This window comes from Micromonospora sp. NPDC023737, assembly GCF_040639715.1.
Taxonomy (GTDB): domain Bacteria; phylum Actinomycetota; class Actinomycetes; order Mycobacteriales; family Micromonosporaceae; genus Micromonospora.
Genome location: NZ_JBFAAL010000022.1, coordinates 1 through 57,671 on the forward strand (window position 1 = coordinate 1; position 57,671 = coordinate 57,671).

Here is a 57,671-nt window from a genome sequence, read left to right on the forward strand (position 1 = left end):
CATGATCGTGTTCATGATCAAAGCTCCTTCGGGGGTGATGACCCACCGGGGGTGTGGGTCAGCGCCACGAACCGGCGCTTCGAAAGCAGAGGGGAAAAGTCTGAGGGCACTGCGTGAAGCACGGGGGGTGTTCACGGGGCCGGGTGTCCCGGGGTGAGACGGGGGGGCTTCACCGCGCCGGGACCGGGTTCAACGACCGGCCGGCCACCATCATTCCCGGGATTCCCGGGGCCCTTCCGGGCTGGCTCGCCGGGCCGTGGCCGGGACCGTGTTCAACCACGGGCAGGCCGTCATCGTTCCCCGGTTCCCGGGGGCCCTGCGCACTAGCGACAGGCCGCGGCCGGAACCGGGTTCAACGACCGGCGGGCCGTCATCGTTCCCCGGTTTCCGGAGGCCCTTGCGGGCTGGCCACAGGCCGTGGCCGGGACCGGGTTCAACGACCGGCGGGCCGGCATCATTCCGGACCATGCCGGACCGGCTTGACGGGTCCGCGGCGGCGGGGGCTGCTACCCCGACCGTCAGGGGTGTTCAACGCCCCCGGCCCGGCCACGATTCCGGCCCCGGGATGCCACCGGTCACACCACAGAACCCACCAAACCACCCAACCACCCCACCCGCAGCCCAACTCCCTCCGCCGCAAACCGGACACCACGCCCAGCCACCCCACACCCCGCCCATGGTCAACTCGACATCCACGAAGTCGGCGCATCCACGCGTCCCGGACACCCCCACATCAAGGAACCCGAGTCGATCAACCTGCTCGGGGTCACCACCAAGACCCCAGCCCGAGGCAATCAACCCACTCAGAGGCCACCACCCGGCCCAACCCGACGAGATCAACCACCCGGCCCCAACCCGACTCGATCAACCACCCAGGCCACCCCGCGCGGCCCCAACCCGACGAGATCACCACCTAGGGGCCACCCACACGACCCCCACTCGACGAGATCAACCACCCAGGCCACCCACCCGACCTCAACCCGACTCGATCAACCACCCAGGGGCCACCGATCCAACCTGAACCCGAGCCCATCACCCCGGGCCACCCACACGGCCTCGACCCGAGGCGATCAACCCCATCCAGGGCGGCCACCCATACGGCCCGACCCGAGGTGACTCAACCCACCCAGGAGCGGCCACCCACACGGTCCCAACCCACGTCGGCCGCCTTCTAGGCGGCCAGCCCCCGCATGCCCGCCGGGACGGGTCAGGCGGAGAGATAGCGGAGGATCGCCAACACTCTGCGGCTGTAGCCGGTGACGTGGGACAGGTCGAGCTTTTCGAAGATCGCGTTCACGTGCTTCTCGACCGCGCTGAGCGATACGTGCAGCCTCTCGGCGATCGCGGCGTTCGTGTGGCCCTGGGCCATGTGATGCAGGACGTCCCGTTCGCGGGCGGTCAGCCGGTTGAGCGGATCGGTGCGGTCCGAGCCGGACACGACCTGGCGTACCACCTCCGGGTCCAGGGCGGTCGCCCCCGCGTACACCCGGTCCAGGGCGTCGAGGAAGTCGTCGACCTGGGCGACCCGGTCCTTGAGCAGGTACCCGACGCCCTCGGGACGGTCGGCGAGCAGCCGGCTGGCGTACCGCTTCTCGACGTACTGGGACAGTACGAGCACGGCGGTGTCGGGCCAGCGGTGGCGGATCTCCAATGCGGCTCGCAGACCGTCGTCGGTGTGGTTGGGCGGCATCCGGACATCGGTGACGACCACGTCGGGGCGTTCGCGGTCGACCGCTTCGAGCAGCTCGTCGGCGCTGCCGACGGAGGCGACCACCAGGTGGCCCTCCTCGACGAGCAGCCGCGCCAGCCCCTCCCGCAGCAGCGTGGAGTCCTCGGCGAGCGTCACGCGCACGGCAGTTCCGCCAGTACGGTCGTCGGCCCGCCGGCCGGGCTGTCCACGCGCAGTCGCCCGTCCAGCGCGGCGACCCGGCGGGCCAGCCCGGACAGACCGCGGCCGGAGGGATCCGCGCCACCCGTACCGTCGTCGCGTACGAGCATCCGGATCGTCCCCTCCCGCGGCTCGATGTCGATCGTGACCAGGTTAGCCGCGGCGTGTTTCGCGGCGTTGGTGAGCGCCTCGCAGGCCACGAAGTAGAGCACCGTCTCGATCTGTCGATCGGGTCGTACGGGCAGGTCGCACCGGATCCGTACCGGCACGGTGGAGCGTTGGGCGACCATGCCGAGCACCTGCCCGAGGTCGCTCTCCTCGAGGGCGGAGGGGTAGACCCGCCAGGCCACCTCCCGCAACTCCTCGAGCGCCCGCTGCACGTCCTCGTGGGCCTGCTTGACCAGGGCGTACGTCCGCTCGGTGTCCTGGCTGCGCCGCGCCCGGCCGAGCAGCATGCCGAGCGCGACCAGCCGCTGTTGCAGTCCGTCGTGCAGATCCCGCTCGATGCGCTGGCGTTCGGCGTCCACGGCGGCGATCACACCCGCCCGTGTGCTGGCCAGCTCGCGAACCCGGTCCTCCAGCGCCGCTCGGGCGCCGCGGTCGAGCAGCCACCGGGCGATCCGGACGTCCAGCGCGCCCACGCTGCTGATGGCCTGCACGTTCAACATCAGCAACACCGTGCCGATGACGACCTGCAGCAGGAACTCCGCCACGGACAGGTCACCGCGCACGGTGGCGGACAGCAGGATCCAGGCGAGCACCGCGCCGATCGCCAGCAGCAGGTACGCCAGCGCGCCCAGCGCACCCGGGAGCAGCCGGGCCGCGAGATAGGTGACGTCCCGCCAGCCGGCCGTACGGATCGGAGGCAACTCGGTCGCGCCGAGCAGCTCGGCGAGCCGGCGGCGTTCGAGCCGTACCAGCGTCGTGGCGTACCGCGGGATCAGCGTGCCGACCCGGCGGCGGGCCCGCGGCACGAGCACGGACCCGGCGGCGGCGACGGCGGCAGCCAGGAGGAAGGCCAGATCCCCGGCGGCGGTCAGCGCGCCGGCGGCGACCCCGGCCCCGACCCGGACAGGGTGGGTCAACGTGCCCCGCCGTGCCCGCCGTCGTCCCAACCACCACTGCGGTAGAGGGTGCCCCGGCCGCTCGGGTCAGGGACGCCCGTCCCCGGGTTGGCGACCGGCGTCGGTTCCGGTTCCCGGCCGGCGCGGCGAGCGCGTCGCACCCGGGTCACCACGAACCAGGCGACCGCCGCCGCGCACACCACGATCACGACGTTCTGGAGTATGCCGACGTACCCCTCGACCAGGTGCCAGTTGTCGCCGAGCAGGTAGCCGGCGAACACGAAGGTGCTGTTCCAGATCAGGCTGCCCAGCGTCGTGTAGAGGGCGAAGATGGCGATCGGCATGCGCTCCACGCCGGCCGGGATGGAGATCAGGCTCCGGAAGATCGGAATCATCCGCCCGAAGAAGACCGCTTTCACACCGTGTCGGATGAACCAGGCCTCGGTCTTGTCCACGTCGCTGAGCTTGACCAGTGGCAGCTTCGCCGCGACCGCCCGGATCCGGTCTCGGCCGAGCGCGGCTCCGATCCCGTAGAGGGCCAGGGCGCCGAGCAGTGAGCCGAGCGTCGTCCAGAAGATCGCCCCGACCACGCTCATCCGGCCTTGACCGGCGACGAAACCGGCCAGCGGCAGGATGACTTCGCTCGGGATCGGCGGGAAGAGGTTCTCCAGCGCCACGGCCAGGCCGGCGCCGGGTCCACCGAGCCGTTCCACCAGGTCCGTGACGTAGCCGACGATCCCGTCCTGCGGCGGTTGGGCGTCCGCCGCGAGACCTCCCGTGGCGAGCAGGGCGTGCGGGGTTCGAATCATGGGTCAACGCTACGAACTGTTCCTGGGAGACGAACATGAGGATGGCCTTCCAAGCGTGCGGTGAAGCCACAGCGCCGGGATGCGGAAAACCGCATCCCCTGGCGACCGGCGGCGCGGGACGCCGGGTCGGGTCGGGAAGGCTCAGTGGTCGCCGCGACCGACGTGCACCTCTGCGCGTTCGAGCAGGTCGTCCAACCGGTCCGCCATCCCGGAGGAGATTTCGTCCCGCTTTGCCGCTTCGGCGATCCGTTCGCGCAGCTTCCGCACGTGCTTCGCCCGGTCCTTCGGCTTGCCGCGGACGAGGTCGGCCAGTTCGTCGCGCAGGTCGTCGGCGGTCCGCCGGTCGACCTGGCCCTGCGCCTGTGCCTGTACGAGAAGTGCCACGAACTCGGTGGCGAGCTGCCGCAGCTCGATCGGCCCGGGTGCCTCGGTCGTCGGTGCGGGTGGGGACGGCGACGGCGACGGCGGCGGCTCGGGCGCGACGGAGGTCGACGGTGACTGCGGCGTCGCGCTCGCCGTACCGGCGGCCGACGGTGTTCCCCGGTCGTTGTCGAGGGCGAGCATCACCCCCAGGGCGAACACGAGCACCAGCGCGGCGGCCATGATGGCGGCGAGCGGACTGCGGGACCGCCGTCGTGGCGCCGGGACCTGACGCCGGGGCGTGCTGGGCGGTTGGTCGATCAGCGTGGGGGCCTGCGCGGACGCGACAGTCGCCCGCCCGGCCGGGCGGGGTCGCAGGACGGCGGTGGCCGGGTCGGCCGACGAGTTGCTCAGGACCGCGGTGGGCGGGTCGGCCGGGACGGCGCCGAATCGGGTCGCGAGCTGCGCCGCGCTCGGCCGCCGGGCCGGGTCCGCGGCGAGGCAGGAGAGGACCAGGTCGGCGATGTCGGCCGGCAGTCCGGGAACCCGCAGCGGCGGCACGGGGCGGTGCCGCTGGTGCACCTCGACCGCGTCCTCCCAGGTCTGCACGGGCAGCGGCGGGCGGCCGGTGAGGGTGCGGTAGAGCAGCGCGCCGAGGGCGTACACGTCGCTGGCCGGGTCGGGCGGGCCGGCGGAGAGCCGCTCCGGGGCGACGTAGGCCGGGGTGCCCATGAGCAGCTCACCGGTCTGCCCGGCCAGCGGGTGGTGCGGGCCGGCGAGGGTGGCGATGCCGAAGTCGAGCACCTTGGCGCCGGCCTCGGTGAGCATCACGTTGCCCGGCTTGATGTCGCGGTGCACCACCCCCATCCGGTGCGCGGCGGCGAGAGCGGAGGCGACCTGCCCGGCCGTCCGGACCGCTTCGGGCCACGGGAGCGGACCGCCGGTGACCCGGTCGGCCAGGTTGTGGCCGTCGACCAGTTCCATGACGAGGTACGGCACGACCTCGCCCCCGGGCAGGGTCGCCTCGCCGTAGTCGTACACCCGGGTCACGTGCGGGTGGGTCAGCCGGGCCGCGGCGCGGGCCTCGCGCCGGATGGTGGCCCGCAGCTCCGGGTCGGCGGCGAGTTCCGTGGCGAGGGCCTTGACCGCGACGGACCGGCCGAGCACCTCGTCGTCGGCGCGCCACACCTCGGACATCCCGCCGAGGCCGATGCGCTCGCGCAGGACGTACCGATCGTGCAACCGGAGAGCGGGCGTGAACGGCGACATGGCCGTCCAGTCTGCCTGGCCGCCGCCGTAGGCCACCACTTTCGGTGCCCGATTCCGCACCGGTTGGCTCGCTCGTGCCCGGATGGCCGGTGCGAGATCGGCTCGGTACGCGAATCCGGGACGGCCACGGTGGGCGGGCGCTCGCCGCGGGCGCGGGGCGGAGCGCCGTCAGGGCAGCGGGACAGCACCGACTGTGGCTGGATCTGCCTCGAAGACGCGGAGGGGGAAGCGAGCGGTCGCGACAGTGGCGGGGCGAGTCGGGCGTGCGACGGTCAGCCCGGATAGAGGTCGTCGCGCAGGCGAGTGAGCAGCTCCGGCGTACGCTCCGGCGGCTCGGCCTCGACGCAGAGCCGCTCCATGGCCAGCGCGTAATGGTCCAGGTCGTCACGCTTGTCGAGGTAGATGGCGCTGGTCAGCTGTTCGATGTAGACGATGTCGGGCAGGTCCTGGTCGCCGAAGCGCAGGATGCTGAACGCTCCTCCGGCGGCGGCGTGCCCGCCGGCGGTGAACGGGATGATCTGCAACCGGATGTTCGGCGACCGGGTCGCCTCGATGAGCGCGGTCAACTGGCCTCGCATGACCTCCGGGCCGCCGATCGGGCGGCGCAGCGCCGCCTCGTCCAGCACGGCCCACAGCTGCGGTGGATCCGCCCGGCGCAGCAGTTCCTGGCGCCGCACGCGCAACCCGACCCGTCTGTCGATCTCGTCGGGCGCCGCCGTGCCGTGCCCGAGCAGCACCACCGCCCGGGCGTACGCGGGGGTCTGCAACAACCCGGGAACGAACTGCACCTCGTACGTGCGGATCAGCGCCGCCGCGGCCTCCAGACCGAGGTAGGACTGGAACCAGCTGGGCAGCACGTCGCCGTACCGGTGCCACCAGCCGGGGCTGTTGGCGTCCCGGGCGAGTTTGAGCAGTACCTCCCGCTCCTCGTCGTCCTTGACGCCGTAGAGGGTGAGCAGGTCGGCGACGTCGCGTTCCTTGAAGCCGACCCGGCCGAGCTCCATCCGGCTGATCTTCGACTCGGAGGCGCGGATCTCCCACCCGGCACCCTCGCGGGTGACTCCGCTGGACTCACGCAGGCGGCGCAGCTGGGCACCGAGCAGCATGCGCAGCACGGTCGGCCCGGTCGTCGGGCCGCCGTCGGCGGGAACAATCGTCACGTGCCGACCTCCGCGTACCAGCTCGGTCGGGCACCCGGCCCGACCGAGCAGTAAGCATGCCACGGACGCGCGCGGGAGGGGTACCACCCGCGCACCGGCGGTGACGGTCAGGCGATCAGATGGTCGAAGTCGCCGTCGCGGGCGCCGAGCACGAAGGCGGCGATCTCGTCGACCGTGTAGATGAGCGCGGGTCCGTCCGGGTAGCGCGAGTTGCGTACGGCCACGCCGCCACCCCCGGGCAGTTCGGCCAGCTCGACGCAGTTGCCGCTGGGGTTGCTCCGGCGGCTCTTCTGCCAGTCCAGCGGTGGGAGCTGGTCGACGGGGACACCGTTCATCGGCTGCTGCATGAGGAGGGGTCTTTCTGTTCTAGAGCCGGCCGATGCCGTGGGGAGGAGCGGTGGCGGCGCGGAGAGAGTGTCGACATCGGACTCTGCTGCACGTGCATCTGCTATTGCATCTGCATCGGACGGCGAGCATGATAACCCACGTGAACGGTACTTATCTGTTCACGTTGAGTTACCTAACCTGGGTCGTGACCAGGGATAACGAGGGCCCGCCCGGGCATGTCGGAACCCGGGCGCTGGCGTGACGGGAGGGCTCGGGTGCCGGATCCGGTGAGTTTGGCGTCCGGCATCTGCGCCGCGGGGGCACTGATCTCCTCATGGCAACTGCGCCGCCGGGCGCTACGGGCCGAGGCCGAGATAGAGCATCTGCAGGCGGAGCTCGCCGCCGAACGGCACGCCGCCAGCCACGACCCGCTGACCGGCCTACCCAACCGCCGCGCCTTCTACCGACTGGCTGCGGCGCTGCTCACCGACGCCTCCGGGCGGTCGGTGGTGGCCGTGGTGCTCGACCTGGACGATTTCAAGCAGGTCAACGACCAGTACGGGCACGCGGCGGGCGACCAGGTGCTGATCAGCGTGGCGGAGCGGCTGGCCGCGTTCGCCGGCGACAACCTCGTGGCCCGACTCGGCGGTGACGAGTTCGCGGGCCTGCTGGTCACTCCGACCCTCGACCGGCGCTGGATCGACCACGCCAGCCGGCGGCTCTACGAGATGCTCGCCGCGCCCATCTCGATGGGGGGCTTCACCCTGCGGGTCACGGCCTCGGTGGGCCTCGCGCCGGTTACCGGCCCGACCCAACTGCCCGAGGCGCTACGCCAGGCGGATGCCTCGATGTACCGGGCGAAGAGTCTCAACTCGGGCCGGCAGGCCCGTCAGCTCGTCGACAGCGGGCACCTGCCGGAGTGACATGGGCGGCCGATGCTCCTTCAACGCGCCGGACGGTGGAACGTGACGGCCACGCCGATGAGCACCTCGCACCTCGCCCCATCTAGTTATCTTCCTCCCTTTTATAGGCCCTATGTCCCGTTCAGTACCATTTCGGCATTTCTCGGCATATCTAGGCCTCTTTGCGAGGCATCTGCACCTGTATGTCTGAGAGCGATCGTCCATCACCCGACTGCAGAAATAGGAGGTCGCCGCCCCTCTGAGGCGGTCCTTGACCATCCATCCGGTTGTTCGGAATATGAAATCGCCCGCATGGCCTAGTCCTCACAAAGTGGACATAAAGGGCTTTCTTCCTCCCTAACGTCGTCCGGGTGGTCGTTCACATTCACGGCGGCAACTCGCCCACCCTCCCCGGCCGAACCGCCGCGTCCCACCTCCCGGTGCCGGTCTTCGTCGACGTCAGCGGACGACGCGCCCGCCTGATGCGCTGGGGTGCTGTACTCCTGGCGGCTGGCACCCTCGTGTATGTGCCGATCGTCGGGATCGCCGTCCTGACTGGACCCGCGGTGCCCCGGGCCGCGCCGATCTCGGGCGACGAGACCGGCATGGAGATCGGTGACCAGCCGCCGGAGCAGAGCGGCCCACTGGTTCCGCTCGTGGCGGCGGCCAACGAAGATCTGGCCGGCTCCGCCCCCGAGCCGCCCAACGAGGCACGGCCCCGGCCGTCCCTCGTACCCGAACCGGCGCCAAAGCCTCACGTGCAGATTCCGGCCCTACCACCGTCGAGGTCCGGCAAGCAACCGTCCCCGCCGCCCCCCTCGACCGCGGCACCCACTCCGCCGTCACCGTCCGGCGCCACGACGAGCCCGTCCGGCGCCACGACGAACCCGTCCAGCGCGGCGCCGAGTCCGTCCACCGCAGCTCCCACGCCCACCGCGCCGCCGACCGTGCCCGCCCTGATCGACGCCGCGGGGAGGGGCCGATGACCGTGACGACGAGGCGTCCCACGTCCCCCTCGCCACGGCGGCGACGTCGGATCCGGCTTGCGCCGCGCGCGAGCTGGATGGTCTGCGGGGCCCTGGTCACCGTCCTGGTCAGCCTGCTGCTGGTCGAGGCGTACGCGAACTCCGAGTTCACCCCGGACCACGTTCGGGAGACGGGTGACCAGAGCACGGTGCCGGCCGAGATCATCTCTGGCGGACCGGTGATCGACACCACCGGAGGCCAGACGCAGTCCTATCGCATGCCGCCCCGCACCATCGCCCTCACCTTCGACGACGGCCCGGATCCGGTGTGGACGCCACGAATCCTCGAGGTGCTGCGACACCACCGGGCGAAGGCGACCTTCTTCGTGGTGGGCAGCCAGGTGGCGCGCCATCCCGACCTGGTCGCACGAATCGCCGCCGAGGGTCACGAACTGGGGGTGCACACCTTCAGCCACCCGGACGCGACGGTGCTGCCCGGTTGGCAACGGCGGCTCGAGTACACCCAGACCCAGATGGCAATCATGAGCGCTGCGGGCGTCCGGACGAACCTGCTGCGCTTCCCGTACTCGTCGCGGGCCGACGCCGTGGACGACGAGGCGTGGGCGGCCATCCGGCAGGCCGGCCGGCTCGGCTACCTCACGGCCGTGAACGACACCGACAGCCAGGACTGGGCCCGGCCCGGAGTGGACGCGATCGTGCGGAACATGACCCCGCCGGACGGGCAGGGCGCCGTCGTGCTGATGCACGACGCGGGCGGCGACCGCGCGCAGACGGTCGCCGCGCTCGACCGGTTCATTCCCGCGATGCTGGGGCGAGGCTACGACTTCGTCACCGTCGGAAGCGGCGTCAACCAGACCCGGGACGAGACCGACGAGGACGACGTGGCCGCGGTTCCCGCGAACCGGCCGGTGTCAGAGGCCACCCGCTGGCGGTCCGGGTCGGTCGTCACGGCGGTGCAGGTCGCCGACCTGTTCATCGCCGCGCTCCGGGTGCTGTTCGTGGTGGTCGGGCTCCTGATGCTGGCCCGTACACTGCTGCTGCTCGTCCTCGCGCCCCGGCTGGCCTGGCGCCGCCGCCGTGGCTACTGGGGACCGCCGGTCACCGAGCCCGTGTCGATAATCGTGCCGGCCTACAACGAACAGGCCGGCATCGTCGCGAGCGTCCGGTCGCTGGCCAACGGCGACCATCGCGGGATCGAGGTCGTCGTCGTCGACGACGGCTCCACCGACGGGACCGCCGACCTGGTGGAGGCGCTCGGCCTGCGCAACGTGCGGGTGATCCGCAAGCCCAACGGCGGCAAGCCGAGCGCGCTCAACACGGGTATCGCCCACGCCAGCCACGAGATCATCGTGATGGTCGACGGCGACACGGTGTTCGAGCGGGACTCCGTACGCCGGCTGGTGCAGCCGTTCGCCGACCCGTCGGTGGGCGCCGTCGCCGGCAACGTCAAGGTGGCCAACCGCCGAGGCCCGCTCGGGTGGTGGCAGCACATCGAGTACGTCATCGGCTTCAACCTCGACCGCCGGCTGTACGAGACGCTCGGCTGCATGCCGACCGTGCCGGGGGCCATCGGGGCGTTCCGCCGCCGGGTGCTGCTCACCGCAGGCGGCATGAGTGACGACACCCTCGCCGAGGACACCGACATCACGATGGCCGTCCTCCGGGCCGGCTGGCGTGTGGTGTACGAGAAGCGGGCCAGGGCGTGGACCGAGGCACCCGCCTCCCTGACGCAGTTGTGGCGGCAACGGTACCGCTGGAGCTACGGCACCATGCAGGCGATGTGGAAGCACCGCCGGGCGGTGCTCGACAGCGGCCCGTCCGGCCGGTTCGGCCGCCTCGGTCTGCCGATGCTCGCCCTGTTCGGGGTGGTGCTGCCACTGCTCGGTCCGGTGCTGGACGTGATGGCCCTGTACGGACTGTTCTTCCTCGGCGCCACCGAGACCGCCGTGGCGTGGCTGCTGATGCTGGCCGTGCAGGCGGTCACCGGGCTGGTCGCTTTCCGCCTCGACCGTGAGCGCCTACTGCCACTGCTGGCGCTCCCCCTGCAGCAGTTCGCGTACCGGCAGCTGATGTACCTGGTCCTGCTCCGGTCGATGATCACCGCGCTGACCGGTGCCCGGCTTCGATGGCGAAAATTGAAGCGTGCCGGTGACCCGCCGACCGGTCGCCCCGGACAGGTGGTGGACGGAACCGTGGTGAACGCCGGCGTGATGGACGGCAGCTGATGAACGCAAGCGTGGTGGACGGAAGCGTGGTGGACGGAAGCGTGGTGGACGAGCACCGGGTGCGGCCGGAGGCGACCGGTCGGACCGCCGGGCCGGTCGGTGCCGGAGCAGGCCGGGACCGATGGTTCGACACCCTCCGCGCGCTGGCCCTGACTCGGGTGATCGTCTACCACATGTGGGGCTACGCCTGGTTGAGCTTCGCGTTTCCCGCCATGGGCGTGATGTTCGCGCTCGGCGGCTCGCTGATGGCCCGTTCCCTGGACCGTACGTCGGTTCAGGCGGTCAACAGCCGACTGCGACGGCTGTTGCCGGCATTGTGGATGCTGGGCGCGGTGCTCGTGCCGTTGATGGTCTGGCAGGGCTGGCCCGACCGGCCGGCGTGGCCCGGGCTGTTGACCTGGCTGATCCCGATCGCCCAGCCCGCGGGCAGCGCCTGGGCACAGGACGTGACCGGGGTGCTGTGGTACCTGGTCACGTACCTCTGGCTTGTCCTGCTCTCGCCCGTACTGCTCGGCCTCTACCGCCGGTGGCCGCTGCCGACCGTGCTGCTGCCTCTCGCCGCCGTGGTGCTGCTGCAGACCACGTCGCCACCGCTCAGCGGCAACGTTCACTCGGTCGTCGTCGACCTGGCCACCTTCGGCGCCTGCTGGCTCGTCGGCTTCGCTCATCACGACGGTGCGCTGCACCGCATTCCATTGCCGGCGCTGATTCTCGCCGCGGCCGTGTGCCTGGGGGTCGGCGCCGGGTGGACGATGACGAGCCCCGCGGACGGCTTCGACCTCAACGACATCCCATCCGCGCAGGCCTTCTACTCGCTGGGTTTCGTGCTCCTGCTGCTCCGGGCACGCCCCCCGATGGCGTGGCTGGCCCGGGCCCGGCCACTGGACCGGCTGGTCACCTGGCTGAACAGTCGGGCCCTGACCATCTACCTCTGGCACAACGCGGCGATCGCGATCTGCTTCGTCGTCGGCGACCAGATCGACGCCTGGCGGCTCGGGCAGGTCGGATACCTGGCGGTGGCGCTCGTACTGCTCTTCGTCGTCGTGCTGCTGGTCGGCTGGGTCGAGGACGTGAGCGCTCGACGGCGTCCCCGGCTGGTGGGTTGGCCGACCCGCACCCCCGCGGCGACCACGCGCGCCACACGCGCGTCGGTCCCCGCCACAGCGCGGCAGGTCCGGGCGAGCACCCGGACCTGACCACGGTCACAGCAGGAAGGAGGTGCATGCGGAACGGGCTCCGGCCGGTACGCCGGGGCCCGTCCGCCGGTCAGAAGGGGCGCCGGGGCCGGGGAAGCCAGCCCGTGAAGCGTCGCTGCAGTACGTCCACAGGAACGCGGCGCAGCTCCGCGGACGCTGCGGCGAGACACGCCGCCAGATAGACACCGAGCGCCGCCCGATCGCGCCCGTACTCCTCCAACAGCCGGCTCCGCTTCGTGGAGCAGGGCCAATCCGTACCACAGGTCGAGCAGATCCAGTCCGGCGTGACCGGCAGATGATCGTCAGGCAAGGCTTGGTGTGGACGTGCGCCACCGTTCATCGCGGCATTCCTCTCCGTCTCCGACGGCGGTCGCATCGCCGTCCCCGTGCGGTGCGGAACCCGGAACTACCCCCCAGTGGCATTACGAAGAGCGCTCGCGACCTGGCGAACGTTACAAACAATTCCCACGAAGACGGTTCGGGTACGGCGGAGCCACCCGTCGGATGCCCCGCCGTACGTCAGGCCAGGCCGGCCAGGTGCCGATCCAGGGCGGCGTACGACTCGGCCGCGCCCTGCGTCATCCCGGTGTCGAGCATGCCGTCGCGCTCCTGCTTCGTGTCGAACCGGCTGGTGCCGGCGACGACGGTACGCCCGTCCTGCTCGGTGAAGACGAGGGTCTCCACCACCACGTGCCCGGGCATGCCCTCGTACTCGAAGGTCTGCACGATCCGCTCCGGCACCACGATCTCCCGGAACTCACCCCGGAACGCGTAGGAGTTGCCGTCCTTGGCGTGCTCGACGAACCGGTATCGGCCGCCCACCCGGAAGTCGATCTCGACGTCGAGCGCGTTGCCCCGCCCCCACCACTGCTTCAGGTGCTCCGCCTGGTTGTGTGCGGCGAACACCAGGTCGCGTGGCGCGTCGAAGGCGCGGGTGAGGGTGATCTCCAGGTCTGACGGCAGGTCGATCGCGAGGTCACTGAGCTGGCTCATCGTCTTACCCCTTCAGGTCGTTGAGGAAGTCGCCCAATGTGTCGTAAACGCTCTTCCCAGAGCCTTCGATACTGGTCGACCCACTCGGCGAGGGCCGGCTGCTGGCCGAGCGGCCGTATCCGCCGCCGGACACCGGTCCGCCGCGGTCGGACCGAGCCGCGAACCCACCTGACCGCCGCGCACCCACCCGTGCGCCCAGAGGACGTTCAGGCGGAATCTCTCGATGAGGTTGATACCTCAGAGTCATATTGATGAATCTCAGGTATCAGCCTCACGGCCATGCACCTGCCTGCCGGGGTGGGCCGACGAGTCGGTACGCCCGCCGCGGCCGGTGAACCGTACGAGGAATGGCCGCCGAATCGCCGATGCCCGCTCGGGAGCTGACCGGTCGGGGATCAGCGCCAGCCGTAGCCGGCGCGCAACGCCCTGCCGACCCGCTCGAAGCGGGCCCGGTCCAGGATCGCGCCCTCGCGGCGGATGCTGTCCTCCCGCATGGTCAGCACCCGATCCAACCGGATCCAGCTGGGCCGCATGTCCCGATCCCAGTCACCCGGGCCGAGCGCGAGCCAGTGCCGCTGTCCGTCCCGGGCGCTCTGGCTGGACAGCATCAGCCCGAACAGGGTGCGGCTCTTCCGGCCGACCACCAGCACCGGACGGTCCTTGCCCTGGCGCGGGTCGTCCTCGTACGGCACCCAGGTCCACACGATCTCGCCCGGGTCGGCCTGCCCGTCCAGCTCCGGGGCGTACGACAGCTCGCGGCGCTGCAGCGCGGCGACGTGACGCCGGCGCGCGACCTGAGCCGGCGTGGGCTCCCCACGTCGCTGACGGGGAACGATCGCTCCACCGGCCCGGCTGATGCGTGCCGCCATGCTCTTCAACAGACCTGCCACGGCCCGGAAGCCTATCCATAGCGCCTCCGGCGAGCCCAGCCAGGGAACCGTCGGCAGCCGCGGCCGCAGAAGAACTACCGCCGCCGGAAACGCCCGCACCCGCTGACCGCCCGGGTGGCAAGGGGTCATCGACGCCGACACGGAGTGACGGGCTGACGCGGGCGCAGCCGGGCGGGCACAGTGGAGCGATGATGGTTTCTACCGGGCCCGTGGCCCGATACGCGGAACGGATGCACCGCCTGATCGGCCCCGAGCACCACATCGCCTCCCCGCTCGGCGCGTGGCTGCTGCTCGCCCTGGTCGGCCCGGCCGCCACCGGCCAGACGCGTACGGAGTTGGAGGAGGTGCTCGGCGCGGACGCCGACCGGGCCGCCGCGACGGCGCGGGCGCTGCTGGACGCACCGCACCCGCTGGTCGCCTCCGCCAGCGCGCTGTGGGAACGTACAGCGGTCGACGCGCTGGCGCAGTGGCGCGCCGCGCTGCCGAAGAGCACCGACACGGGGCCGCTGCCCGAGCAGGCGGCCCTGGACGCGTGGGCGCGGGAGCACACCATGGGCATGATCGAGAAGTTTCCGCTCACGGTCGAGCCGGACACGCTCCTGGTCATGGCCACGGCGCTGGCCACCCGGATCACCTGGGCCACCCCGTTCCAGGTGGCGACCGCCGATGCGCTCGGACCGGGCAGCGCCTGGGCGGGCGAGCTGCGCCGGGTGCTGCGCACCCCGTGGCACGGCCACACCTGCTGGATCGCCGGCACCGGCCGGGCCGGCGACGTGGCCGTGCACGCCGCCCAGGCGAAGCCGGAGACCGTCGACGACCGCGAGGCCGGCCTACTGGTCGTCTCGGTCGCCGCGCTGCCCGAGGTACCCGCGTCCGACGTCCTCGCGGCCGCCCACGAGGTGGCGATCAACGCGACGACGTCCCCCGGGAGGGGGCGCCGTTCCCTCTACGACCTGCCGCTGGGAGAGACCCCGCTCTGGACGCTGCGCGAGGAGCACACCCGGGCGTTCGGGCGTGAGGAGCGGCTCAGCGCGGTGCTCCCCTGCTGGGAGGCGGACAGCCGGCACGACCTGACCACGAAGGGGCTCGGCTTCGACCGGGCGGTGGGCGCCCTCGGCGAGCTGATGGGTGCCCCGGGCCTGGGCTACGACGCAGCTCAGGCCGCGACGGCCCGCTACGGCCGGTACGGCTTCGAGGCGGCCGCGGTGACCGCGCTCGCCGCGGTGGCCGGCCTGCCGCCGGAAGCCGTCGTGCGCGTCGCCAACCTGCGTTTCGGACATCCGTACGCCGTCGTTGCCGTCGCCACCGACACCCGCGACGGTCTACCGGCCGGGCCGTGGCACGGCGTGCCGGTCTACTCGGCGTGGGTGGCCCGGCCGGAGGAACTGCCCGAGGCCGACCTGGCCGATCGGCCCGACCTTCCCTGACCTGCCCTCGCGGCCGATCGGCGGGGTGGCGGTGGGGGCCTCCGGTCGTGGTGGGAGGCCCCCACCGCTCACGCCGATACCAGCGCCCTCTCCTCACGCTCGGCAGCGCGGGCGGCGATACGCCGCTCCCGCTCCTGCGCACCGACCAGGTCGTCCGGCAGCGAGTCTTCTACCTCGAGGTCGAAGCGACGCAGCAGCCGGATCGCGAAGCCACCGAGGGTGATCAGCACCAGGGCCGCACCGAAGCAGACGTACGCGAACGCGATCCCCCGGCCCGGCCCGGTACCGATCACCGCGCCCACCGAGCCGGCCAACGCGCCACCGGGGGCGAACATCGGCTCGAACAGGCCGGTGGCCGCCGGGGCGAGCAGCGCGAACCCGATCGGCAGGGTCGACCAGGAGATGGTCTGGTTCAGGCTGAACACCCGGCCGTGGAAGCGTTGCGGCACCTTGACCTGCACGATGGTGGCGTAGATGGACTGCGCCGTGGTCATCGCCATGGCCAGCCAGAACACGCCGACGCAGATCATCACCAGCGAGGCGTCCAGGCCGATCAGGACGCAACCGATCGCGGTGCCGAGGTTGGCGATGAGCACGCCGATCATCCGCCGACGCCGAGGGCCGCCCCAGAGCGACATCAGCACGCCACCGGCCACCGCGCCGAGCGCCTCGGCGAGCGCCACCTGCGCCACCTGAGTCGCGGTGCCGAACGACAGCACCAGCGGCGTGATGAGCACCAGCGCCGGGGCCAGGAAGATGTTCCCGAGCGCGAAGTAGCCGAGCATCAGCCGGAACCCGCGGTGCTGCCAGGAGTAACGCAACCCGTTGGCGATCGCGACGAGCAGCCGCTCCCTCGGCCGCCAGCCCAGCGCGTTCGGGAAGCGGACCAGGGCCAGGGTGAGTACGGCCAGCACGTAGCTGGCCACGTCGAGCAGCACGATGCCCTTCAGCTCGATGGCGGCCAGCAGACCGGCGGCGAACACCGGCATGAGCAGCATGGCGAAACCGTTGGAGAGCTGCGTGATGCCCATCGCGTGCCCGAGGTAGCGCTTCGGCACGAGCTGCGGCACGGCCGACTGGAACGCGATCCGCTGGAACGACCCGGCCACCTGACTCAACGCCACGAGACCGTAGATGTGCCACAGCGCCAGACTGTCCGTCCAGAGCAGCGCGGCGAGCACCACCTGCACGCAGCCGGCGCTGCTGCTGGCGATCATCATGATCTTCCGCCGGCTCACCCGGTCGGTGATCGCCCCCGCGATCGGCAGCATCAACACGCCGCAGAGCAGTGCCAGCGCCCAGAGCAGACCCAGATTGGCCACCGACCCGGTCCGGTTGAACAGCCAGATCGGCAGCGCGAACGCGGTCAGCGCCGACCCGGTGGTGGAGACCAGCTGCCCGGCGGTGACCGCGACGAAGCGGGCCATGCTCGGCTTCACCGTGTCGGGTTTGGGCTGCTCCTCGACGCCGACGGCCAGCGTGTCGTGGACCGCCCAGCTCGCGTCCTCGCCCCGCGTCTCGCGGCTGAGTTCGGCGACGGTCCCGTCGCCGACGGCGCGGTGCGTGCGGGTGACGATCTCCGCCAGCTCGTCCGCTCGGTACTTGAGGAAGAAGTGCCCGGCCTGGTCGAGCACCACCAGCGCCAGCGTGTCGCTGAGGAACTGCCACTCCGCGTACCGCTCGGTGTAGTAGTCGGTGACCGGGTCCTCGGAGCCGACCACCGAGACGATCGGGGTACGCAACTTCGTCACCCGACGGTCGAGCAAACCGGTGAAGTACTCCTCGGAGGCGCGGGAGTCGGCCCGCATGTTGCTGATGATCCGGTCGGCCTGCTCCGGATCCAGCTCGTCGGTGTCCACCCCCATCGACTTCAGCCAACTCGCGTAGTGCCGGTTGCTCCGCAGTGCCTCCAGCCGGGTCCGAACCGCCGCGAAGATCCCCTTCGGGCGGGCGAACGGGAACATCGCGCCGATGTAGAGCGCCTCCAGCTCACGGCCGGTCGCCTCCACCTTGCGTGCCACCTCGGTCACGATGGCGCTGCCGACGCCGCAGTGTCCGTAGAGCACGATCGGGCCCTCGATGCGTTCGAGGATCTCCTCGGCCACCCGCGTGGTCAGCTCGTCGAAGGGCACCGCGTCCTCGCTGAGCCCGACGTCGTGTCCCGGGATGGCCAGCGACCAGAGCGCGTGCCCAGCCGGCAGGGCGTCCGCGAGGGGCTGGTAGACGATCGCGCTGCCGCCGCCGTACGGCACGCAGACGTACGAGACGACACGCTGGTTCGCCGGGATCGGCTTGGTCAGCTCGTAGAGCAGCCGGCGCGGCCCCGCCTCGCCGGTCGCGCCCGACATGAAGGCGGCCAGTTCCCGGATGGTGCGCTGCTGGAACAGGTCCATCACGCCGACCGGCCGCCCGCCGTGCTCCGCCTTGCGGATCTTCGCGACCACCTGGGTGGCGAGCATTGAGTGCCCGCCGAGGTCGAAGAAGTCGTCGTCGATGCCCAGCGTCGGCACGCCGAGCACCTCCGACCAGATCGCCGCGAGCAGCCGCTCGGTGTCGTCGCGCGGCTCCACCAGCGCCACCGACGCCTCGCGAGTCACCACCGGCGCGGGCAGCGCCCGGCGGTCCAGCTTGCCGTTGGGGCTGAGCGGCAGCGCGTCGAGAGTCACGAACGCGGCGGGCACCATGTACTCCGGCAGCGTCTCCTTCAGCGCTGCCTTCACCTCACCGTGCTCGGCCGCCCCCACCAGGTAGGCGGTCAGCCGCTTGTCGCCGGGCGTGTCCTCCCGGACGATCACCGCGGCCTCGGTCACTCCGGGCCGCTCGCGCAACGCGCTCTCGATCTCGCCCAGCTCGATCCGCAGACCACGCAGCTTGACCTGGTAATCGACCCGACCGAGGAACTCGATGGCCCCGCCGGGACGGTCCGTGCCGCCCGCGGCGGGCGCGAGCCGCCAGCGCGCCAGGTCACCGGTGCGGTACAGCCGGGCGCCCGGCTCGCCGGAGAACGGGTCCGGCACGAACCGCTCAGCGGTCAGCGCCGGCCGGCGGTGGTAGCCACGGGCCAGCCCCACACCGCCGATGTGCAGCTCACCGGCCACCCCGACCGGGCACTCGTTGCCGGCCGCGTCGAGCACGTGCAGCCGCATGTTGGCGATCGGCGCGCCGATCGGCACGCTGGTCAGACCGGCCAGCAGCGCCGGGTCGCAGTACCAGGAGCTGACGTCGATGGCCGCCTCGGTCGGGCCGTACAGGTTGTGCAGGCCGCACCAGGGCAGCCGGGCGGTGAATTCGGTGGCGGTGGCCAGCGGCAGCTCCTCGCCGGAGCAGATCACCCGACGCAGCGCGGTCGCCGCCTCGACGCCCTCCTCGGCCAGGAACACCGTCAGCATCGACGGTACGAAGTGGGTGGTGGTCACCGCCTCGGCGATCAGCAGGTCCCGCAGGTAACCGGCGTCCTTGTGCCCGCCGGGCTTCGCCAGCACCAACCTTGCGCCCTCGCGCAGCGGCCAGAAGAACTCCCACACCGACACGTCGAAGCTCGCCGGCGTCTTCTGCAGCACCGCGTCGTCCGGGCCGATCCGGTACGTCCGTTGCATCCAGTCCAGCCGGTTGACGATGCCCCGGTGGGTGTTCGGAACCCCCTTCGGCCGGCCGGTCGAGCCCGACGTGTAGATGACGTACGCGAGCTGCTCTGGGCCGCTCGCCGGGGCCGGGTCGGTCGTCGGCTGGTCCGCCCAGGTCCGCTCGTCGTCGAGGACGAGCACGGTCGCGCCGGTCTCCGGCAGCACGCCACGCAAATGCGCCTGGACCAGCACCAGCGGCGCGGCCGCGTCGGTGACCATGAACGCCAGCCGGTCGGCCGGATACTCCGGGTCCAGCGGCAGGTAGGCCCCGCCGGCCTTCAGCACGCCGAGCAGACCGGCGACGAGTTCCACCGAGCGCTCCGCACAGACGCCGACCAGCGTTTCCGGGCCCACACCGGCCGCGCGCAGCCGGTGCGCGACCCGGTTGGCGGCGGCGTTCAGCTCGGCGTACGTCACCGAACGGCCCTCGAACCGCAGCGCCACCGCGTCCGGCGTACGGGCGGCGCGCTCCTCGATCGGGGCGTGCAGGGTCTGCTCACGCGGGAAGTCGGTGACGGTGTCGTTCCAGGCGGCCAGCAGCTCCCGCTCGACCGGGGCGAGCAGGTCCAGCGCGGAGACCGGAGTGTCCGGCGCGGCCACCACGGCCCGCAGAAGCGTGCCGAACCGGTCGGCCATCCGCTGCACGGTCTCCCGGGCGAACAGGTCGGTGTTGAACACCAGCTTGCCCCAGAGCCCGCGGACGGTCTCCACGACGTGCAGCTCGATGTCGAACCGGGTGGCCCGCAGCTCCATCGGCGTCCAGGTGAACGTCACGGTGTTGTCGCCGGGGACCTTGGCGTACCGGCCGATGTCGTAGTTCTGCAGCACGAACATGGCCTGGAACACCGGCGACCGGCTGACGTCACGCGGCAGTCCCAGCTCGTGCACCACCTTGGCGAACGGCACCTCGCCGTGCTCCAGCGCGTCGAGGACGCTGTGCCGGGTCCGCTCCAGCAGTTCGCCGAAGGTGGGCCCGCCGGCCAGCTCGGCGCGCAGCGGCAGCATGTTGATGAACATGCCGACCACGTTCTCCAGCTCCGGGACGGAGCGGCCGGCGACCGAGGCGCCGACCACGAAATCCTCCTGGCCGGCGTGGCGAGCCAGGAGGACCTGGTACGCGGCGAGCAGCGTCATGAACAGTGTGCCGCCGTAGGAGTGGGTGAGTTCGTACAGGCCGTCCCGGGTCGCTCCGTCCAAAGTGAACTCGACGAAGTCACCACGGTAGGTCTGCGTGGCCGGGCGGGGCAGGTCCAGCGGCAGCTCCAGCGGGGTCACGCCACCGAGGCGCTGCCGCCACCACTCCAGGTGTCCCTGCGCCGCCGGCCCGGCCAGCTCCTGCGCCTCCCAGACGGCGAAGTCGCCGTACTGGACGGGCAGGGCGGGCGGCTCGGCCCCCCGGTACAGGGTGACCAGGTCACGTAGCAGCAGGTCCACCGACCAGCCGTCACCGACGATGTGGTGTTTGCCGAGGAAGAGCACGTGCTCCTCGGGTGCCAACCGGATCAGCAGGGCACGCAGCAGTGGACCGTGCGCGAGGTCGAACGGTTCGGTCGAGGCCGCCTCCACCAGCTCCTGCGCCGCCGTCGCGTCGGCCGCGTCCACGACGGTGAGCGGCACCTCGACGCTCTCCTCGATCACGACCGTCGGCCGGCCGTCGGCGTCCGCCGGGAACCGGGTGCGCAGCGACTCGTGCCGCCGGGTCAGACCGTCGAGCGCCGCGCGCAGCGTCGGTACGTCCAGCGGGCCGCGTACCCGCATCGGGACCGCGATGTGGTAGGCCGCCTCACCCGGGGCGAGCTGGTCCATGAACCAGACCCGTTCCTGGGCGTACGAGAGCGGCACCTCCGCGTCGGGCGGACGCACGGTGATCCGCGCCGCGGGAGCGGCGGACTGCCGCCGCCGCAACCGCTGCGCGATGAGCGCCTGCCGGGCGGGGTCCCGCGCCGGATCCTTCAGGTCGGTCATGAGGGCTTGTCCTTCTCCGCCGCCAGGAGCGCGGCGACCTCGGTCTCGGAAAGCCCGTCGAGCTCAGCGGCGATCCGCTGCTCGATCAGGGCGGCCAGGTCGGCCACCACCGGGCTGGTGAACAGCGCCCGCATCGGCAGGTCCACGTCCACCTCGGCGCGGATGCGGGCCATCGCCCGCATGCCGCGAAGGCTGTTGCCGCCGAGGACGAAGAAGTCGTCCAACGCGCCGACCTTGTCCTCGTGGAGGATCTCGGCGTAGACCTCGGCGACCAGCGCCTCGGCCTCGGTGCGCGGGGCGACGTAGCCGCCGGCGGTGGGGCCGGCCTGCGGCGCGGGGAGCGCCGCGACGTCGAGCTTGCCGTTCGGGGTGAGGGGCAGCGCGTCCACCACGACGAGGGCGGCCGGCACCAGGTGTGCGGGCAGCTCCTGGGCGAGGTCCACGGCGAGGGTCGCCGGGTCGGCGGTGCCGACCAGGTAGCCGACCAGCTCCGGCTCGCCGGAGTCGGTGCGCACCACCACCGCCGCCTCCCGCACGTCGGGCCGGGCGAGCAGCGTCGACTCGATCTCACCGAGTTCGATCCGCATGCCCCGGATCTTCACCTGGTCGTCGCGGCGGCCGAGGTACTCCAGCGTCCCGTCGGACCGCCAGCGGGCCAGGTCCCCGGTGCGATACATCCGCTGCCCCGGCGCCCCGTACGGGCAGGGCAGGAACTTCTCCGCCGTCCGGCCGGGCCGGCGCAGGTAGCCGCGGGCCAACTGGTCACCGGCGACGTACAGCTCCCCGACCACCCCCGGCGGCACCGGGTTGAGCGCCGCGTCGAGCAGGTACGCGCGGGTGTTCCAGGTGGGACGTCCGATCGGCACCGGACCGGTGGGCACCGCCTCCCCCGGCGCGATCCCGGCCGCGACGCAGCCGACGGTCGCCTCGGTCGGGCCGTACTCGTTGATCACCGCGACGTCCGCGTGTCCCTGACGCCACCGCGCCAGCTGCTCGCCGGTGAGCGCCTCGCCGCCGATCACCAGATCACTGGTGGGCGACAGCTCGGACTCCAGCAGCGGCAGGTGGCTCGGGGTGACCTTGAGGAACGTCGGGCGGCCACCCGTCCGGGCGGCGGCGTCGTCGAACGCGGCCAGCCGCACCGTGCCGCCGGCGGTGAGCGTGCCGAGCAGGCCGGTGACGGTCAGGTCGAACGAGACCGGCGAGTGCAGCAACGCCGTGCCGCCCAGCCCGGGGTAGGTGTGCCGGGCCCAGGCCAGGTACGTGGCCACCGCCCGGTGCTCCACCACCACTCCCTTCGGCCGCCCCGTCGAACCGGAGGTGTAGAGCACGTACGCCGGGTGCTCCGGGCGCAGCGCGGCGAGCCGATCCGCGTCGGTGAGGTCGCCGTCGGCCAGTTCGGCGCCGGTGCGCGCGTCGAGCACCAACGCCCCGTCCGGCACCAGCCCGGCGGTCTCCGCGCTGGCCAGCACCAGCGCCGGCTCGGCATCCTCGACCAGGTACGAGATCCGACCGGCCGGGTAGCCGGTGTCCACCGGGACGTACGCGGCGCCGGACTTGAGCACCGCGAGGATGGCCACCACCAGCTCCGCCGAGCGGGGCAGCGCCAGCGCCACCCGGCTCTCGGGGCCGGCGCCGTGGCTGACCAGCAGTCGGGCGAGCCGGTTGGCCCGGGCGTTCAGCTCGGCGTACGACAGCGCGACGCCCTCGTGGACCAGCGCGGTGGCGTCCGGGGTGGCCGCCGCCTGCCGCTGCAGCTCGTCCACCACCGTGGACGCCGGCAGCTCGTGCGCCGTGTCGTTCCAGGTGACCAGCACCCGCTCCCGTTCGGCATCGTCGAGCAGCGGCAGCGCCGAGACCCGCTGCTGCGGGTCGGCGACGGCCGCCTCGAGCAGGCGGACGTAGCGGGCGATGACGGTCTCGGCGGTGGCCCGGTCGAACAGCGCGGTGCGGTAGACCAGCCGGCTGGTCCCGGTGGTGATGTCGAAGGCCAGGTCGTCCTTGGTGGTGCCCAGCGGCACCGCGTCCAGTCCGGACTCCGGAATGTAGTTCAGCGCGGTCTGGAAGATCGGCTGCACCGACGGGTCCCGCTGCGGCGCGATCGCCTCGACGAGCCGCTGGAACGGGGTCTGCCCGTGTTCCAGCGCGTCGACCAGGCCGTCGCGCACCCGGCCGAGCAGGTCACCGAACGTCGGGTCGCCGGTCAGGTCGCACCGCAGCGCCACCGGGTTGACGAACATGCCGATCAGCGGCGTCAGCTCGGAGCTGTCCCGGCCGGCGGTGGAGACGCCGACCACCAGCTCCTCCTCCCCGGCGGTCCGGGACAGCAGCGCGGCGAACGCGGCCAGCAGCACCATGTACGGGGTGGCCGCCCTGCCGGCCCCGAGTGCCGTCGCCCGCTCGAGCAGCCCTTCGGGCAGGTCGAAACGGATCTCGTCGCCGGCGAAGCCGAGCTGGGCCGGGCGGGAGCGGTCCAGTGGCAGCCCGGTCACGGCGGGCGCCCCGGCCAGCCGCTCCCGCCAGAACGTGAGCTGCCGCTCCAGCTCCGCGCCGGCGAGCTGCTCGCGCTGCCACACCGCGAAGTCGGCGTACTGGATGGGCAGCTCGGGCACCTCGGCGGGCGTGCCGGTCAGCGCGGCCCGGCTGAACGCGGCCAGTTCCCCGGTGAGGATCCCCGACGAGTGGCTGTCGTAGACCGCGTGGTGCACCACGAACAGCAGCGTCACCCGGTCGTCGGCGAGCTGGTGCAGCCGGGCCCGCCACAGCGGCGGGGCGTCCAGCGGGATCGGCGTGCGGGCGAGTTCGGTCAGCTCGGCGTCGTACCGCCGCTCCTGCTCGGCACCGCTCAGCTCGCGAAGGTCGACCACGGGCAGCTCGAAACGCTCCGCGGCGCGGACCACCTGCACCAGGGTGCCGTCGTCGACCCGCAGGTGGCTGCGGAGCGTCTCGTGCCGGGCGACGACCTGGTTGAACGCGTCGGTGGCCTGCTCCGCGGTGACCCCGGCCGGAAAGACCCACGGGTTGGAGATGTTGTAGACCGGCGAGGCCGTGTCGAGCTGGTTGGCGATCCAGATCCGCTCCTGGGCGAACGACGCCGGGAAGCTCCACTCCTTGGTCATGACGCCGTCTCCCGGACGCTGCGCGGGCGCATGTCGGTCCACACGCCGTCGATGTGTGCCAGGCACTCCTCGCGGCTGCCGGTGAACCCGGCCTCGTGCCAGCCCGCGGGCAGTTCCCGGTCGCTCGACCAGATCGAGTACTGCTCCTCGTCGTTGCGGACGACGAGGAATCGGGGTTCGGCCATCAGATCGCTCCAGTGCTCTCGGGGGTGTACGGTTCGGCCATCGCGACGGCGATCTTGCGGGGGCCGGTGAACGGCTCACGACCGTGCGCCGCGGTCATGTTGTCCACCACCAGCACGTCGTCGCGCTGGTAGTCGAAGCGGACGCTCGCGGCCCGGTACGCGGCCCGCAGGTGGTCCATGACGTCGGCGGGGATCTCACCGCCGTCGCCGTAGTAGGTGTTCGACGGCAGGTCCTCGGCGCCGAACATGTCGAGCAGCCCCTCCTGGTAGTCCTTGGGAAGGGTGCTGATGTGGAAGAACGTCGCGTGGTTGAACCAGCGCGGGATGTCCGAGCCGGGACGGTGGTGTGCGACGTCGCGTACCGCCCGGGTGCGCAGCCCGCCCCTGCCCCGCCACTCCAGCTCGATCCGGTTGGCCGCCGCGTACGCCTCGACCTCGGCCCGGTCATCGGTGTTGAACACGTGCTGCCACGGCGTCCCGAAGTCCTCGTGGAAGTTGCGCACCAGCATCCACCGGCGCCGGATGAACTCCTCCCGCACCTGCGGGTCGATCTCCTGGTACACCCGCCGTACGTCGGCCAGGGGCGTCGCCCCCTGCGTCTCGGGTGCGGTGATGCAGTAGAAGAACAACGTCAGCGGCCAGCGGGCCTGGTACGAGTTTTCGTTGTGCAGGAAGATCTCCTCGTCCGGCGGGTAGTCGGTCGAGGTGTAGACCCGACCCTTGATGGCGTGCCGGGGCGACGAACGCTCCGTATAGGTCAGCGGCTCGCCGGAAAGGGCACGGACCACCTGGTCGAAACCGTCCACCCCGCCCACGTCGAAGCCGCGGAACAGCAGCCCGCCGTGCTCGACCAGGGCGGCGCGCAGCTCCACCCGACGGTCGGCGATGAGATCGGTGAGGGATCGGCCGTCGTTCTCGACGACCACCGGCAGTGTGGCGATCGTGTCGCTCATGAGTCTCTCCAACTCCTGTTCTCGTTCTCAGGCGCGCGGCAGTCGCGGGATTGCGGGGATGGCCGCAGAGGCCGTCGGTTCGTCGGTGGTGGGGGCGGCGGCGCGCAACTCCTCGATCCGGGCGGCGAGGCCGGCCACGGTGGGCGTCTCGAAGAGGCTGCGCATGGGCAGCCGGACACCGGTGGCCTTACGCATCGCCGCGATCAGCTGCACCGCCACCAGCGAGTTGCCGCCGAGGTGGAAGAAGTCGTCGTCCACCCCCACCTCGGTCATACCGAGGGCGTCCCGCCACACCTGGGCGATGGCGATCTCCAGCTCGGTGCCGGGCGCGGCCGATCCCCCACCGGACGCCACCGGCGCCGCCGCGGCCTCCGGCTCGCCCTCGACGCTCTCCGTGGTGACCCGACCGGCGCGCTCGCGGATAGCGGCGACCGTCCTGGTGGCGATGACCACCTGCGCCCCGAGCCCGGCGGTGAGGCTCCGGCGGAATGCCTCCGCCCCGTCCACCGGCCGGATGTCCTCACTCGACCCGGCCGGTGCCTCCTCGACCGGCGCGATCGCGGCCAGTCCGCCGGCGACCGCACCCTGGTCGACCCGGCGCAACACGAAGTCGCTGATCGCGACCAGCTCCCGGCCCGCCTCGTCGCGCAGGGTCAGATCGGCGGCGACCACCTCGTCGGTGGCGCCGGCCCGGTGCCGCAGGTGGCTGGTGAAGCGCACCGGCAGCGGCCCGCGCACCACGATCCGCCCGTACGACATCGGCAGGTAGGTGCCGGAGCCCTGGCCCCGGCCGAACGCGGTGGCCACGTCGAGCAGGGCCGGGTGCAGACCCCACGCGGCCAGGTCGCCGGCCGCCTCGGCGGGCGCCTCGACGCGTGCCAGCTCCTCCCCCTCGCCGAGGTGGTGCTCCCGCAGCGCCTTCCATCGTGGACCGAAGGTCAGCATGCTGGTACGGCCGCGGCCGAACGAGGCGTCGTCGTCGACGCGGCGGCCCGCGACGGTCACCTGCCGGACCGGCGGGGCCGGCTCGGTGTTCCAGCCGGCCGTACCTCGCACGTGCGTCCGCAGCCGCCCGCCGCTGAGGCTGCGCACCGTGAAGTCGATGCCGTCCTCGGCGGCGGTCAACTCGACCCGGTACTGCGCGGTCGTGCCGTCCGGCACGGCGAACGGTTCCAAGAAGATCACGTCGCGCAGCTCGACCACCGCGTCGTCGGCGGTGGCGGGCGACGCCGCGGCCACCGCGGCGCGCACCGACTCCAGGTGCGCGGTGCCCGGTACCACCGGAACCCCGCCGATACGGTGCTCGTCGAGCATCCAGTGGGTGGTGGCCGAGACGAGCCCGTGCAGCACGGTGCCCTCCGGCCCGCTGACCCGGGTGGTGAGCACCGGGTGGTCGACGCTGCTGGTGACCGTGTCCCGTCCGGCGGCGCGGAAGCCGGCGGGCACTTCGGTCTCGACGGCCATGCCGACCTCGGCCCAGCCGCCCCAGTTCTGCGACAGCACCGGCGCCCGCCAGCCCTGCCCGGCACGGGCGTGCGCGTCGAGGAACGCGTTGGCGGCGCAGTAGTCGACCTGCCCGAACCCGCCGATCACCGCGGTGATCGACGAGCAGAGCGCCACGAAGTCCAGCGGCAGGTCACCGAAGACCTGCGCCAACGCGAGGGTGCCGGCGAGCTTCGGCGCGAGCACCCGTTCCGCCGCGGCACGCTCCTTGACCTCGGCCATGCCGCCGCCGGGCAGGCCGGCCGCGTGCACGATGCCGTCGATTCCGCCGTACGCCTCCTCGACCGCGGCCCGCACCCGGCGCAGGGCGTCCGGGTCGGTGACATCGGCGGCGAGCACCAGCACCCGGGCGCCGGCCGCCTCCATCCGGCGGATCGCCGCGATCGCCCGGCCGGCCCGGTCGTCGGGGCCGTGCACGGCGAGGTGGTCGTCCCACTGCTCCCGTGGAGGCAGCCCGGAACGGGCCAGCAGCACCAGCCGGGCCCGCGCCCGCCGGGCGAAGTCCTCGGCGAGGGTGATGCCGATGCCACCGAGACCACCCGTGATCACGTACCGGCCGCCGTCGCGCAGCGCGCCCGGCTCACCCTCCGTGTCGACGGTGACCTGCTCGTAGTCGGCCACCCAACGGCGGGCGCCCCGTAGCGCCAGCTCCGCCCGTGCCGGGTCGCGCGGGCGACGCAGTTCGGCCACGAGGGTGCTTCCGCCGTCGTCGGTCGGGTCGGCGTCGATCAGCCGGACGGCGAGCCCGGGCAGCTCGGCCGGGAGCACCCGGGCCAGTCCGGCGAGGGTGGCGTGCTCCGGCCGGACCAGGTCGTCGCCGCGTACGTCGCCGACGCCGGCGGTGACCAGGTCGAGCGTGCGAGTGTCCTCCTCGGTGGTCAGCCCCGCGCCGGCGAGCGCCTGCACCAGGTGCAGCGCGCTGAATAAGCCCCGCTCCTGCGCGGCCCAGGTCGCCGTGATGTCGGTGCCGGTCGGTCCACCGTCCAACGTGAACGCGTGCACGATCCGGGCCGGTACGCCGTCGGCGGTCAGCGCGGCGACCAGCGCGTCGTAGTCGTCCCGCGATCCGGGGCGCAGCCGGTATCCGGTCGGCGTCGCGGCGAAGTCGTCGCCGGGGCGTACCTCGATCGGGTCGGCGCCCCCGGCCCGCAGCCCGGCGAGCAGCGCGTCGCCGCGCGGACCGTCGACAAGGACCAGGCAGCGACCCAGCGGCTCGGTACGCGGCTCCGGGGCGGCCTGCCGCCAGACCGGCACGGCGAACCACTCCGGCAGCGGCCGCGGCCCGGAATCCACAGTGGCCGTCACCTGCTGCTCCGGGTCCGGGTCGACCCAGTAGCGGCGCCGCTGGAACGGGTAGGTGGGCAGCGGCACCCGCCGCGCCTGCGGATCGGCCCCGAGTCGTACCGGCGTACCGGCGCACCAGAGCACGGCGGCGGCGCCGAGCAGAGTGGCCAGGTCACCGGTGGAGTCGCCGGAACCGGGGAGGCTGCCCAGCGGGGTGAGCCTGCGCTGTTCGGAGGCGGCCTTGGCGACCTGCATACGGGCCAGGTTGGCCAACTGCGTCCCGGGACCGCACTCGACGAGCTGCCAGGTGCCCTCGCCGAGCAGGGTGGCCACGCAGTCACCGAAGCGCACCGGCCGGCGCAGGTGCGACGCCCAGTACGCCGGGTCGGTGGCCTGCTCGTCGGTGATCCAGGTGCCGGTGACGTTGGACAGGAACGGGACCGTGGGCGGACGCAGGGGCACCGACGCCATCAGGGCGGTGAACTCGCCCAGGATCGGCTCCATCATCGGCGAGTGGAAGGCGTGCGAGGTACGCAGCAGCTTGCTCTTGCCCTTGAGCGTCTCGGCGAACGCGGTGACCGTCTCGGTCTCGCCGGCCACCACGCAGGTGCCGGGGCCGTTGACCGTGGCGACGGCCAACCCCTCGGGCAGGCGCTCGGCGACCGCCGACTCGTCCAGCGAAACGGCGAGCATCGAGCCGGCCGGGAGGGACTGCATCAGCCGGCCGCGGGCGGCCACCACCCGTAGCGCGTCGGGGAGGCTGAGCACGCCGGCCACGGTCGCGGCCACGTACTCGCCGATGGAGTGCCCGATCATCGCGGCCGGCTTCACCCCGGCGTCCTGCCAAAGCCGCGCCAAGGCGTACTCGACCACGAAGAGGGCGGGCTGGGTGTAGCGGGTCTGCGTCAGCTTCTCGGCTGCCTCCGGCTCCCGGCCCAGGATCAGGTCCCGGATGTCCAGCCCCAACTCGGGGTGCAGCAGTTCGGCGCACTCGTCGACGACCGCGGCGAAGCCGGGCTCCTCGGCGTAGAGCTGCGCGCCCATGCCGGCGTACTGGGCGCCCTGACCGGAGAACAGGAAGCCGACCCGAGGGGGCGGACCGTCGGCCACCCCGCGGTGCAGGCGCCGCGGATCACCGAGGCCGGCCACCGCGCCGGACAGGTCGACGGCCACCACCGCCGCCCGGTGCGGGTACTCCCGCCGACCCACCCGCAGCGTGTGCGCCACGTCGGCGAGGTACTCCGGGCCGGCGTCGGCCGATTCGCCGAGGCGCTCCGCGAGCCGCTGCACCGCGCTCTCCAGCGCGGTGGCGGTCTGCGCCGAGACGTGCAGCAACTGCGCCGGACGCACCCGCCGTGCGCTCCGGTACGCCGCCGGCGCCTGCTCCAGCACCACGTGGGCGTTCGTGCCACCGATGCCGAACGAGCTGACGCCGGCCCGACGCGGAGCACCGTCGGTGTCCCACTTGGTGAGCGTGTTCGTAACGTAGAAGGGGGTGTCGGCGAAGTCGATGGCCGGGTTCGGGGTCTCGTAGTTGATCGTCGGCGGGATCAGGCCGTGCTCCATCGCGAGCACCGTCTTGATGACGCTCACGATGCCGGACGGCTGGCTGAGGTGGCCGATGTTGGACTTCACCGAACCGATGCCGCACCAGCCCCGGTCGTCGGTCTCACTGCCGTACACCGCGGAGAGCGCGGCCACCTCGATCGGGTCGCCCATGGCGGTGCCGGTGCCGTGCGCCTCGATGTAGCTGACGGTGCGCGGGTCGACGCGGGCCATCGCGACCGCCTGGGCGACCGCCTCCATCTGCCCGTCGACGCTCGGCGCGGTGAAGCCGACCTTACCGGCGCCGTCGTTGTTGATCGCGTTGCCGAGCACGACCGCGCGGATCGCGTCGCCGTCGGCGATCGCGTCGGAGAGGCGCTTGAGCAGGGTGACGCCGACGCCGCTGCCCCACACGGTGCCGTTCGCGCCGGCATCGAACGGCCGGCACCGCCCGTCGGGCGAGGTGAAGCCGTCCATGCCGAGGTAGCCGACGTGTGGCAGCTCGACGTTCACCCCACCCGCGAGCGCCATGTCGCACTCACCGTTGCGCAGGGCCTCGCAGGCCAGGTGGAACGCGACCAGCGACGTCGAGCAGGCGGTGTGGACGGTGAGGCTCGGACCGCGCAGGTCCAGCCGGTACGACACGGTGGTCGCCACGTAGTTCGGCGAGTTGCCGGCGGCGATGGAGACCGCGCTGTGCGGGTTGCCTCCGACCCGCTTGTTGCGCAGCACGTAGCGGTGCAGGTAGGTGTTGCCGCCGGTGCCCGCGTACACGCCGACCGCGCCGTCGTAGCGCGACGGGTCGTAACCGGCGTCCTCCAGCGCCGTGTGACAGGACTCCAGGAAGAGCCGGTGCTGGGGGTCGGTCATCGCCGCCTCCCGATCGGTCATCCCGAACAGCGCGGCGTCGAACTCGTCGTACCCGTCGATCAGCGGGGCCCGGTCGACCCAGCCCGGATCGTCCACCTCCTCGACGGTGGCTCCCCGGGCCAGCTGCTCCTCGCGGCTGAGCTCGGTGATCGACTCCACCCCGTCGACCAGGTTGCGCCAGAACTCGTTCACGTCCGCCGCGCCGGGCAGGCGGGCGGCCATCCCGACGATCGCGATCGGCTCGATGCCGTCGCCGTCGCCGGACAGGTCGATTGCGGTCGGAACGTCCATCACGGCTTCCTTCAGTGCGTGGTGCCGCCGGGGCGGCGGGGTGGGTTTCGACGGGTACGGCCGCGCCGGGCGGCGGCTCGCAGGGCAGCGCGGGCCAGCTCCGGCCGGTCGGTGGCGCCGTCCAGGCTGGCGGCGAGCGCGCGGATCGTGGGGTGGCGGAACAGGTCGAGCATCTTGATCGAGCGACCGGTGGCGGCGGCAAGCCGGGCGTGCACCTCGGCGAGCGCGAGCGAGTGCCCGCCGATGTCGAAGAAGTTGTCGGTGACGGCGATCCGGTCCCGCTCCAGCACCTCCCGCCAGATGCCGGCGACCAGTTCCTCGGTCTCGGTGAGCCCGTCCGGTCCGGCGGGCAGGACGGCGCGCGGCGGTTCGGTGGCGGCCACGGTCATGGCGCCGAGCTGGGCCACCCGGACGGCCGGGCGGGGCAGCTCGGCGGCGACCTCGCGGGCCGGCACGTCGGGGTCGGCGGCGAGCGCGCCGACCAGTGCCGCCAGGTCGGCCAGCAGCGCGTCGATCCGCTCGCCGTCGAAGAGGTCCGGGTTGTGGACCACCTCGACGCCGATCCGGCCGGCGCCCTCGACCACGTACACGGTCACGTCGAACGGTGAGCCGGGCTTCGGCACGGGGACCGCCGCGCCGACGAGGCCGGTCAGCGCCAGGCGGGGCGGGGCGAAGTTGAGCACGTTGAACAGCACCTGCACCAGTGGCGCCCGGGAGGTGTCCCGGCCGACGCCGAGCGCCTCGACGATCCGCTCCAGCGGCGCGGCCGGATGGCTGGTCACCTCGTGCAGCTCGGTTGCGCACCGGTCGACCAGCTCGGCGAAGCTCGCCCCGCCGGTACGCACCCGGACCGGCACGGTGTCGATGAAGAAGCCGACCACGTCGTCGAAGGCGGCCAGCCTCCGGTCGGCGACGATCGCGCCGAGCACGTGGTCGTCGCCGCCGGTGAGCCGGGCGAGCAGCTCGCCGAAGCCGGCCAGCAGCACCGCGGCGACCGTTGTCCCCCGCCGTTCGGCCAGGGTGCGCACCGCCCGATCGGTCGCCTCGGGCAACCGCACGGCGGCCTCGGCCCCGGTGTAGGTCTGCACGGCCGGGCGCGGGCGGTCCCGCGGCAGGTCCAGCACGGTCGGCGCGCCCTGCAGATGCGCCGTCCACCAGGACAGATCGGCCTCGCCCCGACGCCGGTCCCGTTCCGCCCGCCACACCGCGTAGTCCGCGTAGCCGGCGGTCAGCGCGGGCAGCCGCGGAGTCCGCCCGGCTACCGCCTGCTCGTACGCGGCCCCCAGGTCGTCGTAGAGGACCGTCTCGGACCAACCGTCGAAGACCGCGTGGTGCAGGGTGATCGCCAACACGTGCTCGGCCGGTCCGAGCCGGTAGACGGTCACCTGCCACGGCGGTCCGGTGGCCAGGTCGAACGTGTGCCCGGCGCCGGCGGTGAGCATCCCCGCCAGTTTCCGCTCGCGGTCCTCGTCGCCGGTCAGGTCGACCACCGGCACGGCCACGTCGGTCGGCTCCTCACGGACGGCGTACGGCACACCGCCGGTCTGCGGGATCCGCCAGCGCAGCACGTCGTGCCGCTCGACGACCGCCCGCAGCGCCGCCCCGAGCGCGGTGACGTCGAGCGGGCCGCGCAGCCGATGGGCCAACGCGATGTTGTACGGCGCGCTGGACGGGGCCAGCTGGTCGACGAACCACAGCCTCCGCTGCGGTGGAGACAGGGTCGGCGGGTTGCCGGTGGTGAGCCCGTCGCCGTCCGCTGTCGGGGCGGCGGCGACCCGTTCGACCAGGCCGGTGAACGTCCGGTCGGTGAGGACGTCCCGAGTGTCGACGTGCCGGCCGAGTTCGGCACGGAGCGCGGCGACCAGCCGCATCGCCGCGATCGAGTTACCGCCGGCGGCGAGGAAGTCCGTCTCCGGGGTAGGGACGGTGCCGAGCAGGCGGGTCCAGATACGACGTACCGCCGCGTCGAGCGGCTCGTCCGCGCCGGCCGGCGCCTGTTCCGTGCCGGCCGCACGGGCGGCGTCGGCCAGGGCGCGCAGTGCCGACCGGTCCAGCTTGCCGGAGATCGGGCTGACCGGCAGGTCGTCGAGGCGCAGCACCCGCGCCGGCAGCATCGCGGCGGTCAGCCGGGGTCCGGCGTAGTCACGCAGCCGTTCGTCGTCGGGCGCGTCGACCGGGGTGACGAACGCGACCAGTTCCGTACCGGCCGGTCCGGGCATCGCCTCGACCACCACCCGGTCAACTCCGGGCAGTTCGGCCAGCACCGCCTCCACCTCGCCCAGCTCGATCCGCTGGCCACGGACCTTGACCTGCCGGTCGGCCCGGCCGAGGTAGACGATCCGGCCGTCGGGAAGCTGCCGGACGAGGTCACCGGTGCGGTACAACCGCGCCCCCGGCACCTCGGCGAACGGGTCCGGGACGAACCGCTCGGCGGTCAGCCCCGGCCGGTTGAGATAACCGTCGGCCAGGCCGGGCCCGCCGATCAGCAGCTCGCCGGTCTCCCCTGGCGGCACCGGACGCAGGTCGGCGTCGACCACGTACGCGCGGTGGTTGGGCAGTGGTCGGCCGATCGGCACCGGATCGGTCTCGTCGGCGGTCAACCGGCAGCTCAGCGCCAGCACGGTGGTCTCGGTCGGCCCGTAGCCGTTGAGGAAGGTACGCCCCGGCGCCCATCGGGCGGCCAGCTCGGCCGGCACCGCCTCACCGCCGCAGAACACCACCCGCCAGTCGGGCAGCTCGGCCGGATCCAGCATGGACAGCACGGTGGGCGTGATGAAGCCCCAGTTGACCTCGTGCGCGGCGATGAAGCGACCGAGCCGGACCGGGTCGGCGCGGTCGGCCGCGCCGATCAGCTGAACCGAGCCGCCGAGCAGCAGCGGAACGAACAGGTCCATGGTGACCGTGTCGAAGCCCAGCGAGGCGATACCGAGGCTGCGTACCCCCGCGTCCGCGCCACTGAACGACACCACGCCGTGCAGGAACTCGACCAGGTTCCGGTGGGTGGTGAGCACCCCCTTCGGGCGGCCCGTCGAGCCCGAGGTGAACAGCACGTACGCGAGGTCCTCGGGCCGCGCCGGGCAGGGCGCGAGGGGCGCCGGGCCGGGCAGCCCGAGCGCCTCGATACCCGAGACGCCGGCGAACTCGGTCTCGGCCGCGTCCCCGATCACCACGGTCACGCCCGCGTCCGCGGCGATCTCCCGTAGCCGCCGGCGCGGGCCGCCCGGCTCCAGCGGCACGTAACACGCCCCGGCGAGCAGCACGCCGAGAACCGTCGCGACCAGCTCCGGCCGCCGCTGGCCGCAGACACCGACCCGGTTCTGCCGGCCGACGCCGCGCGCTCGCAACGCGGCGGCCACCCCGCCGGCCCGGTCCAAAAGCTCGCGGTAGCTGAGCCGGTCGTCCCACTGCCGCACCGCCACCGCGTCGGGGGTGCGGGCGGCCTGCGCGACGATCAACTCGGCCAGCGTCGCGTCCGGCCAGGGCAGCGACTCCCCCTGCGCCGCGCTGATGGTCAGGATGTCGGTCACCCGTTCTCTCCCCGGTAACTCATCGGATCGGTGATCTGCAGACGCAGCTCGCTGAAGTAGCGCCGTCCCTGGGCGTCGGGGACCCAGGCGTCGTCCGGGGCCGGCAGCATCTCGCTGACCGCCAGGGACGCCTCGTCCCCGGCGGCCCGGGCCATGGCGCACAACATGCTGGCGAACGCCGGACTGCTCAGATCCACGAAGCAGGGCTTGGGTTCGGTCGCGAACTTCACGTACACCTGTTCGGGCAGCCCGAGCCGGCCACGCCAGGCACGGACGGCCAGGAAGGGCTCCCGCTCTCCGGTCGCCGCGGCCAGCCCGCTCTCCCCCACCGTGGTCCGCCAGGTCTGCCGGGCCACCACCAACCTGTCCAGCGTGATCCGGGGCGTGTACGGCGCGGTGGCCACCAACTTGAACCCGTCGACGGCGTGCGCGGCGAGCACCCCGGCGAAGATCTCGATCAGCGGCCAGCGCTGCCCGTCCGGGGCCGTCGCGACGAGCCCGCCCGCCGCCTCACCAACGGTCAGAGCCACCGTCGGCAGCACCCGCCCGGGATCGGCGCCGGGAGCGGATACGAACGCCAACTGCCGGTCGGTCGGACCGGTCAGCGCCTCGGCGACCCGGCCGGTGTGGCGCGGCCAGTCGGCGGGCAGGAGCAACCGGATCCGCCGTTCGCCGAGGTCCTCGGCGAACGCCGAGCGCAGCCGCGCCCCGTCGGGATGGGACAGGGCCAGCGCCTCGCAGTCGAAGGACGGCCAGGCGGTGTGCATCTCGCCGAGGACCACGGTGTACTCACCGCCGGCGAGTGATTCCGCGTCGGTCGCGCAGATCTGCAGATCCGGGCTGTGCACCCGGGCACCGCTCCACCCCGGACGACCGGCCGGAAACACCTCGGCGACCCGGTCGACGAGGTCGGCCACCCGCAGCCGAACATGGGTCGTCCCCGCTGGCAGGTCGGCGAGCCCGAACAGTCCCGCCCAGCGAGCGGCGAATTCGGCGGCCACCGTGTCCACCGGCCGTTCCCCGTCGCCCCAGAAGAGCCCCTGCATCAGGAACCACAGGTCGGACAGGGCCACCTGCCCGCCGCCGGCCTCGGCCCGCAGCTCCTCGTAGAGCTCGCGGGACGCCGCCACGTACGCCTGCTCCAGCGCCCCGGCCAGCCAGCGAGCGGCCCGCAGCAGCACGTCCAGCGGCGCCGCGATCCCGTGCAGGAACGGCGCGCCGAACACCACGTCGAGGTCTCGGCTGGTGTCCTCGTAGCAGAGTGTCCGCCCGGCGTACATCTGACCGGAGCGCCGTCGGGGCGGCATACCGGTCAGCGCGGTGAACGTCGCATCGAGCGCGTCCAGCGCGCCGCGCAGACGGTCCGGGTCGCCGGCCGCGGCGGCGACCTCGTCCCGGGCGGCACACAGCTCGTCGAAGCCGGCTCGGGCCGCTTCCCGCGCCGGGGCGTCGCCGATCGACTCGATCCGTTTCCGCAACACGTCCTCGGCGGCGGGGCGCACCGGCAGTGCCGCGTCCCACGTGATCAGCTCCCGCTCGACGAGCCGGTCGAGCAGCGCGTACCCGTCCTCGGGGCGGCGAAGCCCGACCGCCGGGTCCGCGACCAACTCCCGGGCGCTGCGCCGGCCGTCGGCGGCGGCGAGCAGCGCCGCCTCGACCGGGGTGAGCGGCACGGGTGGTCGACCGGGACGATGTACGGCACGGTCGACCAGGTGCAGGTGCGGAGCGAGGCACGGCGGCCACCAGGCGCGCACGGTGAGTTCCCGCCCGATCCGGTCGGCGTACGCGGCCAGCGCCCACGATTCGAACCACACCCGACGACGGCGGGTGAGGGCGGGTCCGGGGCGCACCTCGACGGCCGCCGGCCGGGTCGGGTCGACCGTCACCCAGCAGCTCGGCCCGAAGAAACCGATCGTCTCGTTCTTGCCGCAGTAACGCTGCCAGTACCTGAGCAGTACCCGTTCCCGCTCCCGTCGGCGTGCGTTGCGGGGCGCGTCCGCACCGTCTCGTCGCAACGCGTCGAGGGCTGCCAGCATGTTGCGGTTCTGCCAGGTGATCGCCTCCCTCAGCAGCCGGTGGTCGGCCAGCTCGCTCAGCCGCTCGACGCCGACCGCCACCGCCTCGGCGAACTCCTTGTCGAAGTGCTCGACTCCCGACCCGGTCGCCAGCAGCTCGTCGGCGGCGGCCGCGGCCTGCGGTGCGGAGAACGCGGTGAGCCCGTCGGCCGGAAAGCCGGTGGTACGCAGGACGGCGTCGCGCCAGACCGACCAGCCGGTGTCGCCCAGCGGCACCCGGTGTGCACCGGGCGGCGCGGCGGACCGGGCGGCCGGCCCGCGCCCGGCGGCGCTGCTCGTGAGGGCGGCGTCGAGGTCGGCGCGGATCGCGGCGAGCAGCTCGTCCAGCGCGTCGTGCAGGAAGAAGTGCCCGCCGGCGATCTCGTGCAGGGTGAAGCCGGCCGCGCTGTGCCGGCCCCAGGCTTCGCTGTGCTCGCGCGTCACCGCCCGGTCGTGCCGGCCGGTGTACGCCACGATCGGCACCGGCAGCGGATCACCGGGTTCGTAGCGGTAGCTGTCCACCCGGCCGAAGTCGGCCCGCAGCAGCGGCAGCAGCAGCTCCACCAGTTCGGGGTGCTCGAGAACCTCGGCGGGCAGGCCGCCGCCCTGACCGAGGCGACGCAGCAGCTCGTCGTCGTCCACTCCGGAGAGACCGTCGAAGAGGCTGGGCGCGGTGACGTGCGGGGCGCGCGCCCCACCGACGTAGAGCCGGATCGGGAGCGGTCGCCCGTCGCGGCTCAACTCGCGGACCACCTCGAAGCCGAGCCGGCCGCCCATCGAGTGGCCGTACACGGCGTACGGGCCGGTGGCCCGCTCGGCGATGGCCCGGGCGACGTCCCCCACCTGGAACCGGGGGTCCTCGGTGATCCGGTTCTCCCGGCCCGGCAGCTGCACCGGCAGCACTTCCACACCCGGGCCGAGGCCGGCCTGCCAGCGCCGGAAGGCGCTGGCCCCGGCACCGGCGTAGGGCAGGCAGAAGAGCTGCACCGGGGCCCCGCCACGGCCGCCGGCGGAGACGAACCAGTTCACCGGGTGCCCTTCCGAGGGGGATCGATCCAGTACCGCTTCCGCTGGAAGGCGTAGGTGGGCAGGCCGGTGCGGCGGACACGGCCCTCGGGATGCAGCGCCGCCCAGTCCACGTCCTGCCCCGCCACCCAGGTGCCGGCCAGCTCACGCAGCGCTCCGGGCTCGCCCGCGACCCGGGCGCCGGTCTCCAGCAGCTCGTCCAAGGCGGCGACCGCGCCCGCCAGGTCGGTGACCACCATCGCGGCCCGGCACCGGAACGCCCGCCGGCCGAGCGCGAGCGTGGCGGCGACCTCGGCCAGGGCCGGGGCGGCGCCGGTGAGGTGCCGCCGCAGCCGGGTCAGTGCGTCCCGCAGCGCGGCCGGCGTACGCGCGGAGACCGGCAGCAGGTGCGCCATCGGGGACGGCTGCCCGCCGACCGGTTCGACCGGCGGCGGTTGCTCGACCACGACGTGGGCGTTGGTGCCGCCCAGCCCGAACGAGCTGACGCCGGCGACCCGGCGCGGCGCCTCCGGCCAGTCCCGCACCTTGGTGGGCACGTAGAAGGGACCGCCGGCCAGGTCGATCTCCGGGTGCGGGCGCGTGTAGTGCAGGTTCGGCGGGATGGTGCCGTGCTGGACGGCGAGCACCGCCTTGATCAGGCCGGCTATCCCGGCGCCGGCGTCCAGGTGCCCGATGTTCGTCTTCACCGAACCGAGCGCGCAGCTCTCGGCCGGCCCTCCTGCGTACACCTCGTTCAGCGCGGCCACCTCGATGGCGTCGCCGAGCGGGGTGCCGCTGCCGTGCGTCTCGATGAGGTGGACCTTGCCGGGTGCCACCTCGGCGGCGGCGAGCGCGTTCGCCACCGCGGCGGCCTGCCCGGCCGGTCCGGGTACGGCGTATCCGGCACGGTCCGGGCCGTCGTTGGTGACCGCCCAGCCGGGCAGGATCGCGTAGATCCGGTCTCCGTCGGCCTGCGCGTCGGCGAGCCGGCGCAGCGCGACCACGCCGACGCCCGAGCCGAACCCGGACCCGTTGGCCGCCTCGTCGAAGGCGCGGCACCGACCGTCGGGGGAGGCGAGCCCGCCAGGGGTGTGCCGGTAGCGGGGCCAGGTGACGTTGACGCCGCCGGCGAGCGCGAGGTCGCACTGGTAGTCGGCCAGGCTCTGCGCGGCGAGGCAGACCGCGACCAGCGAACTGGAGCAGGCGCTCTGCACGGCCACCGCCGGCCCGGTCAGCCCCAGCCGGTACGCGACCTGCCCGGGCAGGTGGTCGGTGAACTGCCGCCCGATCAGCCGGGCCTCCCAGTCGTCCGGGTCCACGTCTCCGACGACCGCCGGGTTGTCCATGAGGTGGAACAGGAAGTAGCGGTTGGCGGAGGTGGCCGAGTAGACGCCGACCAGTCCGGGGAAGCGGGTCGGGTCGTGCCCGGCGTCCTCCAGCGCCTCCCAGGCGGTTTCGAGGAAGAGCCGGTGCTGCGGGTCGGTGCGGGCCGCCTCCTGCGCGCCGAAGGAGAAGAACTCCGCGTCGAAGTCGGCGACGCCGTCGAGCCGGCCGGCGGCCCGCACGTGCCGGGGGTCGGCGCGCAACGTCGACCCGATGCCGAGTTCGGCCAGTTCCGCGTCGCTGTGGTCGTGGATCGAGTCCACTCCGGCGCAGAGGTTCCACCAGAAGGTGGCCACGTCCGGAGCGCCGGGGAAGCGACCGGCGAGACCCACCACGGCGATCTCGTCGCCGGTGTACTCGCGGGCGGCCACCGACGGCGCGGGCGGGGTGACCAGCACGGGAGCCGGCGCCCGATCGGCGGGCCGCGCGGCCGGCACCGGGACCGACGCCGCATCGGCTGGCTGCGCGGTCGGAACGGGAGCCGACGTCCGATCGGCGGGCTGCGGTTCGTCGAGCAGCCGGGCCTGTGCGGCCACGGTGGGGTGCGCGAAGAGGCGCAGCATGGGTAGCCGCACCCCGAACCGCTCGGCGAGGCGCTGCTGCACCTGACCGAGGAGCAGGGACTGGCCGCCGACGTCGAAGAAGTTGTCGGTGCGCCCGACCGCGTCGTGGCCGAGCACCGCGCGCCAGATGTCGTGCACGGCCCGCTCGGTCGGCGTGGCCGGCCCCGGTCCGGTCGGCACGGTGTGCTCCGGGTCCGGCAGCGCCCGCTCGTCGACCTTGCCGGTGACGGTGAGTGGGAACTCGTCGACCGGCACCACGGCACGGGGCAACGCGTACTCGGGCAACTGGCGGGCGAGCGCGACACGCAGCGCGGCCGGATCGAGCAGCCCGGCGGCCGGGCGGACGTACGCCAGCAACTCGCCGTCGCGGGCGACGGCCCGGACGCCTGCGACGCCCGGTTCGGCGGCGAGCAGCGCCTCGATCTCGGTCAGTTCGATCCGGAAGCCGCGTACCTTGACCTGCCGGTCCAGCCGGCCGAGGCAGCGCAGCTCTCCGGTGGGCAGCCACTCGCCCAGGTCGCCCGTCCGATACGTCGGCACGCCGTCGGGGTCGGTGCGGAACCGGTCGCTGTGCTGGTCGAGGTAGCCGGGGGCGAGGTGGGCGCTACGCACGACGATCTCACCGTTCTCGGCCAGCCGCAGTTGGTAGCCGGGCAGCGCGGTACCGATCGGCAACGCCCCGGTGGCGGCCGGGTCGGCCTGCGCCAGCGGCAGCGCGTACCGGGCCGCGAAGGTCATCTCGGTGGCGCCGTAGCCGTTGACCAGCACACATCCGGGGGCGAACCGGCCCTGTCCACGGGCGGCGTCGGCGTGGCTGGCTTGTTCCCCGCCGAGCAGCACCACCCGCACCCGGTCGAGCCGTTCGACGCCGGGCACGTCCAGCAGGAAGCGGTAGACCGTGGGCGTCGAGTGGTAGATGGTGACGCCGTGGCGGGCGAGCTGCTCGACGGCGTACGCCAGCCCGTGCCGGCGCAGGTCGACGGGGACGACCGCAGCGCCGGTGAGCAGCGCCGGGTAGAGGTCGGGAATGGCCGCGTCGAAGCTGAACGAGGCGAGCAGGCTGAGCCGGTCGGCCGGTCCGATCTGGAGGGTGTCGATCTGGTTGCGCGCCGCGTGCAGCAGGTTGCGGTGGGTCTGCCCGACCGCCTTGGGCACGCCGGTCGAGCCCGAGGTGAACAGCACGTAGGCCAGCGCGTCGGAGTCGACCGGTTGCGGGCGCAGCGGGGCGGGGCGCGGGTCGGCCACGACGAGGACGCGCGTGCCCGGCCGACCGGCGGCGAGCGTCGCGGCGAGTTCCTCGTGCTCGGCGGCACAGAGGATGGTGGTCACTCCGGCGGCGGCGAGCATGTGCCGCAACCGGTGGTGCGGGTAGCCCGGGTCGAGGGGCACGTACGCGCAGCCGGCGGCGAGCGTGCCGAGGACGGCGGCGATGGTTCGGGGCCCGTGCGCGGTCAGCAGCCCCACCCGGTCGCCCGCCCGGGCCCCGCCCGCGACCAGCGCCTCGGCGTACCCGCCGGCGAGGCCGGCCAGCTCGGCGTAGCTGAGCTGCCGGGCCTCGGTGAGGACGGCGGCATGTTCGGGACAGGCGGCCGCGACATCGCCGAAGCGATGGATCAGCGTCTCGTTCGTCATCTCAGGACGTGGAGTCGTGTCCACTATGGACAGACGCGCGGCAATGGACAGCCGTGATCATGATCCCCCCCAGGACTTCACATTGACAGCAGCATAAGTCTCGATGCCTGGGAGAAGAGTTCATCGATGAGAGTCCGACCGAAGAGCCGATCGGGGCCTCAGACGAGGGGCGGGGGAAACAGACCGATCATCCGTCCAGCACCCAGAGTAATTGGGGCATAGAGAGCGACAAGCGGTTAATCTTCCGGCCGGTGCGCTGTATCACCGACAAATTTCCGGAACTTCGCCGGATGTCGGACCTTGGACAGGAACGCGCGGGTGGTCCGTGCTCAACCATCGTACGACGGAGGAAGCGGCTCGACCGCACCGTCGGCGCTCATCGGCAGCCGCGCCACCATCTCCCGGAACTCGGCGACCGTGACCGCCTCCCGGAGGGTGGCGAACACCGCGCCGGTACCCACCTGGGCGGTCACCTCGTCCACGCCGGCCCGCTCCCCCACCCGGCGCAGGAACTCACCGGGGCCGGCCGGCGTCGGTCCCGCGTCCGCGGCCGGTCCGGAGAGATAGCCGTCCAACTCGTCCGGGAGCCGCCCCGCCAGATCGTCCGCCGGGCGCCCGGTGACCCGCTCCGCCATCGTCTGCAGCACCGCGCGGGCGATCGTGGCGGCCTGCTCCGGCGGCAGCCCGGACCGCCGGGACACCGCGTCGATGAAGCGGGGAAACCGCACGCCGCGCCTCCTTCGTCACCGGCCCGGCGCTTACCCCGGTCCGGAACCGGCAAACCAGAGCCGGATCAGTGCAGCAGATCCGCGGCGTGCAGGTGATCGAAGATGATCTGATCGACCGGGGAGACCCGATCCCGGTCGGCGTACCCGAGCCAGGCCGACTCGGCGATCTCGCCGGATGGACGCAAGGCACCTCGATAGCCGGCGGCGTAGCAGGTCATCCGCACCTCGATGCCCGGCGCGTGACCGTGCGCCTGCGCGGTGAACGTCCCGACGTGCACCGCGCTCTCCACGTCCACCTCGACGCTGAGCTCCTCGGCGATCTCGCGGCGCAGAGTGTCCCGGTCGCTCTCGCCCGGCTCCCGCTTACCGCCGGGCAGGTACCAGACATCCCGGCCCTGGGAGCGGGTGCTGAGGATCCGTCCGTCCGTCAGCAGGATCCACGCAACCTTGTCGATCTCAGTCATGACACCCCCTCCACCTCGGCGCACATCGTAGACACCCGCCCGCGCCGGCTCCCGGCGGCTGCCGGGGTGGCGGAAGTACGACACGACGCAAGTCCGCCGCGGCAGTTCGACGGTCGACGGCGGTCATCTGGTCGATGCTCCATCGCGTACACCGGTCGTCGTCCGGGCCGTCGGCCCGCGACGGGAGCCACCGGGTGGGCGCGTGCGCTGGGGGCCCGCGCCCACCCGGTGCACCGGCCGGCGCGCACCGACACGGGGCCTGCCGTTCAGCTCGCGGGAGCTGGCGCGCGTTCGTCGGCGAGCAGGTCGAGCAGGAGCGCGGCGGTCCAGCCGAAAGCGGGCGAGCCGAGCCCCGCCCCGGTGTCCGGGTGGAAGTACTCGTGGCAGCCGGCGGTCGCCACCAGCTCGGCCATGGACCGCCCCAGTCCGGCGGCCAGGTCGGCCCGCCCGTGCCCGAGCAGGCCACGGCGGACCAGCCAGTTGATGTTCATCCAGCTCGGACCGCGCCAGTAGCGCAGCGGCTCGAAGTCCGGCGCGGTCCGGTCGTAGCTGGGCAGCGGCCGCGACATCCGCCGCGCCACCCCGAACCGGGCCGAACACGCCTCGGCGACGACCGCCGCGACATGCGGGGCCGGCAGGTCCGGCAGGATCAGCGGCGCGAGTCCCAGCACCGTCCGCGCCGGTATCAGTCGTCCGGTCCGCAGGTCCCGAGGTTGGAACGTCCCGGTGGCCGGGTCGTACAGCCGGTGTACCAGCGCCTCGGTGATCCGGGCCGCGCGTTCCCGGTGCGGCCCCGGGTCGGCGTCGACCAGCGGCGCGATCGCGGCCAGCGCGTGCTCGGCAGCCCCCGCCGCCGCGTTGAACAGCGGGCACTCGACCAGAAACGGATGCCGACGGGCCAGCTCCGCGTCCCGGTAGCCGCCGTCCCGGTACGAGGCGACGATCGTCACGTACCGCGCGTAGTCCAGGTCCGTGGGCCGGTGCGCGGCCGGAGCGTGGGCGGTGTCGTGCCGGCGGTACGCCCGCATCACCGCCGCGTCGGCCGCGACCGCCGCCATCGGGGCGTCCCAGGCGGGGCTGTTGTCCAGCCCGGACTCCCACGGGTGCACCACACAGGCCAGCCCCGCCCCGCCCACGTCCCGCCAGGTGGCCAGGTAGCGCTGCTGGGCCACCAGCCGGGGATAGAGCCGGCGCAGCGCCGCGCGAGCCGGGTCCGAGGCGGCCCGGCGGTACGCGAGCCAGGCCGCGAGCGCGTGCACCGGCGGCTGGACCAGGCCGGAGGTGGCGGCGGTCGGCGCCGCCTCGGCCCGCGCCGACGCCCAGAACTCGGGCCCGGGAAAGTACGCCCCGACCGGCAGCCGGGGATTGAACACGATGTGTGGCACCCGCCCGTCGGCCCACTGGGCCCGGAACAGGCTCTCCAGCTCCCGCCAGGCGTACTCCGGGCGGAGGTGGGCCCACCCGATCGCCATGAACGCCGAGTCCCAGCTCCACTGGTGGGGGTAGAGGGTGCGGGACGGCACCGTGTGGTCGTGCTCCCAGTTGGCCTCGAGGGTGGCCACGGCGAGCCGGCGCAGCCGTTCGGCGTCGCCACCCGGCCCATCGACGGCACCACCGTCAGCTGGCCCGACGACGGCACCACCGTCAGTCGGCCCGCCAACCGCTCGGGCCAGGTCGCCGGCCACCTCGTCGAGCGAATCGTCGGACAGGCCGCCGGTGCTCACGCCGCCGCCTGCCGGGGTTCGGCGTGCCGCAGCACCGTGGCGGCCTGCTGCAACGCCCGCACCGGGTCGCCGCGGAGCCGGCACTCCAGGGCCAGCCATCCCCGGTAGCCGATCTCGAGCAGGGTACGCACCAGCGCCGGCCAGTCGAGATGACCCGCGCCCGGCTGGTACCGGTTGGAGTCGCTGACCTGGACGTGCCCGAGGTACGGCGCGGCGGAGCGCAACGCCCGGTGCACGTCGTCCTCCTCGATGTTCATGTGGAAGGTGTCGGCGACCACCCGTACCGAGGGCAACCCGACCGCGGCGCAGAGCGCGACCGCCTCGTCGAGCCGGTTGACCATGTGGTCCTCGTACCGGTTGAGCGGCTCCAGGAAGAGGGTGACCCCTTCGGCGCGGGCGTGCTCACCGAGGGCGCCGAGGGCGTCCACCAGCACCTGCCGGTCGCCGGCCGGCGGCCGGGGCGGTTCGAACGGCGGGAGCCGCCGGGAGAACATCCCCCACGCCGCGGGGGTCATGACGCCGGTCCCACCCAGCTCGGCGATCACCGAGAGCTGGGAGCGCAGGTTCCGCACGGCGTCGGCGGAACGTGCCGGGTCGAAGTCGCCGATGAAGTGGTCCATCTCGACGCAGACGGTGGGCATCACCACGCCGGCGGCGCGGGCCCGGCGAAGTTCGGGCAGCCGGCGGGCGAACGCCAGGTCGCCACGCCCACGCAGCTCGATCCCGTCGTAGCCGAGCGAGGTGGCCAACGCGTACTTCTGGATCAGGTCGGTGCCCGGCAGGAGCTGCTCCTGGCAGGCGATGTGGATGGTCATGCGAACCTCAGCACCACTTGGAGAACGTCACCGTCACCGCGGTCGAGCAACGCCAGCGCATCGGCCACCGCGCCTGCGTCGACGACGTGACTCACCAGCGGCAGCGGGTCCACGTTCCCCTCGGCCACCAGTTCCATGAAGGTCTGGGCGACCCGGGCCCCGGTCCACCGGCCGGCCATGCCGGGCGCCGGTGTCGGCCCGGAGACCTGGGCCGCCACCAACTGGATCCGGTTGTGGTGGAACTCCTCGCCGAGGCCGAGGCCGGCGGCCTGCCCCTGGTAGAAGCCGGCGGCCACGACGCGGCCGGCGTGGGTGGTGGCCCGTATCGCCTCGTGCAGCGCCGGGTACGCCCCGGACAACTCGAGGCAGACGTCGGCGCCCCGGCCACCGGTGGCGCCGCGCAGCACGTCCGCGGCCGATTCGACGCCCGCGTCGACGGTCGCCCGGGCACCGTAGCGACCGGCGTGCACGAGCCGGGTGGCGACCCGGTCCACGGCCACGACGCGCGCCCCGGAGAGCACCGCGAGGCGGGTGGCGAGCAGCCCGATCACACCCTGCCCGAAGACCCCGATCCAGTCCCCGAGGTGCAGGTCGCCGGCGAGCACCGCGGTGAGGGCGATGGCGCCGGGTCGGGCGAAGACGGCGGCGAGCGGATCGAGACCGGGTGCCAGGGGCTGGACGGCGTCGGCGGCCACCACCGCCTCGGCCCGGTGCCCCCAGATGCCCCAGACGGTCTGCCCCGGGTGCCGGTCGGTCACCTCGGGCGCCACCTCGACTATCTCGCCGACCTCCTCGTAGCCGAAGCCGACCAGCGGATAGGGCACGGGGGTCTGGCGAGGCACGAACATCCGGGAGATGTCGTCCCAGTCCTTGCTCAGCCGGGGGTTGCTGCCGCGGTAGAGGGTGAGCTCGGTGCCGGCGGAGATGCCGGAGTAGCGGGTGCGGACGCGGACCTCGCCCGGACCGAGTGGGTCCACGGGGCAGGGCTCCAGGCTGATCCGTCGGGGCCCGGCGAGAGAGACAACCCAATTGACCATGAGTCACATCCCGGTAGCGCCGGGCTTCATCGTAAAACAAAAAATCGGCATATGTCTTGTAATTGATCAATCGAAGGGGTTGAATCCCCGATGTACCCTTCGAGAGGAGTGCCGCCGATGTCATTCACTCCGATGCGGACGCTCACCGCCACCCTGGTCCTGGCACTCGCCGGATCCACCCTGCTGGCCTGCGGCGACGACGGGACCGACAGCAACGACAAGAAGATCACCGTCTGGAGCCTGGAGGACGTCGCCGACCGGGTCACCGCCACCAGGGCGATCATCGCCGACTTCACCGCGCGGACCGGGATCCAGGTCGAGCTGGTCACCGTCAACGAGGACCAGTTCCCGTCCCTCATCGCGTCCAGCGCCGCCGCCGGGGAACTGCCCGACGTGGTCGGCTCCGTCTCGCTGGCCGGCATCCGCACCCTCGCCGGCAACGAGCTGCTGCACGCGCGCGCCAACGGCGAGATCGTGCAGACGCTCGGTCGGCAGACGTTCTCCCCCCGGGCCCTGGAGTTGACCGCCGACGACGGTCGTCAGCTCGCCGTCCCCAGCGACGGCTGGGGTCAGCTGCTCGTCTACCGCAAGGACCTCTTCGACGCGGCCGGGCTCCCCGCGCCCGACACGTACGAGCGGATCGCCGCCGCGGCGGCCCGGTTGAACACCGGCGGAATCGCCGGCATCACCGCGGCGACCGCGCCCGGCGACGTCTTCACCCAGCAGACGTTCGAACACCTGGCGCTCGCCAACGGCTGCCAGCTCACCGACGACTCCGGCGCCGTGACGCTGGACTCGCCGCAGTGCGTCGAGGCGTTCCGGTTCTACGGCGACCTGATGCGCAACCACTCGGTCAAGGGCGCGCAGGACGTGGACACCACCCGGGCCACGTACTTCGCCGGCAAGGCGGCCATGCTGATCTGGTCACCGTTCGTCCTCGACGAACTGGCCGGGCTCCGCGACGACGCCAAACCGACCTGCCCGCAGTGCGCGGCCGACCCCACCTTCCTGGCGAAGAACAGCGGGTTCGTCACCGCGATCAAGGGCCCGAACGGCTCGCCGGCCCAGTACGGCGAGATCAGCTCCTGGACCGTGCTGGACGGCGCCGCCGCCGACCCGGCGAAGAGTTTCGTCGAGTACCTGCTCGGCGACGCCTACCCACGCTGGTTCGGCATGTCCCCGGAGGGCCGGTTCCCGGTACGCAAGGGCACCGCGGACGAACCGGAGAAGTTCCTCACCGCCTGGAACTCCAGCCAGGCCGGGGTGGACGCCAAGAAGCCGCTCGCCGAGGTGTACGGCGACCAGGTCCTCGACGACCTGCGCACCAGCCCGGACACGTTCCAACGCTGGGGGCTGACCCAGGGGCAGGGCAAGCTCGTCGGCGCGATCCTCGGTGAACTGCCGGTGCCGAAGGCGCTCAACGACGTGATCGCCGGCAAGTCCGACGCCGCAGCGGCCGCCGGCCGCGCGAAGAAGGACGTGGAGGCGATCAAGGCGGGCGTCAATTGACCACCACCGCACCCGGCACCGGCCGCTCCCCCATCCGGGAGCAACCCGCCGGCCGGCGACCGCGCCGCCCGTTGACCCTGCGCAGACGTGAGTCCCGAGCCGGACTCGCGCTGGTCGCGCCGACCCTGCTCGTCGTACTCGCCGTGATCGGCATCCCCATCGTGTGGACCGTGGTGCTCGCCTTCCAGCGGGTCCGGCTCGCCACGCTGCGCCGCACCGGCCTCTTCGGCGAATTCACCCTGGACAACATCGAACGGGTGCTGCACACCCCGGGCTTCGCGGACACGCTGGTCACCACTCTGATCTACAGCATCGGCAGCACCGCCGGGTCGATCGTGCTCGGCCTGGTCGCGGCGCTGGTCGTCCGCCGCCCGTTCCGGGGCCGCACCCTGGTACGGGCTTCGATGCTGCTGCCGTACGTGGCGCCGGTGGTCGCCATGACCTTCGTCTGGCAGGTGATGCTCGACCCGCAGCTCGGCATCGTCAACCACTGGGGTCAGCGGCTGCTCGGCTGGGACACGGCCGTGCCGTTCCTGTCCCAGGAGTCCACCGCGCTCGCCACCGTGATCGCGTTCGAAGCGTGGCGTTACTTCCCGTTCGCGTTCCTCTTCCTGCTCGCCCGCCTCCAGGCCGTGCCGGGTGAACTGGAGGAGGCCTCCCGGGTCGACGGCGCCACCCCCACGCAGCGCTTCCGGCACATCCTGCTCCCCCAACTGATGCCGGTGATCGCGCTGCTCGGCGTGCTGCGCTTCATCATGACGTTCAACAAGTTCGACGACGTCTACCTGCTCACCGGGGGCGCCGCCGGCACCGAGGTCGTCAGCATCCGGGTCTACGAGTTCCTCACCGCGCGTACCGACATCGGCGCGGCCGCGGCGCAGGCGGTGGTGCTGGCCGTGGTGCTCGTCGTGTTCGTCCTGATCTACCTGCGCTTCTTCGCCCGGAGGGTGGACTGATGGACCGCGACCGGGTCGAGACGGTAGGACTGCGCTGGCTGCGGCGGCTGGTCATCGCCGCGTTCCTGCTGGTCACCGTCTTCCCCTTCTACTACATGCTGGTTCTCTCGCTACGTCCGATCGAGCGGCTCCTGCTCGACCCCGGCGCGCTGGTGGTCGGCCTCGGCGAGCTGACCGTCGGCACGTACGCCGAGGTGCTCAAGGCCACCGAGGACGGCGGCCAGGGATTCCTCGCCTTCATCCGCAACAGCGGCCTCGTCGCCCTCGCCGCGACCCTGCTCACCCTGGTCGTGGCGATCCCCGGCGCGTACGCGGTGTCCCGGCTGCGCTTCTTCGGCCGCCGCCAGGTCGACTTCCTCTTCCTGGCGGTCTACCTCTTCCCGTCCATCGTGATCGCCATCCCACTGTTCGTGGTCTTCACCCGGGCGGGGCTGCGCGGCTCGCTGGTCGGACTGGTGCTGGTCTACATCTCGCAGACGCTGCCCGTCTCGGTCTACATGCTCAAGAACTACTTCGAGACCATCCCGGTCAGCCTCGAGGAGTCCGCCGCGATCGACGGCGCCGGCCGGCTCGGCATCATCCGCCGAATCAGTCTCCCCCTCGCCGCCCCATCGATCATGGCGGTCGCGCTCTACGACTTCATGATCGCCTGGAACGAGTTCCTGTTCGCGTTGCTCTTCCTCGTCGACAAGCCGCACCGGTGGACGGTGTCGCTGGGTCTTGCGCAACTGGCCGACGGGGTGGAGGTGCCGAAGACGGTGCTGATGGCCGGCTCAGTGGTCCTCACGCTGCCCATCGTGCTCCTCTTCTTCGCCACCGAACGCCTCCTGACCGAAGGCCTGACCAGCGGCGCCGAAAAAGCCTGAACCTCAGACGGCACGCACTTTCACGGAAAGAGTGCCCATCTCACGCGGGATGGCCACTCTTTCCGTGAAAGAGGGCCCAGACTGCGTGAGGGGGCGGGGATGGGGCTGGTTACGGTAACGGCATGGGAAGCGCGACGCGTTGGGAGACAGACACCGGGCCCGAGCACTCGCAGTGGTACATCGACCGGTTCCGCCGGCTCGCGGCCGAGGGGGCGGACCTGACCGGCGAGGCTCGTCTGGTGGACGCGCTGGTGCCGCCCGGTTCCCGGATCCTCGACGCCGGCTCGGGCACCGGCCGGGTGGGTGCCGCGCTGGCCGCGCGGGGTCACACGGTGATCGGGGTGGACGCCGATCCGGCGCTGGTCGAGGCCGCCCGGGCCGATCATCCCGGCCCGCGTTGGCTGCTCGGTGACCTGGCCGAGCTGGACCTGCCCGCGGTCGGCGAGGCCGAGCCCTTCGACGCTGCGGTACTGGTCGGGAACGTGCTCACCTTCGTCGCGCCGGGCACCGAGCAGGAGGTGCTGCGCCGCCTCGCCGCACACCTACGTCCCGACGGTGTGCTCGCGGTCGGCTTCGGCACCGACCGCGGCTACCCACTGAACGACTTCGACGCCGACGCGGTCGCCGCCGGCCTGCGGCTGGAGCACCGCTTCGCGACCTGGGACCTGCGCCCCTGGCGTGACGACGCGGACTTCGCCGTCACCCTGCTGCGCCGCCCCGCCGACTGACCTGGGCACCGGCCCGCCGACCGAGGAGCAGACGAACGCGGCCCATCGGCTCGGGCTGGACAGCTTCCGACCGGTCAGCCCGGCGCGGCGACGGCCCGCGCCGCCGTCGGGTCGAGCGTGGCCCCTGCGGTCACCAGGCTCACCACGCCGGCCGGCAGCCGGGTGGGGCGCACGTCGCGGTAGCCGAGCATGGCCAGCGCCTCGCGGTCGGCCACCACGTGCCGCCGCCCCAGGTCGGTCACGATCGACACCGCCCCGCCGGTGGCACCAGGCGCCGCGACCGCCTCGACGACGGCGCCCCGGCCGGGCCGCACCACGACCTGGTCGGCGCGCACCGCGCCCCCCGTCGCGACCGAGCGAGGCGCGGCGGCGGAGTCCGGCGCGCGTACGCCCACCCGAAGCTCCGCCACCCCGGCGTCGTCGCCCACCCGGGCACACAGTCCGCCCCCGTCGACGCTCGCCAACCGTGGTGGCACCGCGGGCGGGGCGGCCGGACCGGACGGAACCAGGCCGGCCACCTGGGGCAGCTCGGCGAACCGGCCGAGGGTCAGCGCTTCCGCCTCGCCCTGGCCGGTACGCGCCAGCAGCAGACTCGCCTGCAACTCGGTGATCCCGGCCAGCCCGTCGCGGACGGCCACCGCGTACTGCCGGCCCCCGCCGGAGTTCCGCACCAGGTAGACGTCGCCGATCTCGGCACCCGGTACGCGGGCGGACCGCTGACCCAGGCCGGGCAGCGCCGGCGGCGCGAGATCGGCCCCGGCCGGCAGCGTGTTGAGCAGCGCGGCCGCCACCGGCACGGCCCGCGCCCGGGTGGTGGCCAGCGCGGCGAGCACCCGGGCGGAGTCGCGGACCAGGTAGCGGCGCGCCTGCCACAGCAGGTGCAACCCGCCGTCGGGATCCCGCGCCAGCAGCGCCTCGTCGCCGAGCTGCCGGCCCCCGCGCGGCTCCTCGCCGATCAGCAGCACCGAGCGCGGGACGGTGCGGTCGACGTCGGTGGGCGTGATCGAACAGACCGTCCACGGGTCGTTCGCGAGCCGGGCCGGCGCGGGCAGCGAATCCGGAGCGTCGGCGATCCCCAGCGGCAGGCCACGCGGCACGCCTTCGATGGACCGGCGGGACACCAGCACCGTCCTCGGCTGCTCGGCGCCGACGATCAGCAGCGCCGAGGCGTAGTTGAGGACGGGGTGCAGCTTCTCGTCCCGGTAGACGTACCGGGCGCCGGACTCCTTCTCCACGATGACCGCGCCGGTGTCCCGCCAGTTGCTTCCGCCGCCTGCGAAGAGCCCGTACAGCGCGAAGCCGCCCAGCCCGATCGCGGCGACCAGCACGCTGGCCAGCGCGGCCCCGGCGAGCCGCCGGAACGGCGACTGCGCCGGATCGGTCTCCCGCATGACCAGCGCGGCGACGGCCCGCTGGACGGTGAACTGGTACGAGTGCAGCTGGTCCTGCCGCGACGGCATGACGTCCCTTCCGGTGCTCGCTCGGGGCACAGGATATGCGTTGCGTCGATCTTCCGTGAACCTTCGGTAACGCACGCCGCCGCCTCGGTGGTGTGGTGCCGTACAGTCGCCGCCGTGAATCCCTCCGACGGCGGCCGGCCGTGGCAGCGTCCCGACCGCAGCGATCCGGTGCTCCCCGGGCCGGCGCACGGCGCCGCGGCGCTGGCGCTGCTCTGCGCGGTCGTCACCCCGGCGAGCTGGCTGGCCGTCGCCACCGGCGTCTCGGCCCTGGGCGACCCGGAGGTGCCGCGGGCCGCCGGCCAGGTCTGGGTCGCCGCCGTGGCGGCTTTCGCGTCGCTGGCGACCGGCACGCTGCTGGTCCTGCTGCGCCGGAGTCCTCCGCTGCGCCGCCCGGTCGGCGCGGTCGCGATCGCGATGACGGCAGTGGCGGCGGCGTGCGCGCTCGGGGTCGGTTGACCGAACCCGGGTAGCATCCCGCACTGAACCGGCGAGAAGAGGACTGTGTGGGCGCGCGCTTCGAGGAACTGGCCTGGCGGGAGACGCCGATCGGCCTGATCAGCCTGCGCCGGCGCCGCGACCCGGCACTTCAGGTCGAGGTGTACGAGGTCAAGCTCGACGACGAGTTCCTGATGTCCAGCCTCTTCCCCGTCGCGGAGATCGAGCTGGCCCGGCTCGGCCTGGCCCCGCTGGGCGGCGGCGAGCTGGAGGTGGTCGTCGGTGGTCTCGGTCTCGGCTACACCGCGCGCACCGCGCTCGCCGACGACCGTGTGCGGTCGCTGATCGTCGTGGAGGCGATCGAGGACGTCATCGACTGGCACCGGCGCGGCTTGCTGCCGTTCGCCGCCGGCCTGGCCGACGACCCGAGGACCCGTCTCGTACGGGCCGACTTCTTCGCGGCCGTCGAGGGCGACGGGTTCGACCCGGACCGGCCGGAGCGTCGCTTCCACGCCGTGCTGCTCGACATCGACCACTCTCCGCGGCACGTGCTGCACCCGCGGAACGCTGCGTTCTACACGCCGGCCGGGCTGCGGCGGCTCGCCGGTCGCCTGCACCCCGGCGGGGTGTTCGCACTCTGGTCGGACGATCCGCCCGACCCGGCGTTCGAGGAGGCCCTCACCGAGGTCTTCGCCACCGCGCAGGCACACGTCGTGCCGTTTCCCAATCCGCTGACCGGTGGTGAGTCGACCAACACGGTCTACGTCGCCCGTCGCGAGGCCTGACCGCGAAGGCCCTGCCCGGGCAGGGCGGTCGCCCGCTCAGAACCAGGTGTCGCGCATCTCCAGGGTGGTCCGGTCCAGGCTGGCCAGCAGGTCGAACTGCGGACCGGTGCGGGGCAGCTCGTACCGGAAGAACCAACGCGCGGCGTGCCGCTTGCCGCTGTACAGGTCGGCGTCCGGCGCGGCGGAGCCGGCCGCCTCGACGACGAGCAGCTGTTCCAGCCACATCCAGGCGATCACTACGTGACCGGCCGCCTCCAGGTAGACGGTGGCGTTGGCGAGCGCGAGCTGTGGGTCACCGGCGCTCCAGAGCCGCCTGGTGACGTCGGTGAGCCGCCGCACGACCACTGCGAGCTGCTCGGCCAGCTCGGTGGTCTCGCCACCGATCTTCCGGGCCCGCTCGACGGTCGTGCCGATCGTCTCGGCCAGCGCGGCCAGGCCCGCCCCGTCACGCAGGGTGACCTTGCGGCCCAGCAGGTCCAGCGCCTGGATGCCGTGGGTGCCCTCGTGGATCGGGTTGAGCCGGTTGTCGCGCCAGTGCTGCTCGACGTCGTGGTCGCGGGTGTAGCCGGCGCCGCCGTGCACCTGGATGGCCAGGTCGTTGGCGGCGAGACACCACTGCGACGGCCAGCTCTTCACGATCGGGGTGAGCGTGTCGAGCAGCAGGTGGGCGCGGGCCCGGTCGGCCGGCTCCGGGGCGCTCTTCTCCTCGTCGAGCAGCCGCCCGCTGTAGAGCACCAGCGCCAGCGCGCCCTCCACGTAGCTCTTCTGCGCGAGCAGCATCCGTTTCACGTCGGGGTGGGCGACGATGGGCACCTGTGGTGCCGTCGGGTCCTTGTCGGCCAGGGGCCGGCCCTGCGGCCGCTGCCGGGCGTACTCCAGAGACTTCAGGTAGCCGGTGTAGCCGAGGGCGGTGGCGCCGGCGCCCACCCCGATCCGGGCCTCGTTCATCATGTGGAACATCTGCGCCAGCCCTTGGTGCGGCTCGCCCACCAGGTAGCCGACGGCACCGGCCCGGCCGGCCGGGTGGTGCGCGCCGTCGCCGAAGCTGAGCAGGGTGTTGGTCGTGCCCCGGTAGCCCATCTTGTGGTTCAGGCCGATCAGCGCGACGTCGTTGCGTTCGCCGGGCTCGCCGTCCGGGCCGAGGAGCAGCTTCGGCACGATGAACAGCGATATCCCCTTCACCCCGGGCGGGCCGTCGGGACGTCGGGCCAGTACCAGGTGGACGATGTTCTCGCCCAGCTCGTGCTCCCCACCGGAGATCCACATCTTGGTGCCGTACAGCCGGTGGGTGCCGTCGGCCTGGGGCTCGGCCCGGGTGGTGATGTCCGCCAGCGAGCTGCCGGCGTGCGGCTCGGAGAGGCACATGGTGCCGAAGAAGCGTCCCTCGATCATCGGACGCGCCCAGGTGTCGATCTGCTCCGGGCTGCCGTGGGCGAGCAGCAGGTTGGTGTTGCCGAGAGTGAGCATCGGGTACGCCGAGGTGGCCACGTTCGCGGCCTGGAACCAGGCGAAGCAGGCGGCGGCCACGGTGTGCGGCAGCTGCATGCCGCCGACGGAATCGTCCAGCGTGGACGCCAGCAGGCCGGTCTCCGCGAACACGTCCAGCGCTGTGTTGATCTCGGGGATCAGGCGTACCTGCCGGCCGTCGAAGGTGGGCTCGTCGAGGTCGGCCGCCCGGTTGTGCGGGGCGAAGTGTTCGGTGGCCACCCGCTCGGCCAGTTCGAGCACGGCGTCGAAGGTCTCCCGGGAGTGCTCGGCGTAGCGGGGGCGGACGGTCAGCCGGGTCACGTCCAGCCAGTCGTACAGCAGGAACCGCAGATCGCGCCGGGAGAGCAGGGTGGACGGCACGGGTCTCCTCTCACGGGTCGCCTGCGGGACCTTCGGCGGGCCGGGTGGTCGTCGCGCAGTACGACGCTGATCGTCCCCGTCATCCTGTCCGATCGGGAGGCCGGGCGCATCACCCGCCGACGGCCGGAGGATGCCCCTCGTGCCTCTGGGCTTAGGTGTTCGGCTCAGCGGTTCAGCATCCTGAGCACTGTGCCGGGCCCGACCGGTCGGGCCCGGCACTCGTTCCGTGGCTCAACGGCCGAACGTGCGGTCGAGCAGGTCGAACATGGCAGCCCAGTGCCGCTTCTCGGCGGCCTCGTCGTAGGCGGCGGTGTCGGACATGGTGAACCCGTGGGGCGCGCCCTCGTACACCTCGGAGCGGTACCGGACGCCGGCGGCGTCGAGGGTCCGCTCCAGGGTGGCGATCTGGTCGGCGGTCATCGAGTGGTCCTGGTCGGCATGCGCGAAGTAGAGCTCGCCGGTTACCGAGCCGACCCCGAGATGCGGGCTGTCGGCGGCGTCGGTGACCACTCGGCCCGCGTGGAAGCTACCCAGCGCGGCGATCCGGTCCGGGTACGCCTCGATGGCCCGCAGCGCGTTCATCCCGCCCATGCAGTAGCCCACGATGGCGACCGGCCCGGCCGCGACGTCGTCGCGTGCGGCCAGGTAGTCCAGGTACGCCGCGGTGTCGCGGGTGACGACCTCCGGGGTCAGCGCGGCCATGTACGGGCCGATCTTCTCGAAGATCTTGCCCCGCTGCTCCGCGTCGCCGAGCATCGAGAGGTCGAACAGCGGCGACCGGCCGGCCCGGTAGAAGAGGTTCGGCACCAGCACCACGTACCCGCGGGCGGCGATGGTCTCGGCCATCTCGACCATCCGGGGCCGTAGCCCGAACGCGTCCATGAAGACCAGCACGGCCGGGAAGGGACCCTCCCCGTCGGGGCGTACGAGGTAGGCGTCCGCCACCCCGTCGCTGGTCTTGACGTCGACCGTCGTCGTCTGCACTGCAGCCTCCTCGCACGTAACCGTGGTTCCGCCGCAGAACCTACCGGCCGAATCGTTGCCCTCCGCAACGACCCGGGGAGTTCACCCGGCCCGGCTCACCGTCGGCCCGCTCTTGGGACCTGATCCCGGAGCGGCCACCCGCCTGGATCACCCGGTCACCCGGCCGTCGCCCGCTGCGCGGAGGGCACCGTGCAGGAGGAGCTCCACCAGTTCCCGGTTGGACAGCTCCGAGGCACCTCCGCCAGCGAATCGGCCCCGGCCGCCCACGAACGTGAGGAACACCTCGGTCACCTGCTCGACCGGTAGGCGCAGCGCCTCCCGCTCCGGCTCCAGCAAGGCGGCGACGGCGTCCCGGGTCTCCGCCTGGCTCGCGTCCCGGCCGGCCGACCGCTCGCGCGGCGCCTCGCCTCGCCGCCGCGACCGACCGTGGCCGGACGCGTGCAGGGCGCCGAGCACCGTGCCCATCCGTCCGAGATGGGCCTCCAGCGCGTCAGCGGCCTCGACCAGCCGGTCCGCCAGCGGCTGGTCCAGCGGGATCGAGCGGAGTTCACCCAGCACCGTGGCCGGGTCGAGTGCTGCGGCGACCACGGCGTCGAGCAACTCGTCCTTGTCGTTGAAGACCCGGAAGATCGTGGCCTCACCGATGCCGGCCATGCGGGCCACCTGGGCCGTGGTGACGCTGGCACCGTGCTCCGCGACGAGCGGCAGCGCCGCCCGTACCACGGCTTCTCGTCGTTGCTCCGGACTCATTCCCGGCGCGCGTCGCCGGGCAGGCGTGTTCGTCATACCTCGAAACGTACGGAGTGAGTACTCACTCCGCAACGGATTTCCGACCGCTCCCGCGACGAATCGCGGCCCGGCGACTCGATCCACGCACTCGAAGGAAGGGACGGTGTGACGTACTGTGGCACGAGCGCGTCCGGCCGCTCGCACCGCGGCCGGACGCGCACATTCTCAGACGCCGGGCCGGCCTGCCCACGTGCCAGTCGCCCTGCCGGACGGCGAGGCTGCCGCGCCTCCGGGATCAAACCCGCTCGCCCGGGGTCGGCGCACGAATCCGGTCACCATCGCGGCAAGCCCTTCGACAAACCAACGGCGAAGGGGGCGCAGCCGAACGACTGCGCCCCCTTCTTCGTGCCGCGACCCGACTCAGCGGTGCCACTTCTGGTTGGAGGTGCCCCCGCAGGCCCACAGCTGCAACCGCGTACCGCTGCCGGTCTGCATGTCCTTGGCGTCGACGCACTTGTCGGCACGCTTGTTCACCAGGTCATGCGCCTGGTTCAGGTTGAACTTCTGGGCAGAGCTACCGGTGCAACTGCTCAGCAGGATCTTCGCGCCGTCCGCCGTCGACCCGCCCGCCACCGTCATGCACCGGCCGAACGCCCGGACCGTCCCATCGCTGTAGAACGTCCACCGCTGGTTCGGGCCGCCGTTACAGGTCCAGATCTGCAACTGCGGGTTGCTCGTGTACGCGCCGTCGGTCACGTCGATGCACCGGTCGCTGCCGTACCCGATGATCGGGCCGGCCCCGCTCACCGGCTGCGGCCCCGGGTTCGCCGGCGCGGTGCTGGTGTGCGGTTTCGGGGTCGTCGCCGGTGGCGGCGGCGCGGCGGTCTTCGTGCCGCCGGGCTGCGCCGGTCCCCCGGTGGCCGTGCCGCCCGGAACCGGACCACCCTGCGCCGGCCGGCTCGGCGTGGCCGCACCGCCCGGACCCGCGGGCGAGCGCGACGGAACACCCGCGGACGCCGTCGGGCGGGGCCCCGGCAACCGGGAATCACGCTGGTAGCTGCTGGTGTACGCCTCGGTCAGCGCGACGAACCTGCGCACCGCCGGCGAGTCCGGCACGCCGCCGGCCCGCTGCACCGCCTCCGGTCCCCACTGGAACGCGGCGAGCGCCTTCTGGTACGTGTCGCCCTGTCCCACCTGGCCGACCTCCCGGACCAGCCGGCACATCACCGCACCGAGCGCCCCGATCGCCTGGTGCGGATCCCACGGCGAGGCGGTGGCGGAGTTCGGGGCGTACCGCGCCCACACCTCGGGGTTGAACTGTGCGATGCCCTGCGCGCCGTTCGAGCCGAACAGGTTCGGGTTGAACGCCGACGCCGCCATCAGCTGGGCGGCGACCCGCGTCGACGGCACCGCCGGACAGACCTTCCCGGCGGCGAGGATCGCCGGCAGGTAGGCGTCCGGCACCGGCATCGCCGGCGTACCCGCGCTCGGTTCCACCCCGCCGACCGGACCCGGGGACCGGGTCGGGTTGCTCTGGGTGAACTCCGGCTGGCGCGCGTACCAGCCGGCGTAGCCCGCCACCACGCCGACGTACCGCTCGGCCTC

At 72.7% G+C, this 57,671-nt stretch carries 37 protein-coding genes (1 of these 37 running past the window's edge); 11 read left to right on the plus strand and 26 right to left on the minus strand.

What is annotated here, in order from left to right:
• Positions 1-1,207 precede the first annotated feature (1,207 nt).
• From AB0F98_RS28960 to AB0F98_RS28985, 6 genes are all read right to left on the minus strand, one after another.
• On the minus strand, positions 1,208-1,852 hold the full coding sequence (locus tag AB0F98_RS28960; protein WP_357741784.1) for a response regulator transcription factor: 645 nt from the start codon (positions 1,850-1,852) through the stop codon (positions 1,208-1,210).
• Positions 1,843-2,973 (minus strand): histidine kinase, encoded by a 1,131-nt coding sequence (locus AB0F98_RS28965; RefSeq protein WP_357741787.1) that lies wholly within the window; start codon positions 2,971-2,973, stop codon positions 1,843-1,845. Before AB0F98_RS28965 ends, AB0F98_RS28960 begins: the two co-directional genes overlap by 10 nt.
• Positions 2,970-3,761, minus strand: coding sequence for a DedA family protein (locus AB0F98_RS28970; protein WP_357741790.1), 792 nt, complete (start codon positions 3,759-3,761; stop codon positions 2,970-2,972). Before AB0F98_RS28970 ends, AB0F98_RS28965 begins: the two co-directional genes overlap by 4 nt.
• 141 nt (positions 3,762-3,902) lie before the next feature.
• Entirely contained in the window at positions 3,903-5,390 is a 1,488-nt protein-coding gene (locus tag AB0F98_RS28975) for a protein kinase (RefSeq protein WP_357741793.1), read from the minus strand.
• Between the two features lie 272 nt (positions 5,391-5,662).
• On the minus strand, positions 5,663-6,550 hold the full coding sequence (locus AB0F98_RS28980; protein WP_357741796.1) for a helix-turn-helix transcriptional regulator: 888 nt from the start codon (positions 6,548-6,550) through the stop codon (positions 5,663-5,665).
• A gap of 107 nt (positions 6,551-6,657) precedes the next feature.
• Positions 6,658-6,897, minus strand: coding sequence for a DUF397 domain-containing protein (locus tag AB0F98_RS28985; RefSeq protein WP_357741799.1), 240 nt, complete (start codon positions 6,895-6,897; stop codon positions 6,658-6,660).
• A 255-nt stretch (positions 6,898-7,152) separates the two neighbouring features.
• Here AB0F98_RS28985 and AB0F98_RS28990 point away from each other — a divergent pair, with 255 nt between their 5' ends.
• From AB0F98_RS28990 to AB0F98_RS29005, 4 genes are all read left to right on the plus strand, one after another.
• Positions 7,153-7,800, plus strand: coding sequence for a GGDEF domain-containing protein (locus tag AB0F98_RS28990; protein WP_357741803.1), 648 nt, complete (start codon positions 7,153-7,155; stop codon positions 7,798-7,800).
• A 350-nt stretch (positions 7,801-8,150) separates the two neighbouring features.
• Positions 8,151-8,765: a hypothetical protein gene (locus AB0F98_RS28995; protein ID WP_357741806.1), complete on the plus strand. Its 615-nt coding sequence runs from the start codon at positions 8,151-8,153 to the stop codon at positions 8,763-8,765.
• A 77-nt stretch (positions 8,766-8,842) separates the two neighbouring features.
• Positions 8,843-10,990: a bifunctional polysaccharide deacetylase/glycosyltransferase family 2 protein gene (locus AB0F98_RS29000; RefSeq protein WP_357741809.1), complete on the plus strand. Its 2,148-nt coding sequence runs from the start codon at positions 8,843-8,845 to the stop codon at positions 10,988-10,990.
• Positions 10,990-12,186, plus strand: coding sequence for an acyltransferase (locus AB0F98_RS29005; RefSeq protein ID WP_357741812.1), 1,197 nt, complete (start codon positions 10,990-10,992; stop codon positions 12,184-12,186). The genes AB0F98_RS29000 and AB0F98_RS29005 overlap by 1 nt, the downstream gene beginning before the upstream one ends.
• A 519-nt stretch (positions 12,187-12,705) precedes the next feature.
• Here AB0F98_RS29005 and AB0F98_RS29010 read toward each other — a convergent pair.
• Both AB0F98_RS29010 and AB0F98_RS29015 read right to left on the minus strand, forming a co-directional pair.
• Positions 12,706-13,179 (minus strand): SRPBCC family protein, encoded by a 474-nt coding sequence (locus tag AB0F98_RS29010; protein ID WP_357741815.1) that lies wholly within the window; start codon positions 13,177-13,179, stop codon positions 12,706-12,708.
• A 395-nt stretch (positions 13,180-13,574) separates the two neighbouring features.
• A complete protein-coding gene (locus AB0F98_RS29015; RefSeq protein WP_357741818.1) occupies positions 13,575-14,069 on the minus strand; it encodes a type II toxin-antitoxin system PemK/MazF family toxin in 495 nt (164 codons plus the stop codon).
• Positions 14,070-14,299: 230 nt separating this feature from the next.
• Here AB0F98_RS29015 and AB0F98_RS29020 point away from each other — a divergent pair, with 230 nt between their 5' ends.
• Entirely contained in the window at positions 14,300-15,496 is a 1,197-nt protein-coding gene (locus AB0F98_RS29020) for a serpin family protein (protein ID WP_357741821.1), read from the plus strand.
• A gap of 68 nt (positions 15,497-15,564) precedes the next feature.
• Here the strand turns inward: AB0F98_RS29020 and AB0F98_RS29025 are convergent, their stop codons facing one another.
• From AB0F98_RS29025 to AB0F98_RS29085, 13 genes are all read right to left on the minus strand, one after another.
• Positions 15,565-21,084 carry an amino acid adenylation domain-containing protein gene (locus AB0F98_RS29025; protein ID WP_357741824.1) on the minus strand — a complete coding sequence of 1,840 codons (5,520 nt, stop codon included), beginning with the start codon at positions 21,082-21,084 and terminating at the stop codon, positions 15,565-15,567.
• Entirely contained in the window at positions 21,081-24,203 is a 3,123-nt protein-coding gene (locus AB0F98_RS29030) for an amino acid adenylation domain-containing protein (protein WP_357741827.1), read from the minus strand. Before AB0F98_RS29030 ends, AB0F98_RS29025 begins: the two co-directional genes overlap by 4 nt.
• On the minus strand, positions 24,200-24,388 hold the full coding sequence (locus AB0F98_RS29035; RefSeq protein WP_357741830.1) for an MbtH family NRPS accessory protein: 189 nt from the start codon (positions 24,386-24,388) through the stop codon (positions 24,200-24,202). Before AB0F98_RS29035 ends, AB0F98_RS29030 begins: the two co-directional genes overlap by 4 nt.
• Positions 24,388-25,341, minus strand: coding sequence for a TauD/TfdA family dioxygenase (locus AB0F98_RS29040; RefSeq protein WP_357741833.1), 954 nt, complete (start codon positions 25,339-25,341; stop codon positions 24,388-24,390). Before AB0F98_RS29040 ends, AB0F98_RS29035 begins: the two co-directional genes overlap by 1 nt.
• A gap of 27 nt (positions 25,342-25,368) precedes the next feature.
• A complete protein-coding gene (locus AB0F98_RS29045; RefSeq protein ID WP_357741835.1) occupies positions 25,369-30,834 on the minus strand; it encodes an SDR family NAD(P)-dependent oxidoreductase in 5,466 nt (1,821 codons plus the stop codon).
• Between the two features lie 11 nt (positions 30,835-30,845).
• A complete protein-coding gene (locus tag AB0F98_RS29050) occupies positions 30,846-34,361 on the minus strand; it encodes an amino acid adenylation domain-containing protein (RefSeq protein WP_357741838.1) in 3,516 nt (1,171 codons plus the stop codon).
• Positions 34,358-37,444, minus strand: a complete 3,087-nt coding sequence (locus tag AB0F98_RS29055) for a thioesterase domain-containing protein (RefSeq protein ID WP_357741841.1) — start codon at positions 37,442-37,444, stop codon at positions 34,358-34,360. Before AB0F98_RS29055 ends, AB0F98_RS29050 begins: the two co-directional genes overlap by 4 nt.
• On the minus strand, positions 37,441-40,998 hold the full coding sequence (locus tag AB0F98_RS29060; protein ID WP_357741844.1) for an AMP-binding protein: 3,558 nt from the start codon (positions 40,996-40,998) through the stop codon (positions 37,441-37,443). Before AB0F98_RS29060 ends, AB0F98_RS29055 begins: the two co-directional genes overlap by 4 nt.
• A 329-nt stretch (positions 40,999-41,327) precedes the next feature.
• A complete protein-coding gene (locus AB0F98_RS29065; protein WP_357741847.1) occupies positions 41,328-41,726 on the minus strand; it encodes a DUF2267 domain-containing protein in 399 nt (132 codons plus the stop codon).
• Positions 41,727-41,791: 65 nt separating this feature from the next.
• Entirely contained in the window at positions 41,792-42,190 is a 399-nt protein-coding gene (locus tag AB0F98_RS29070; protein ID WP_357741850.1) for an NUDIX domain-containing protein, read from the minus strand.
• Between the two features lie 266 nt (positions 42,191-42,456).
• A complete protein-coding gene (locus tag AB0F98_RS29075) occupies positions 42,457-43,767 on the minus strand; it encodes a hypothetical protein (RefSeq protein ID WP_357741929.1) in 1,311 nt (436 codons plus the stop codon).
• 143 nt (positions 43,768-43,910) lie between these two features.
• Positions 43,911-44,729, minus strand: coding sequence for a sugar phosphate isomerase/epimerase family protein (locus AB0F98_RS29080; protein ID WP_357741853.1), 819 nt, complete (start codon positions 44,727-44,729; stop codon positions 43,911-43,913).
• The gene (locus tag AB0F98_RS29085) at positions 44,726-45,766 is read right to left on the minus strand and encodes a zinc-binding alcohol dehydrogenase (RefSeq protein WP_357741856.1); all 1,041 of its coding nucleotides are present in this window, start codon (positions 45,764-45,766) and stop codon (positions 44,726-44,728) included. The genes AB0F98_RS29080 and AB0F98_RS29085 overlap by 4 nt, the downstream gene beginning before the upstream one ends.
• Before the next feature lie 117 nt (positions 45,767-45,883).
• On the opposite strand from AB0F98_RS29085, the gene AB0F98_RS29090 reads away from it, so the two are divergent.
• The 4 genes from AB0F98_RS29090 (at position 45,884) to AB0F98_RS29105 (ending at position 49,825) form a co-directional block, all read left to right on the plus strand.
• Positions 45,884-47,275, plus strand: a complete 1,392-nt coding sequence (locus tag AB0F98_RS29090; protein ID WP_357741859.1) for an extracellular solute-binding protein — start codon at positions 45,884-45,886, stop codon at positions 47,273-47,275.
• Positions 47,272-48,231: a sugar ABC transporter permease gene (locus AB0F98_RS29095; RefSeq protein ID WP_357741862.1), complete on the plus strand. Its 960-nt coding sequence runs from the start codon at positions 47,272-47,274 to the stop codon at positions 48,229-48,231. The genes AB0F98_RS29090 and AB0F98_RS29095 overlap by 4 nt, the downstream gene beginning before the upstream one ends.
• The gene (locus AB0F98_RS29100) at positions 48,231-49,097 is read left to right on the plus strand and encodes a carbohydrate ABC transporter permease (RefSeq protein ID WP_357741865.1); all 867 of its coding nucleotides are present in this window, start codon (positions 48,231-48,233) and stop codon (positions 49,095-49,097) included. Before AB0F98_RS29095 ends, AB0F98_RS29100 begins: the two co-directional genes overlap by 1 nt.
• Before the next feature lie 122 nt (positions 49,098-49,219).
• A complete protein-coding gene (locus AB0F98_RS29105; protein ID WP_357741868.1) occupies positions 49,220-49,825 on the plus strand; it encodes a class I SAM-dependent methyltransferase in 606 nt (201 codons plus the stop codon).
• A 74-nt stretch (positions 49,826-49,899) separates the two neighbouring features.
• On the opposite strand, the gene eccB is transcribed toward AB0F98_RS29105, so the two are convergent.
• A complete protein-coding gene (gene eccB, locus AB0F98_RS29110) occupies positions 49,900-51,285 on the minus strand; it encodes a type VII secretion protein EccB (RefSeq protein WP_357741871.1) in 1,386 nt (461 codons plus the stop codon).
• 114 nt (positions 51,286-51,399) lie between these two features.
• Here eccB and AB0F98_RS29115 point away from each other — a divergent pair, with 114 nt between their 5' ends.
• Both AB0F98_RS29115 and AB0F98_RS29120 read left to right on the plus strand, forming a co-directional pair.
• Entirely contained in the window at positions 51,400-51,741 is a 342-nt protein-coding gene (locus AB0F98_RS29115) for a hypothetical protein (RefSeq protein ID WP_357741874.1), read from the plus strand.
• A gap of 47 nt (positions 51,742-51,788) precedes the next feature.
• Positions 51,789-52,505 (plus strand): spermidine synthase, encoded by a 717-nt coding sequence (locus AB0F98_RS29120; protein ID WP_357741876.1) that lies wholly within the window; start codon positions 51,789-51,791, stop codon positions 52,503-52,505.
• A 36-nt stretch (positions 52,506-52,541) separates the two neighbouring features.
• Here AB0F98_RS29120 and AB0F98_RS29125 read toward each other — a convergent pair whose 3' ends face one another.
• From AB0F98_RS29125 to AB0F98_RS29140, 4 genes are all read right to left on the minus strand, one after another.
• A complete protein-coding gene (locus AB0F98_RS29125) occupies positions 52,542-54,353 on the minus strand; it encodes an acyl-CoA dehydrogenase (RefSeq protein WP_357741879.1) in 1,812 nt (603 codons plus the stop codon).
• Between the two features lie 231 nt (positions 54,354-54,584).
• Positions 54,585-55,337 (minus strand): dienelactone hydrolase family protein, encoded by a 753-nt coding sequence (locus tag AB0F98_RS29130; RefSeq protein WP_357741882.1) that lies wholly within the window; start codon positions 55,335-55,337, stop codon positions 54,585-54,587.
• Between the two features lie 147 nt (positions 55,338-55,484).
• Positions 55,485-56,123: a TetR/AcrR family transcriptional regulator gene (locus tag AB0F98_RS29135; protein WP_357741885.1), complete on the minus strand. Its 639-nt coding sequence runs from the start codon at positions 56,121-56,123 to the stop codon at positions 55,485-55,487.
• Between the two features lie 363 nt (positions 56,124-56,486).
• Positions 56,487-57,671, minus strand: the 3' portion of a protein-coding gene (locus tag AB0F98_RS29140) for a ricin-type beta-trefoil lectin domain protein (RefSeq protein ID WP_357741888.1). It continues 615 nt past the right edge of the window; the window shows 1,185 of its 1,800 coding nt (coding positions 616-1,800); its start codon lies beyond the right edge, outside the window — the gene reads right to left on this strand; it ends in the stop codon at positions 56,487-56,489.

Coding starts and splice junctions, on each gene's coding strand:
- AB0F98_RS29030 (WP_357741827.1), bottom strand. CDS start 24,203: ATGACCAAGGAGTGGAGCTTCCCGGCGTCGTTCGCCCAGGAGCGGATC.
- AB0F98_RS29035 (WP_357741830.1), bottom strand. CDS start 24,388: ATGGCCGAACCCCGATTCCTCGTCGTCCGCAACGACGAGGAGCAGTAC.
- AB0F98_RS29090 (WP_357741859.1), top strand. CDS start 45,884: ATGTCATTCACTCCGATGCGGACGCTCACCGCCACCCTGGTCCTGGCA.
- AB0F98_RS28985 (WP_357741799.1), bottom strand. CDS start 6,897: ATGCAGCAGCCGATGAACGGTGTCCCCGTCGACCAGCTCCCACCGCTG.
- AB0F98_RS29070 (WP_357741850.1), bottom strand. CDS start 42,190: ATGACTGAGATCGACAAGGTTGCGTGGATCCTGCTGACGGACGGACGG.
- AB0F98_RS29045 (WP_357741835.1), bottom strand. CDS start 30,834: ATGGACGTTCCGACCGCAATCGACCTGTCCGGCGACGGCGACGGCATC.
- AB0F98_RS29105 (WP_357741868.1), top strand. CDS start 49,220: ATGGGAAGCGCGACGCGTTGGGAGACAGACACCGGGCCCGAGCACTCG.
- AB0F98_RS28975 (WP_357741793.1), bottom strand. CDS start 5,390: ATGTCGCCGTTCACGCCCGCTCTCCGGTTGCACGATCGGTACGTCCTG.
- AB0F98_RS28970 (WP_357741790.1), bottom strand. CDS start 3,761: ATGATTCGAACCCCGCACGCCCTGCTCGCCACGGGAGGTCTCGCGGCG.
- AB0F98_RS29025 (WP_357741824.1), bottom strand. CDS start 21,084: ATGACCGACCTGAAGGATCCGGCGCGGGACCCCGCCCGGCAGGCGCTC.
- AB0F98_RS29135 (WP_357741885.1), bottom strand. CDS start 56,123: ATGACGAACACGCCTGCCCGGCGACGCGCGCCGGGAATGAGTCCGGAG.
- AB0F98_RS29085 (WP_357741856.1), bottom strand. CDS start 45,766: ATGGTCAATTGGGTTGTCTCTCTCGCCGGGCCCCGACGGATCAGCCTG.
- eccB (WP_357741871.1), bottom strand. CDS start 51,285: ATGCCGTCGCGGCAGGACCAGCTGCACTCGTACCAGTTCACCGTCCAG.
- AB0F98_RS29005 (WP_357741812.1), top strand. CDS start 10,990: ATGAACGCAAGCGTGGTGGACGGAAGCGTGGTGGACGGAAGCGTGGTG.
- AB0F98_RS29010 (WP_357741815.1), bottom strand. CDS start 13,179: ATGAGCCAGCTCAGTGACCTCGCGATCGACCTGCCGTCAGACCTGGAG.
- AB0F98_RS29080 (WP_357741853.1), bottom strand. CDS start 44,729: ATGACCATCCACATCGCCTGCCAGGAGCAGCTCCTGCCGGGCACCGAC.
- AB0F98_RS29000 (WP_357741809.1), top strand. CDS start 8,843: ATGGTCTGCGGGGCCCTGGTCACCGTCCTGGTCAGCCTGCTGCTGGTC.
- AB0F98_RS29040 (WP_357741833.1), bottom strand. CDS start 25,341: ATGAGCGACACGATCGCCACACTGCCGGTGGTCGTCGAGAACGACGGC.
- AB0F98_RS29060 (WP_357741844.1), bottom strand. CDS start 40,998: ATGACGAACGAGACGCTGATCCATCGCTTCGGCGATGTCGCGGCCGCC.
- AB0F98_RS29100 (WP_357741865.1), top strand. CDS start 48,231: ATGGACCGCGACCGGGTCGAGACGGTAGGACTGCGCTGGCTGCGGCGG.
- AB0F98_RS29020 (WP_357741821.1), top strand. CDS start 14,300: ATGCACCGCCTGATCGGCCCCGAGCACCACATCGCCTCCCCGCTCGGC.